Source organism: Arthrobacter sp. efr-133-TYG-104 (genome assembly GCF_030208915.1).
GTDB lineage: Bacteria > Actinomycetota > Actinomycetes > Actinomycetales > Micrococcaceae > Arthrobacter.
Genome location: NZ_JARVTA010000013.1, coordinates 115,343 through 173,013 on the forward strand (window position 1 = coordinate 115,343; position 57,671 = coordinate 173,013).

51 protein-coding genes, 1 tRNA gene and 1 pseudogene (2 of these 53 running past the window's edge) are annotated in these 57,671 nt (G+C 62.1%); 11 read left to right on the forward strand and 42 right to left on the reverse strand.

Annotated features, from left to right (window positions below):
• Both hisD and QRN04_RS11210 read right to left on the reverse strand, forming a co-directional pair.
• On the reverse strand, window positions 1-470 hold the beginning of the coding sequence (gene hisD / locus QRN04_RS11205) for a histidinol dehydrogenase (RefSeq protein WP_284976106.1). Its footprint begins 913 nt before the window's first position; 470 of the gene's 1,383 nt are visible here — the first part of the coding sequence; the start codon lies at window positions 468-470; the stop codon falls past the left edge of the window.
• 4 nt (window positions 471-474) lie between these two features.
• Entirely contained in the window at window positions 475-1,008 is a 534-nt protein-coding gene (locus tag QRN04_RS11210) for a hypothetical protein (RefSeq protein ID WP_284976107.1), read from the reverse strand.
• Window positions 1,009-1,117: 109 nt separating this feature from the next.
• Between QRN04_RS11210 and QRN04_RS11215 the strand changes: the two genes are divergently transcribed.
• Complete coding sequence (locus QRN04_RS11215) at window positions 1,118-1,618, forward strand: flavin reductase family protein (protein WP_284976108.1); 501 nt, start codon at window positions 1,118-1,120, stop codon at window positions 1,616-1,618.
• A gap of 68 nt (window positions 1,619-1,686) precedes the next feature.
• Here QRN04_RS11215 and dnaE read toward each other — a convergent pair whose 3' ends face one another.
• From dnaE to dinB, 23 genes are all read right to left on the reverse strand, one after another.
• Window positions 1,687-5,244, reverse strand: a complete 3,558-nt coding sequence (gene dnaE / locus QRN04_RS11220) for a DNA polymerase III subunit alpha (RefSeq protein WP_284976109.1) — start codon at window positions 5,242-5,244, stop codon at window positions 1,687-1,689.
• Between the two features lie 56 nt (window positions 5,245-5,300).
• Window positions 5,301-6,227 carry an RluA family pseudouridine synthase gene (locus QRN04_RS11225; protein ID WP_284976110.1) on the reverse strand — a complete coding sequence of 309 codons (927 nt, stop codon included), beginning with the start codon at window positions 6,225-6,227 and terminating at the stop codon, window positions 5,301-5,303.
• Window positions 6,220-6,828, reverse strand: a complete 609-nt coding sequence (lspA, locus tag QRN04_RS11230) for a signal peptidase II (RefSeq protein ID WP_284976111.1) — start codon at window positions 6,826-6,828, stop codon at window positions 6,220-6,222. Before lspA ends, QRN04_RS11225 begins: the two co-directional genes overlap by 8 nt.
• 98 nt (window positions 6,829-6,926) lie before the next feature.
• Window positions 6,927-7,619 (reverse strand): DivIVA domain-containing protein, encoded by a 693-nt coding sequence (locus QRN04_RS11235; RefSeq protein ID WP_284976112.1) that lies wholly within the window; start codon window positions 7,617-7,619, stop codon window positions 6,927-6,929.
• A gap of 158 nt (window positions 7,620-7,777) precedes the next feature.
• Window positions 7,778-8,065, reverse strand: coding sequence for a YggT family protein (locus QRN04_RS11240; protein WP_284976113.1), 288 nt, complete (start codon window positions 8,063-8,065; stop codon window positions 7,778-7,780).
• 103 nt (window positions 8,066-8,168) lie between these two features.
• Window positions 8,169-8,702 (reverse strand): cell division protein SepF, encoded by a 534-nt coding sequence (locus QRN04_RS11245; RefSeq protein WP_284976114.1) that lies wholly within the window; start codon window positions 8,700-8,702, stop codon window positions 8,169-8,171.
• Window positions 8,703-8,789: 87 nt separating this feature from the next.
• Window positions 8,790-9,509, reverse strand: a complete 720-nt coding sequence (locus QRN04_RS11250; protein WP_284976115.1) for a YggS family pyridoxal phosphate-dependent enzyme — start codon at window positions 9,507-9,509, stop codon at window positions 8,790-8,792.
• Window positions 9,502-10,260, reverse strand: a complete 759-nt coding sequence (locus tag QRN04_RS11255; RefSeq protein WP_284976116.1) for a purine nucleoside phosphorylase YfiH/LACC1 family protein — start codon at window positions 10,258-10,260, stop codon at window positions 9,502-9,504. The genes QRN04_RS11250 and QRN04_RS11255 overlap by 8 nt, the downstream gene beginning before the upstream one ends.
• Window positions 10,261-10,283: 23 nt before the next feature.
• Entirely contained in the window at window positions 10,284-11,501 is a 1,218-nt protein-coding gene (gene ftsZ, locus QRN04_RS11260) for a cell division protein FtsZ (RefSeq protein ID WP_284976117.1), read from the reverse strand.
• A gap of 225 nt (window positions 11,502-11,726) precedes the next feature.
• Complete coding sequence (locus QRN04_RS11265) at window positions 11,727-12,572, reverse strand: cell division protein FtsQ/DivIB (protein WP_350224934.1); 846 nt, start codon at window positions 12,570-12,572, stop codon at window positions 11,727-11,729.
• Window positions 12,565-13,935, reverse strand: coding sequence for a UDP-N-acetylmuramate--L-alanine ligase (gene murC / locus QRN04_RS11270; protein ID WP_284976118.1), 1,371 nt, complete (start codon window positions 13,933-13,935; stop codon window positions 12,565-12,567). The genes QRN04_RS11265 and murC overlap by 8 nt, the downstream gene beginning before the upstream one ends.
• The gene (gene murG, locus QRN04_RS11275) at window positions 13,932-15,050 is read right to left on the reverse strand and encodes an undecaprenyldiphospho-muramoylpentapeptide beta-N-acetylglucosaminyltransferase (RefSeq protein WP_284976119.1); all 1,119 of its coding nucleotides are present in this window, start codon (window positions 15,048-15,050) and stop codon (window positions 13,932-13,934) included. Before murG ends, murC begins: the two co-directional genes overlap by 4 nt.
• A gap of 6 nt (window positions 15,051-15,056) precedes the next feature.
• On the reverse strand, window positions 15,057-16,349 hold the full coding sequence (gene ftsW / locus QRN04_RS11280; RefSeq protein ID WP_284976120.1) for a putative lipid II flippase FtsW: 1,293 nt from the start codon (window positions 16,347-16,349) through the stop codon (window positions 15,057-15,059).
• Window positions 16,350-16,351: 2 nt separating this feature from the next.
• The gene (gene murD, locus QRN04_RS11285) at window positions 16,352-17,941 is read right to left on the reverse strand and encodes a UDP-N-acetylmuramoyl-L-alanine--D-glutamate ligase (RefSeq protein WP_284976121.1); all 1,590 of its coding nucleotides are present in this window, start codon (window positions 17,939-17,941) and stop codon (window positions 16,352-16,354) included.
• Window positions 17,923-19,032, reverse strand: coding sequence for a phospho-N-acetylmuramoyl-pentapeptide-transferase (gene mraY, locus QRN04_RS11290; protein ID WP_284976122.1), 1,110 nt, complete (start codon window positions 19,030-19,032; stop codon window positions 17,923-17,925). The genes murD and mraY overlap by 19 nt, the downstream gene beginning before the upstream one ends.
• On the reverse strand, window positions 19,029-20,519 hold the full coding sequence (locus tag QRN04_RS11295) for a UDP-N-acetylmuramoyl-tripeptide--D-alanyl-D-alanine ligase (protein WP_284976123.1): 1,491 nt from the start codon (window positions 20,517-20,519) through the stop codon (window positions 19,029-19,031). Before QRN04_RS11295 ends, mraY begins: the two co-directional genes overlap by 4 nt.
• A gap of 6 nt (window positions 20,520-20,525) precedes the next feature.
• Window positions 20,526-22,175: a UDP-N-acetylmuramoyl-L-alanyl-D-glutamate--2,6-diaminopimelate ligase gene (locus tag QRN04_RS11300; RefSeq protein ID WP_284976124.1), complete on the reverse strand. Its 1,650-nt coding sequence runs from the start codon at window positions 22,173-22,175 to the stop codon at window positions 20,526-20,528.
• Between the two features lie 103 nt (window positions 22,176-22,278).
• On the reverse strand, window positions 22,279-24,075 hold the full coding sequence (locus tag QRN04_RS11305; RefSeq protein WP_284976125.1) for a peptidoglycan D,D-transpeptidase FtsI family protein: 1,797 nt from the start codon (window positions 24,073-24,075) through the stop codon (window positions 22,279-22,281).
• A 42-nt stretch (window positions 24,076-24,117) separates the two neighbouring features.
• The gene (gene ftsL / locus QRN04_RS11310) at window positions 24,118-24,822 is read right to left on the reverse strand and encodes a cell division protein FtsL (protein WP_284976126.1); all 705 of its coding nucleotides are present in this window, start codon (window positions 24,820-24,822) and stop codon (window positions 24,118-24,120) included.
• The gene (gene rsmH / locus QRN04_RS11315; protein WP_284976127.1) at window positions 24,819-25,817 is read right to left on the reverse strand and encodes a 16S rRNA (cytosine(1402)-N(4))-methyltransferase RsmH; all 999 of its coding nucleotides are present in this window, start codon (window positions 25,815-25,817) and stop codon (window positions 24,819-24,821) included. Before rsmH ends, ftsL begins: the two co-directional genes overlap by 4 nt.
• Window positions 25,818-25,982: 165 nt before the next feature.
• Entirely contained in the window at window positions 25,983-26,414 is a 432-nt protein-coding gene (gene mraZ, locus QRN04_RS11320; protein ID WP_284976128.1) for a division/cell wall cluster transcriptional repressor MraZ, read from the reverse strand.
• A gap of 471 nt (window positions 26,415-26,885) precedes the next feature.
• Complete coding sequence (locus QRN04_RS11325) at window positions 26,886-27,254, reverse strand: SCO2097 family morphological protein (protein ID WP_284976129.1); 369 nt, start codon at window positions 27,252-27,254, stop codon at window positions 26,886-26,888.
• Window positions 27,255-27,486: 232 nt separating this feature from the next.
• A complete protein-coding gene (dinB, locus tag QRN04_RS11330) occupies window positions 27,487-28,707 on the reverse strand; it encodes a DNA polymerase IV (protein ID WP_350224938.1) in 1,221 nt (406 codons plus the stop codon).
• A 117-nt stretch (window positions 28,708-28,824) separates the two neighbouring features.
• On the opposite strand from dinB, the gene QRN04_RS18220 reads away from it, so the two are divergent.
• Window positions 28,825-29,403, forward strand: a complete 579-nt coding sequence (locus QRN04_RS18220) for a hypothetical protein (protein ID WP_284976130.1) — start codon at window positions 28,825-28,827, stop codon at window positions 29,401-29,403.
• The gene (locus QRN04_RS11340; RefSeq protein WP_284976131.1) at window positions 29,400-30,494 is read left to right on the forward strand and encodes a polyprenyl synthetase family protein; all 1,095 of its coding nucleotides are present in this window, start codon (window positions 29,400-29,402) and stop codon (window positions 30,492-30,494) included. Before QRN04_RS18220 ends, QRN04_RS11340 begins: the two co-directional genes overlap by 4 nt.
• Window positions 30,495-30,586: 92 nt before the next feature.
• Here the strand turns inward: QRN04_RS11340 and QRN04_RS11345 are convergent, their stop codons facing one another.
• Window positions 30,587-30,940, reverse strand: a complete 354-nt coding sequence (locus QRN04_RS11345) for an Rv2175c family DNA-binding protein (protein WP_284976132.1) — start codon at window positions 30,938-30,940, stop codon at window positions 30,587-30,589.
• Window positions 30,941-31,204: 264 nt separating this feature from the next.
• On the opposite strand from QRN04_RS11345, the gene QRN04_RS11350 reads away from it, so the two are divergent.
• Window positions 31,205-32,554 carry a LysM peptidoglycan-binding domain-containing protein gene (locus QRN04_RS11350; protein ID WP_284976133.1) on the forward strand — a complete coding sequence of 450 codons (1,350 nt, stop codon included), beginning with the start codon at window positions 31,205-31,207 and terminating at the stop codon, window positions 32,552-32,554.
• A 75-nt stretch (window positions 32,555-32,629) separates the two neighbouring features.
• Complete coding sequence (gene pknB / locus QRN04_RS11355) at window positions 32,630-34,699, forward strand: Stk1 family PASTA domain-containing Ser/Thr kinase (protein ID WP_284976134.1); 2,070 nt, start codon at window positions 32,630-32,632, stop codon at window positions 34,697-34,699.
• Between the two features lie 24 nt (window positions 34,700-34,723).
• Here the strand turns inward: pknB and QRN04_RS11360 are convergent, their stop codons facing one another.
• Together QRN04_RS11360 and QRN04_RS11365 are read right to left on the reverse strand one after the other, a co-directional pair.
• Window positions 34,724-36,127 carry a class II 3-deoxy-7-phosphoheptulonate synthase gene (locus QRN04_RS11360; protein ID WP_284976135.1) on the reverse strand — a complete coding sequence of 468 codons (1,404 nt, stop codon included), beginning with the start codon at window positions 36,125-36,127 and terminating at the stop codon, window positions 34,724-34,726.
• 66 nt (window positions 36,128-36,193) lie between these two features.
• Window positions 36,194-36,988 carry a lysophospholipid acyltransferase family protein gene (locus tag QRN04_RS11365; RefSeq protein WP_284976136.1) on the reverse strand — a complete coding sequence of 265 codons (795 nt, stop codon included), beginning with the start codon at window positions 36,986-36,988 and terminating at the stop codon, window positions 36,194-36,196.
• 109 nt (window positions 36,989-37,097) lie between these two features.
• Here QRN04_RS11365 and QRN04_RS11370 point away from each other — a divergent pair, with 109 nt between their 5' ends.
• Genes QRN04_RS11370 through QRN04_RS11380 form a run of 3 tightly spaced genes read left to right on the forward strand, consistent with a single transcriptional unit; the run spans window position 37,098 to window position 39,212 of the window.
• The gene (locus QRN04_RS11370; RefSeq protein WP_284976137.1) at window positions 37,098-37,877 is read left to right on the forward strand and encodes an alpha/beta hydrolase; all 780 of its coding nucleotides are present in this window, start codon (window positions 37,098-37,100) and stop codon (window positions 37,875-37,877) included.
• Complete coding sequence (locus QRN04_RS11375; RefSeq protein ID WP_284976138.1) at window positions 37,874-38,695, forward strand: alpha/beta hydrolase; 822 nt, start codon at window positions 37,874-37,876, stop codon at window positions 38,693-38,695. Before QRN04_RS11370 ends, QRN04_RS11375 begins: the two co-directional genes overlap by 4 nt.
• Window positions 38,682-39,212 carry a hypothetical protein gene (locus QRN04_RS11380; protein WP_284976139.1) on the forward strand — a complete coding sequence of 177 codons (531 nt, stop codon included), beginning with the start codon at window positions 38,682-38,684 and terminating at the stop codon, window positions 39,210-39,212. Before QRN04_RS11375 ends, QRN04_RS11380 begins: the two co-directional genes overlap by 14 nt.
• A gap of 17 nt (window positions 39,213-39,229) precedes the next feature.
• Here QRN04_RS11380 and QRN04_RS11385 read toward each other — a convergent pair whose 3' ends face one another.
• Window positions 39,230-40,288, reverse strand: coding sequence for an ROK family protein (locus QRN04_RS11385; RefSeq protein WP_284976140.1), 1,059 nt, complete (start codon window positions 40,286-40,288; stop codon window positions 39,230-39,232).
• Window positions 40,289-40,495: 207 nt separating this feature from the next.
• Between QRN04_RS11385 and QRN04_RS11390 the strand changes: the two genes are divergently transcribed.
• Window positions 40,496-42,307 carry an AMP-dependent synthetase/ligase gene (locus tag QRN04_RS11390; protein WP_284976141.1) on the forward strand — a complete coding sequence of 604 codons (1,812 nt, stop codon included), beginning with the start codon at window positions 40,496-40,498 and terminating at the stop codon, window positions 42,305-42,307.
• 111 nt (window positions 42,308-42,418) lie between these two features.
• On the opposite strand, the gene QRN04_RS11395 is transcribed toward QRN04_RS11390, so the two are convergent.
• Window positions 42,419-45,814, reverse strand: coding sequence for a pyruvate carboxylase (locus QRN04_RS11395; protein WP_284976142.1), 3,396 nt, complete (start codon window positions 45,812-45,814; stop codon window positions 42,419-42,421).
• A gap of 299 nt (window positions 45,815-46,113) precedes the next feature.
• On the opposite strand from QRN04_RS11395, the gene QRN04_RS11400 reads away from it, so the two are divergent.
• Window positions 46,114-46,926: a ParA family protein gene (locus QRN04_RS11400; protein ID WP_284976143.1), complete on the forward strand. Its 813-nt coding sequence runs from the start codon at window positions 46,114-46,116 to the stop codon at window positions 46,924-46,926.
• Window positions 46,927-47,011: 85 nt separating this feature from the next.
• Here QRN04_RS11400 and QRN04_RS11405 read toward each other — a convergent pair whose 3' ends face one another.
• The 6 genes from QRN04_RS11405 to QRN04_RS11430 all read right to left on the reverse strand — a co-directional run bounded on the left by QRN04_RS11405 (window position 47,012) and on the right by QRN04_RS11430 (window position 51,430).
• A complete protein-coding gene (locus QRN04_RS11405) occupies window positions 47,012-47,605 on the reverse strand; it encodes a MerR family transcriptional regulator (protein WP_284976144.1) in 594 nt (197 codons plus the stop codon).
• A 233-nt stretch (window positions 47,606-47,838) separates the two neighbouring features.
• The gene (locus QRN04_RS11410) at window positions 47,839-48,339 is read right to left on the reverse strand and encodes a bifunctional nuclease family protein (RefSeq protein WP_284976145.1); all 501 of its coding nucleotides are present in this window, start codon (window positions 48,337-48,339) and stop codon (window positions 47,839-47,841) included.
• Complete coding sequence (ftsR, locus tag QRN04_RS11415; protein WP_284976183.1) at window positions 48,339-49,055, reverse strand: transcriptional regulator FtsR; 717 nt, start codon at window positions 49,053-49,055, stop codon at window positions 48,339-48,341. Before ftsR ends, QRN04_RS11410 begins: the two co-directional genes overlap by 1 nt.
• 23 nt (window positions 49,056-49,078) lie before the next feature.
• Window positions 49,079-49,555, reverse strand: a complete 477-nt coding sequence (locus QRN04_RS11420) for an FHA domain-containing protein (protein ID WP_284976146.1) — start codon at window positions 49,553-49,555, stop codon at window positions 49,079-49,081.
• A 136-nt stretch (window positions 49,556-49,691) separates the two neighbouring features.
• A complete protein-coding gene (gene gcvH / locus QRN04_RS11425) occupies window positions 49,692-50,078 on the reverse strand; it encodes a glycine cleavage system protein GcvH (protein WP_284976147.1) in 387 nt (128 codons plus the stop codon).
• 116 nt (window positions 50,079-50,194) lie between these two features.
• Window positions 50,195-51,430, reverse strand: coding sequence for an MFS transporter (locus QRN04_RS11430; protein ID WP_284976148.1), 1,236 nt, complete (start codon window positions 51,428-51,430; stop codon window positions 50,195-50,197).
• 170 nt (window positions 51,431-51,600) lie between these two features.
• Here QRN04_RS11430 and QRN04_RS11435 point away from each other — a divergent pair, with 170 nt between their 5' ends.
• A complete protein-coding gene (locus tag QRN04_RS11435) occupies window positions 51,601-52,047 on the forward strand; it encodes a MarR family winged helix-turn-helix transcriptional regulator (RefSeq protein ID WP_284976149.1) in 447 nt (148 codons plus the stop codon).
• Between the two features lie 144 nt (window positions 52,048-52,191).
• Here the strand turns inward: QRN04_RS11435 and QRN04_RS11440 are convergent.
• The 6 genes and pseudogenes from QRN04_RS11440 to QRN04_RS11465 all read right to left on the reverse strand — a co-directional run.
• Window positions 52,192-52,268, reverse strand: a tRNA-Pro gene (locus QRN04_RS11440).
• Window positions 52,269-52,439: 171 nt separating this feature from the next.
• A complete protein-coding gene (gene der, locus QRN04_RS11445; RefSeq protein ID WP_284976150.1) occupies window positions 52,440-53,990 on the reverse strand; it encodes a ribosome biogenesis GTPase Der in 1,551 nt (516 codons plus the stop codon).
• A 10-nt stretch (window positions 53,991-54,000) separates the two neighbouring features.
• Window positions 54,001-54,748 (reverse strand): annotated as a pseudogene (locus tag QRN04_RS11450) (lysophospholipid acyltransferase family protein).
• On the reverse strand, window positions 54,738-55,451 hold the full coding sequence (gene cmk / locus QRN04_RS11455; RefSeq protein WP_284976151.1) for a (d)CMP kinase: 714 nt from the start codon (window positions 55,449-55,451) through the stop codon (window positions 54,738-54,740). Before cmk ends, QRN04_RS11450 begins: the two are co-directional and overlap by 11 nt.
• A complete protein-coding gene (locus QRN04_RS11460; protein ID WP_284976152.1) occupies window positions 55,451-56,557 on the reverse strand; it encodes a prephenate dehydrogenase in 1,107 nt (368 codons plus the stop codon). The genes cmk and QRN04_RS11460 overlap by 1 nt, the downstream gene beginning before the upstream one ends.
• Window positions 56,558-56,560: 3 nt before the next feature.
• Window positions 56,561-57,671: the 3' portion of a pseudouridine synthase gene (locus QRN04_RS11465; protein WP_284976153.1), read on the reverse strand. Its footprint extends 101 nt past the window's final position; 1,111 of the gene's 1,212 nt are visible here — the last part of the coding sequence; its start codon lies off the right edge, out of view; the stop codon is at window positions 56,561-56,563.

The window sequence follows — 57,671 nt, forward strand, 5'->3', positions numbered from 1 at the left end:
ATCACCGAAGAAGCAAGGGGCGCAAGACCGCCAGGAACATACAACCCAACCCGGCCTACGGGAATCCAGTTTTGGCTGACGACGGCGCCGTCCGCCAATGCGACGTCGACGTCGGCTGGCCGTTGCTTCCGGGCGAACTGCTTGGCCCTGCTGATCGATTCCTCCAGCGCAGCGCGGACGTTCGGCTCCAAGCCTGCCAGCGCTTGGGCGAGCGCCTCTGCAGGCACCCTGGGATGGGACTGTTCCACGCCGTCGAACGTCTTTGCCAGTTCTGACAATGCCTCAAAGCCGCGGCTGCGTACGGCGGAAATGATATCGAGGACCTTTTGTTCCGCGTCCGCCATCGTTTGATGCTTCGCCCTCGGCACAGCCGCACGCAATTCCGCCAGGGAAAGGCTGCGCCCCCGGAAATCAATGGTGCGGTAGGCCAGCGAGACGGCGGGTGCGGAGGTATCGGGAGAAGTGGTCACCGCCCTATTTTACGGGCTTCCCGGAAAGAACCCCGAACAAGGAAAGGACGAACGTGACAAAAGCCGTAGCACCTGGCCATAAGGCCAGCACCGAATAGGAGCGCAGCGTGAATCCATAGTCGGACCCGAGCGCTGGATCCACGGCGGGACCCCACAACTGCGCGGCCAGCAGGCCGATCGACCAGGAGACAACGGCACCTGCGGCCCCACCGAGGAGCGCAAACGCAAAGCGCCGGCCTGCTCCCCGTGTGTTTAGTTTCCCGTCCAAAAGGAAACCCGTCACCACTCCGGCAACCAATGCCAAACCGCCAAGGACCAAGTCACGCGGCAACCACGATGCTGGAACTGAGGGGTTGGCCAACGCCGGATTTCCGGACAGCAGATTGCCTCCCCCCGGGGCCAACAGCCACCAGAGGAGGCCCACAGCAATCCCCGAAGCCGCCGGGAGAACCAGCCAGGCTATGTCCCGCCGCCCTGGGCGGTGGGAGGCGGGGCCGGCTGTGGCTTCCGCGGAAATCTCTACAGTGGGATCGGTCATGCTCCCACATTAACAAAGGTTCATGCCACCTCAACAAAGTAAGGAGCCGCACCAGAAGGGGAATACGCTGAAGGGAGTACCTACCCGCACCATGGAGGAGAAACACCCCGTGTCCACCGAGCCGACTGGCTTTCAGCAAACCTTCAGGGAAATGTTCCGCCGGCACGCGGCAGGGGTGGCGATTATCACCGCCAACCTCAACGGGCACCCGTTCGGGTTCACCGCCACGTCAGTGGCCTCGCTATCCGCTGAGCCGCCTCGCTTTACGTTCAACATGGCCCGGAGCTCGAGTTCATGGCCTGCTGTGGCCAACTCCGAATTCATCGGCGTGCACATGTTGGGCCTTGAGAACCAGGCCCTGGCCAACCGGTTCGCAAGGACCCGCGACCGCTTCGAGGGCGACCACTGGGAGCCCGGTCCCCACGACGTTCCGATCCTCAAAGACGTCAGCGGGTGGCTGGTGGGACGGATACAGATGCGGCTTTCCTTCGAGAACAATGCCGTGGTGGTGGTAGAGGTCATCGACGGCCAAGTGGGCGAGGACGGCACTCCCCTGCTGTACCACGGCGGAGCCTACAGCAAGCCAACACCCTTGGATTATGAGATCTGAACGGACTGTGAGTTCTGAACGCACTAGCTAGCGATATATGCAGCTAGCAAGTACTCCTCAGCTGTCGTCTAGGTGTCAAGGCAGGCCGGCCCCAGGAGGACCTTGAGGTCGCCAAAGAGTGACGGGCTGGGATTTACCCGCAGATGTACGGGCAGGCCCATGACTTCGACTTTGGTATCACCGGTGAGCTTGAGGCGCACCTCGGAGTTTCCGCGGTGCGTTCGAAGAACGTCGCGCAAATCTGTCACCACCGTCTCTGTGGCTTTATAGGTGGGAAGAGTGATGACCACCGGACCGTTCACACTTTCGCTGAGGTCCGGTACCGATAGTTCCATGCAGTTCAGCGTCACCGCACCATCGTCCCGGCGCTGCAAGCGGCCTTTAACAACCACGATCAGGTCCTCGGCCAGCACTGAAGCTATGGGACCGTATACCTGGCCAAAGAACATAACCTCAATGGACGCACCAAGGTCCTCGATCTCCGCGCGGGCATAGGCATTGCCGCTGGCCTTGGCGATCCTGCGGCTGAGGGAGGTAATCATGCCCGCAATGGTGACTATCGCGCCGTCGTGCGGCCCATCCTCGGCGATAATCGACGCAATGGACTGTTCCGCGTGCTGGTTGAGGACGCCTTCGAGGCCCTGCAACGGATGGTCCGATACGTAGAGCCCCAGCATGTCCCGTTCAAAGGACAACTTGTCCTTCTTTTCCCATTCCGGCAGGTCCGGGATCTCAGTGGTCAAGGACGCTTCAGGTTCTTGGTCTTCAAAGCCAGCAAAGAGGTCGAACTGGCCAATGGCCTCATTCCGCTTAAGGGTGATGACCGAATCGATGGCTTCCTCGTGGATCATCGCCAGCGCGCGGCGGTGATGCCCGAGCGAATCGAACGCTCCAGCCTTGATCAAGGACTCGATCGTACGCTTGTTGCACACCACGGCAGGCACCTTCAGCAGGAAGTCCTTGAAAGAGGTGTATTTGCCCTCGGTGGTGCGGGCCGAGACCATGGCGTCCACCACGTTGACGCCAACGTTGCGGATAGCGCCCATGCCGAAGCGGATGTCGTGGCCCACTGGCGTGAAGTTCAACGATGATTCGTTCACATCCGGAGGCAGGACCGTGATGCCCATCCGCCGGCATTCGTTGAGGTAGATAGCGGATTTGTCCTTATCGTCACCCACCGATGTCAGCAGGGCAGCCATGTACTCCGGCGCATAGTGCGCCTTCAGGTAGGCCGTCCAGTACGAAATCACGCCATAGGCAGCCGAGTGCGCTTTGTTGAAGGCGTAGTCGGAGAACGGAAGCAGGATGTCCCACAGCGTCTTGACAGCGGCCATGGAGTAACCGTTGTCCTGCATGCCTTGGGAGAAGCCGGCAAATTGCTTGTCCAGCTCGGATTTCTTTTTCTTACCCATGGCGCGGCGAAGGATATCTGCCTGGCCAAGTGAGTAGCCGGCCAGCTTTTGCGCCACGGCCATGACTTGCTCTTGGTACACGATCAGGCCGAAAGTGCCGCCAAGGATCTCCCTCAGGGGTTCTTCCAACTCCGGGTGGATGGGGATCACTTCCTGGATCCCGTTCTTCCGCAGTGCGTAGTCGGTGTGGGCGTTGGCGCCCATGGGCCCGGGGCGGTACAGCGCGAGAACTGCCGAAATGTCTTCGAAGTTGTCGGGCTTCATGAGCTTCAACAAGGACCGCATGGGGCCGCCGTCGAGCTGGAACACGCCCAGGGTGTCGCCGCGCGCCAAAAGTTCGTACGACGCCGCGTCGTCCAGTTCCAGGTTTTCCAGGTCCAGGTCAACGCCGCGGTTCATCTTGATGTTCTCAAGCGCATCCGAAATGATCGTCAGGTTCCGGAGTCCCAGGAAGTCCATCTTGATCAGGCCGAGGCCTTCGGACGTTGGGTAATCGAACTGCGTGATGACCTGGCCGTCCTGGAAACGGCGCATCACGGGGATGACATCGATGATGGGGTCCGAGGACATGATCACACCAGCGGCGTGGACACCCCATTGGCGTTTCAGTCCCTCAATGCCCAATGCCGTCTCGAAGACCTTCGCGGCCTCGGGATCTGTGGCGATGAGCTGGCGGAAGTCCGCGGCTTCGCTGTAGCGCTTGGACTCCGGGTTTTGGATGTCCGCGAGCGGGATGTCCTTGGCCATCACAGCAGGCGGGAGGGCTTTGGTCAACTGCTCACCCATGCTGAATGGGTAACCCAATACGCGCGATGAGTCCTTAAGCGCCTGCTTGGTCTTGATGGTTCCGTAGGTGACAATCATGGCTACGCGCTCGTCACCGTACTTCTTGGTGACGTAGTCGATGACCTCGGATCGGCGCCGATCATCGAAGTCGACGTCGAAGTCAGGCATGGAAACGCGGTCCGGGTTGAGGAAGCGTTCGAAGATCAGGCCGTGCTGCAGGGGGTCGAGATCCGTAATGCGCATGGCATAGGCAACCATGGAACCCGCACCTGAACCACGGCCGGGACCCACGCGGATTCCGTTGTTCTTTGCCCAGTTGATGAAGTCGGCCACCACCAGGAAGTAACCGGGGAAGCCCATGGATGTGATGACGCCGAGTTCGTAATCGGCCTGGGCGCGCACCTTGTCCGGAATGCCTTGCGGATAGCGGTACTTGAGACCCGTATCCACTTCCTTGACCAGCCACGAGGTCTCGTCTTCCCCGGGCGGGCAAGGGAACCTGGGCATGTAGTTGGCACCGGTGTTGAAGGATACCTCGCAGCGTTCAGCGATCAAGAGGGTGTTGTCGCAAGCCTCAGGGTGGTCGCGGAATAGTTCGCGCATCTCTTGGGGAGACTTCAAGTAGTAGCCGCTGCCGGAGAACGCAAAGCGTGAGCCGCCATTGTCGTACGTTGGCTCCAGCAAGGTAGAGCCTGATTGGATCGCCAGCAGCGCCTCATGGGCCTTGGCGTCGTGCTCGTGCGTGTAATGCAGGTCATTGGTGGCGACGAGGGGAAGGTTCAGTTCTTTGGCCAACCGCAGGAGGTCGCCTGTGACGCGGCGTTCAATATCCAGTCCGTGGTCCATCAACTCACAGAAGTAGTTTTCCGCACCGAAGATATCCCGGAACTCGGCGGCCGCTTCGACCGCCTCCCGGTACAGTCCCAGCCGGAGCTTGGTTTGGACCTCTCCCGAAGGACACCCTGTGGTGGCAATCAAACCTTCGGAGTAGGTGTTGAGGAGTTCACGATCGAGCCGTGGCCATTTGCCGAACACGGAATCGAGGGAAGCGATAGATGAAGCCCGGAACAAATTGCGCATGCCCACGTTGTTGTAGCTCAGGAGCGTCATGTGGGTGTACGCGCCACCACCGGAGACGTCGTCCTTGCGTTGGCTTTCATCGCCCCAACGCACACGCTCCTTGTCACCGCGCGCGGTTCCGGGAGTTACGTAGGCTTCGACGCCGATGATCGGCTTGATGCCTTTGTCCGTGGCTTTACGCCAGAAGTCGAATGCGCCGAAAAGGTACCCGTGGTCCGTGGTCGCCAGGGCGGGCATGCCGAGCCGTTCCGTTTCATCAAACAACTCACCCAACCTGGCTGCTCCATCCAGCATGGAGTATTCGGTGTGGGTGTGCAGGTGGACGAACGAATCATTGCTGGAAGTCACCCGGACAGTCTACCGTCCAGGGTCCGACAGGATAGGAACGCGCGCGGCACGTGCCTCTATGCCGCCCCGGTTGCCAAGAGGTCCAAAGCGAACTGCAGATCTTCCGGATATTCGCTGGTGACTTCCACCCATTCGCCGGTGCGCGGGTGGGTAAAGCCAAGCTGGCGGGCGTGCAGCCACTGACGTGTGAGGCCCAAAGTCGCAGCGAGGCGGGGGTCCGCCCCGTAGGTTAGATCACCGGCACAGGGGTGCCGCAACGCAGAGAAGTGGACCCTGATCTGATGGGTTCGCCCGGTTTCCAGATGCACCTCCACCAAGGTGGCCTTGCCGAAAGCTTCCAACACCTCGTAGTGCGTCACTGACGGCCGACCGTCTTCGATGACGGCGAACCTCCAGTCATGCCCTGGGTGACGTCCAATCGGCGCGTCGATGGTTCCCTGCAGGGGATCGGGAAGCCCTTGAACCACTGCGTGGTACACCTTGTCCACCGTTCGTTCCTTGAAGGCCCGTTTCAGCACCGTGTAGGCGTTCTCCGTCTTCGCCACCACCATGACGCCGGAGGTGCCGACGTCGAGCCTGTGCACGATTCCGGCACGCTCCGGTGCACCCGACGTCGAAATCCTGAAACCGGCACCTGCCAAGCCGCCGACCACCGTGGGCCCAACCCATCCCGGCGACGGATGGGCAGCCACACCTACGGGTTTGTCGATGACAACGAAATCCTCATCATCGAGCAGGATATTCAGGCCTTCCACGACTTCCTCCACCACCTCCAATGGATCCCGGCGTTCCGGAATCGTGACGTGCACAACCGCGCCTGCTGTAAGCTTGGCCGATTTCTCAAGCGTTGCTCCCCCGCTGGTGACGTTGCCCTCCGAGAGGAGCAACGCGGCCGCCGACCGGGAAACATCCAGCAGTTTCGCTATGCCTGCGTCGGCCCGGACGCCACCCAACTCCTCTGGAATGCTCAGCTCCCTACTCACCGGGTGTCTCCGGAGCGGGGCCTTGCGCGTTGCCCGCCTCAGCGGTTCGCTCGCTCGGTGCACCGTGGCGCGAACCGTCCATGGCTATGCCGCGCAGCGTCAAGATACAAACGATCGCGACCCCGGACACCACAGCAGAATCCGCAATGTTGAAGATCGCGAAGTTGGGGAACTGGATAAAGTCCACAACGTGCCCCATACCGAATGACGGTTCGCGGAAAAGACGGTCCGTCAGGTTGCCGAGCGCGCCTCCCAACAGCAAGCCCAGTGACAGCGCCCACCACGCAGACCCAAGTCGGCGGAGTTGGAAGAGGATAGCGACGACGACCACTGCCATGATGATGGTGAAGATCCACGTAACGTTCTCTCCAATGGAGAAGGCTGCACCCGAGTTGCGGATGTAATACCAATGCAGCAGTGGCGGGAGGACAGCAATCCGCTCGCCTTCCTCCATGGTGCTGGTGACCCAAAGTTTGGTGAATTGGTCCAAGGCGTAAGCGAAGGCAGCGCAGGCTGCGAAGAGCCAGAGCTTTGCCGGACGCCACTTGCGATCGCGTGCAGGCATGGGCGTCAGGGCGTCATCGGTAAGATCGTCGGTCATTGTGCTTTCATTCGGGAGGCTTGGTGCGTTGCCGTCAGGCGTTAACAGCAAAAGCCGGTGACCGAGGAAACCCCAGCCACCGGCTTTCAGAATACTTGCTAAACGTCGGCGGTTGCTTCGCCGACCTCAGGAGCAGCAACTGAGCCGCGGGCGTCGAGATCGCGGAGCTGGCCTTCAATGTAAGCCTTCAGGCGTGAACGGTAGTCACGCTCGAAGCCGCGGAGCTGCTCGACCTTGCGTTCGAGCACAGAACGCTGCTGCTCCAGGGCACCCAAGATCTTGCGGGACTTTTCCTGTGCGTCGTTGACCAAGCTGGAGGCCTCAATCTGTGCCTCAGCAATGATTTTTTCCTTCTGCTGTGCACCGTCGGCGACGTGCTTGTCGTGCATCTGCTGGGCCATGGCCAGCAGGCCTGCAGCGGATTCAGCGGAAGGAGTGAGGTTGTTGCTGGGCGCCGGAACCTTCGCTGCGGCAGCGGCGGCGTCGTCGGCAGCCTTCTTCTTGGCAGCTTCCGCGGCCTTGGCCTCAGCCTCGGCCTTAGCTTCGGCTTCTTTATCAGCCTTAGCCGGGGCAGGAACCTTCTCCACGACCGGGGCAGCAGCGGCGGCTGCAGGAACGGCAGCACCGGCCTCGCCAAGCTTCTTGCGAAGTTCGTCGTTCTCCTGGTTCAAGCGGCGAAGTTCAACAACGATCTCGTCAAGGAAGTCATCGACCTCGTCTTGGTCGTAGCCTTCGCGGAACTTGGTCGGCTGAAAGCGCTTGTTGACAACGTCTTCTGGCGTCAAAGCCATCTGGTCACCTCATTGGTCTAGTTAGTCAGTAGGCCTTCCGGCCGTTCAAAACTACGGTACCTAAATATCATCTGGTTACTCTAATTCAACACCATCGTGTTGATTTGGAGAATTTGCGCACGTCAGGCCCCAGTTGGAGCCCTCGGTGACCCGGCGGGCTAGGCCAAGCTGCTGGTCACTGCCATGGCGATGCTCACTGCAATGATGAGGATCAGGAAGCCCAGGTCCAAGGACACACCACCCATTTGCAAGGGCGGAATCAGCTTGCGGAGCCTTCCAAGCGGTGGGTCCGTCACGGAGTAGACCACGTGGGCAGTTACCAAGGCCGCACCCCGTGGCCGCCATTGCCGGGCAAACATCTGCACCCAGTCAAAAATGAGGCGGATGATCAGGGCAATGAAAAACAGCAACAACACGATGTAGATAAGGCCGAAAACAATGCCCACAGGTTAGCTCAAATCTCCCGAATACTTCCGAATGCCGTCGCTACCATTTCAACACAGATGCCAGGCAGGTTTCCCCGCCTGGCATCTGCCCGAACCGGTAGTGTCAGCTTTGGTTGAAGAAACTGGCCTGCGTTTCGCTGGCCTTCTTGTCATCTCCGATGACTTCAACGTACGACGGCGACAACAAGAAGACTTTGTTGGTGACCCTCTCAATGCTTCCATGGAGTCCGAAGACCAAGCCGGCAGAGAAGTCAACCAATCGCTTGGCATCGGCTTCACCCATGTCGGTGACGTTCATGATGACCGGAATGCCATCCCTGAAGCTTTCACCGATGAGCTTGGCATCATTGTAGGAACGGGGATGAACGGTGGTGATCTGCCTCAGGCCAGAGGCATCCTCGCGGCTGGAGGCCGCACGCTTGATGGGTGTCACGGGTGCGCGGTATTCCTCTTCGGCGTCAACAACGGGCAATTCACGGACTACTTCCCGGACGGGAGCGGGCGCCCGGCGCTCTTCCCGCTCCTGCTCCTGGGGGCGTTCTTCATCATGCTGTGCCACGGGCTGCTCAGATTGGTAGTGTTCATCGCCGTCGGCGAGCCCAAGATAGATCATTGTCTTGCGCAGAGCGCCAGCCATGGTGCACTCCTTATCGTTTTTGCAGTAGGCGGGCCGCCATGACATGCAAGTATCAGAACCCCGGCCCATCGTTCCAATAATTCGACGCTACCCCACGGCCGGACGTGATCCGAGAATATCGGAGCCAATTCTCAGGTGTGTCGCCCCGAACTTCACGGCAGCTTCCAAGTCCTGGCTCATGCCGGCAGATATACCTGTGGCTGCGGGGTGCACGGCGCGGAGGGCCTCGGAAATTCCGGCGAGTTTTTCAAACGAACGTTCCGGATCGGCACCCAGCGGAGCCACAGCCATGATTCCTGCGAGGCCCAGGCCCTGGGCGGCTTGGATCCTGTCGGCGATATCTTCGACGTCGGACGGGTCAGCGCCGCCGCGATGTCCTCCAGCGCCGGAGTCAAGGCTGACTTGGATGAAGCACTGCAGGTCGGTGCGTCCCGTGGCGTCTTGCTCCCGTTCGATGGCCTTTTCCAAGGCCGCCACGAGTTGCGGCCTGTCGATCGACTGAACGGAGGCTGCATACTTGACGACCGACTTTGCTTTGTTGCTCTGAAGCTGCCCGATGAAGTGCCAGCGGACGTCAACATCTGCCAACTCGGCCGACTTGGCTGCCGCTTCCTGGTCACGGTTCTCCCCAACATCCGTGACACCTAGGGAAACCAGTCGGCGGACGTCATCGGCAGGGTGGAACTTCGTCACCACAATCAGCTTGGGTTGGTCGCCCCGCCCCGCAGCAAGGGCGGCAGCCGAAATCCGGTGCCTAACGGTGTCCAGGCGTTCCGCAAGCGTTCGTGTCCGCGCGTCGTCAGTCATGCATCCACACCAAACCAGCGAACCGACCAGTCTGTGTGTCCCGTCGGTAGGAGAAGAGCGCGTCATTTTCCAACGTGCACTCCCCCGAGTACTCCACGGCAACATCTGCGGCGGTCAATTGTTCGCGTACCCCTGCTGGAAGATCCAGGGCGGCCGTACCCCACGAGGTGGTTGACCACGTACCCGGTACCTGCGCGGCGACTTCCGCCCGAAGCTGCTCCGGGACCTCATAGCAGGAGCCGCAAATGGACGGCCCCACCCAGGCACGGATGCGGACGGCTCCGCGGTTGCGCATTTCGGCGACAGTCGACGGAACGACGCCGGAGGCCACGCCGGGGCGTCCGGCATGCGCCACAGCAAGGACGACGCTCCCATCGGCGCCGTCACCGACGAGCACCACAGGGACACAGTCGGCCACCATGACAGCAAGCGGCTGGGCACGGCGGGAGAACCCTGATACTGGAAGCCCCCCGGACACCATGGCATCGGCAGTGGGGCCAGGCCCCAAGGCGTCGATGGGCGCCACGGTATTGCCGTGGACTTGATTCATATATTGGAAGTTCCCTGTGTATTGGGACTGCCCTGTGTATTGGAACTGCCCCGTGTCAAGGCCGGCCGCCCTGTTCAAACGGGTCCGGCGTGCCGCCACCTGTGCGGGGTCGTCCCCTACATGAAGGGCCAGATTCCCGGCGCCCGTATCCGTAAAGGCTACAGAAACGCCGGGTCTCACTTCATTGCGCCACCAAAACACCGAGCAAAGTCTCCGAACGCGACTTACTTGAGGAAGTCAGGAACGTCGAGGTCGTCCGAACGGCTGCCCGAAAGGTCGGGCTCTACTACTGCCGGAAGGTCGACGTCGAACCCTGAGTCCGCGGGCAACGCGGACGGGCGCTGCTGGCCCCAGTTGCTCAGGCCTGCAGCGCCGATACCTGCCGTCGCATGCTGCGGTGCGGCAGCACTGGAGGGAGCCGCACCGGGAGCCGGGCGGTCCGGGGTGGCCGGGTGCTGCGCCGGGCGCGACTGGTCCATGGACGGCGACGTAGCCTTGACGTCGTCGAAGCCTGCGGCAATAACGGTGACGCGGGCTTCATCGCCCAAGGCGTCATCGATAACTGCACCGAAGATGATGTTGGCCTCCGGGTGCGCAACTTCCTGCACCAAGCGGGCTGCCTCGTTGATTTCGAACAAACCGAGATCGGAACCACCCTGGATGGAGAGCAGCACACCGTGTGCACCATCGATGGAGGCTTCAAGCAGCGGCGAAGCGATAGCGAGTTCAGCTGCCTTGACAGCGCGGTCCTCACCGCGGGCCGAACCGATACCCATCAAGGCAGACCCTGCCCCTTGCATGACGGACTTCACGTCCGCAAAGTCCAGGTTGATCAGGCCCGGCGTGGTGATGAGGTCGGTGATGCCCTGGACACCGGAAAGAAGGACCTGGTCCGCCGAGCGGAAAGCGTCCAGAACCGAGACATTGCGGTCGCTGATGGACAGAAGGCGATCGTTCGGGATGACGATCAGCGTGTCCACCTCGTCACGAAGCGCGTCGATCCCGGCTTCAGCTGAGCCTGCGCGACGCCGGCCTTCGAAGGTGAAGGGGCGGGTGACGACGCCGATGGTCAGCGCACCGAGGGAACGGGCAATGCGGGCAACGACCGGAGCGCCGCCGGTGCCTGTACCGCCGCCTTCGCCGGCCGTGACGAAGACCATGTCAGCACCACGCAGGACTTCCTCGATCTCGTCGGCGTGATCTTCGGCGGCCTGCTTGCCAACTTCGGGGTTGGCGCCGGCGCCAAGGCCACGGGTGAGTTCACGTCCGACGTCGAGCTTGACGTCAGCGTCGCTCATCAGCAAGGCTTGCGCGTCCGTGTTGATGGCGATGAACTCGACACCACGGAGACCCACCTCGATCATGCGGTTGACTGCGTTCACGCCACCGCCGCCGATGCCGACGACCTTGATGACGGCCAAGTAATTCTGCGGTGCTGCCACGTTTCGTGCCCCTTGCTTGTGTCCTATAGCGAAACTGATCGAGTCCAACGTGAATCCTTGGACCTTAACCCTCTAGTTGAAGGTTATAGTTATGTCAAGTAACTCTACTGCGACGGTATTTCCTCTGGTTCGCACATGCAATGACCGCTTGCGCGTGTCGTCCGAATGTCCTGTTCCGAGTCGGAAAGTCGTGTCCCGTCGCTGGAGGGTTACGGGTGGAAGTAGTTATTTTGTGAAAGGGTGCCTCGGGACGCTGACGTCGTAGACGTTGATCGGGTCCTTCGGGTTGGGCGGCATGTTCAGTAATGCCTGGAGTGCTTTGGCCTTCAATTCCCTGTCCTCGGCATTGCCCCACACTACAGTCTTTCCGTCAACGAGTTTTAGTTCCACCGCATCCGGCGAGGCTGCGGAGGCCGTAGCCATTTTAGCCAAAACGTCTGCGGGCAAGGTGTCCAGAACGGCCGCAATAGCCTTGAACAGATCCGTGTTCACCGTTCCCGCGCCCGGGTCGATCAGAGGCAGCGCGGCTCCCGTTGGGTCCTTGGTTACCCCGAGTTGCACGCCGTCGACATCCACCATCACGTACGCGTCCCCTTGCTTCAAGAGCGCCACGGGTACGCGTTCATCGATGTGGACCAGCAATTCCGAAGGCGGCCGTGCTTCCACCGTGGCCGAACGGACCTGAATCAACGGCTTCAAGAGATCGTTCACTTGCTGTTCGCTGACTTGCGGCAATGGCTTTCCCTGAAGTCCCGACAACGCTTTTTGAACAGCGTCCGGCGTCACGATCTTGGTGCCGTCCACGGCGATGGAACGGACCGCAAGGACAGGCGAGTACACGGCTCCGCCCACAATAGCCGCCACCAGCACAACGATGATCGCCACTGTCCATCCGATGAGCCGCCGCTTTCGCTTGCCCTTTGGCTCCGGAAAGACGATGACGTTGGCAGGCACTTCCGCCTTAGCCTGTTTGCCACCCGGTTCGGCAGGGCGTGGAACTTCCACGGAGCGTTGGGCACTGATGACGTCGGCACCACTGCGAATCGGCCCCGGCTTGCGTGTACTAGCCACCCAGGGCCTCCACGATAACGGGACCGTATGCGGTCACGTCACCGGCGCCGACCGTCAGCACGACGTCGCCGTCCTCCGCCACCGTCGCGATGGCGTCAACGGCTTCGTTACCGCTGACCAATCGACCCTTGGCCAGCCGATCGGCGATCAGCGCGCTGGTGACCCCTGGAATGGGGTCCTCGCGGGCGGGGTAGATATCCAGTACCAGTGCCGTATCTGCGGTGTCCAACGCTGCCGCAAACTCGGGAGCGAACTCACGTGTCCTGGAGAACAGGTGGGGCTGGAAAAGGACATGGACTTTCTTGCCCGCGGCCACCGAACGGGCGGCAGACAAGGCCGCGCGGACCTCCGTGGGGTGGTGTGCATAATCGTCATAGACGCGCACTCCCCTGGCCTGGCCCTTGAGCTCAAAGCGCCGCGATGCACCTGTGAAGTGGGCAAGGGCCTCTGCTGCGACCTCAGGGAGCACACCGAGTTCCACGGCAACTGCGAACGCCGCCGTCGCATTGAGGGCATTGTGGCGCCCCGGCACCTGCAAATCCAGGGCGTGCCGGTTCTCCCCTATGGCCACGGACACCTTGCCCGGGCCGTCGTCGTAGAGGCGGATGTCGGCGTCGTCCGCTGTTCCGTAGGTGACCACGCGTGTGGTGCCCTTCGCCGCTGTCCGCTCCGCCAATGCCCGCGCCCCCGCATCGTCGGCGCACGCGAACAGGACGCCCTCAGACGGAAGTAGCGCTGCGAAGTTGTCGAAGGAAGCGAACACAGCCTCCGGGGTCCCATAGTGGTCCAGGTGGTCGGCTTCCACGTTGGTGACGACAGCAACCAGCGGCTTGTAGTTCAGGAAGGAGCCATCGGATTCGTCGGCTTCGGCCACGAAAATGTCAGAAGACCCGTGCGCTGCATTGACCCCTAGTGCGGGGACGTTCGCGCCGATCGCGAAGGTGGGATCTCCCCCCGATTCCTTCAACAGGACCGCCACCATCGATGTAGTGGTCGACTTGCCGTGAGTGCCGGCGACGAGGACCACGCGGTGGTCCGCCATGGCCGCCGCCAGCGCCTCGGAACGATGCAACACCGGCAGACCCTTGGCGCGCGCCGCGGACAGTTCCGGATTGTCGGGACGGATCGCAGACCCGGCGACGACGGTTTCCGCATCGCCGAGGTTGGCGGCGTCATATCCGACGGCGATGCGCGCACCGGCCGATGAAAGGTCACCCATCACCGGCAGGTCTTTGGCGTCGCTGCCGCTCACGGGCACGCCGCGCGAGACCATGATCCGGGCAACTGCAGACATCCCAACACCACCGATACCGATGAAATGGACCCTGCCTAGGGTTTGAATGGAATCACTGCTCTGGTTCATGCGGACACCGCTTCCAAGACAAGATCAGCCATTCGCTGATCGGCGTTTCTCACTCCAAGGGCTTCGGAACGGCGGCCCATGTCGGCAAGCCTTTCCCTGTCCGTCAACAACGGAATCAGCTGTGTTTCGATCCATTGCGGGGTCAGGTCCTTGTCATCCACCAGAAGTGCTCCTCCAGCTCCAACGAGGGCGGCGGCGTTCAGTGCCTGCTCGCCATTGCCGATGGGCAGCGGCACGAACACTGCCGGAACACCCACTGCAGCGACTTCGCTGACGGTACCGGCCCCGGCGCGGGCCAGGAGAACGTCGGCAGCCGCGTACACGTTCTCCATACCATCCACGTACTCGACCTGGTGATAGCCCTGGGCCGTGAGTGCACCGCCGTCGCCATCTTGGACGGCTTTACCGCGGCCGGTGATGTGCAAGGTTTGAATGCCCGCTGCGGCCAAGGCCGGGAGGGCAGCAGTGATGGAGCGGTTGATGCTCAACGCGCCCGAGGACCCACCGGTGACGATCAGGGTCGGCTTGTCCGCATCCAACCCCAGGGCAGCCCTGGCAGCTGGACCGGCAACTGAGCGGTCAAGGGCTGAGACCGCCCGGCGCATCGGCATGCCTACGTGCCTGGCACGCCGCAGCCGCGTCCCCGGGAACGCCACTGCCACGCGGTTGGTGAAACGCGCTCCGACCCGGTTGGCCAAGCCCGGCCGGGCGTTTGCTTCGTGGATAACAATGGGGATCCGCAGCCGGCGTGCGGCCAGGTACATGGGCGTGCACACATAGCCGCCGACTCCAACCAAGACGTCGGCGTCTGCCTCCCGCAAGATCTTGCGTGCTTGCGCGACGGCGCCGCTCAGTCTCCCTGGAAGCCTGAGGAGATCGGCAGATGGCCGTCGCGGAAAAGGAACACGGTCAATGGTGGCAAGCTCATAGCCGGCAGCAGGGACCAGCCGGGTCTCCATGCCCGAGGACGTTCCAACGGTCAAGATGGCGGCATCCGGCCGTTGCTCCTTGATGGCATCGGCGATCGCCAGCAGCGGACTGACATGCCCGGCCGTTCCGCCGCCGGCAAGGACGACTGAAAGGGGCTTGGTGACATGGGAAGAGGCAGACGTCATGAAGGGCTATGTACGCTTTCGTGTGGTCTTGGGAGAACGGCGCGGGAGGAACCTGGGACGCTCCTGCGGTGGCAGTTGGCTGCGGGCCAAAGACAAGACTACGCCCACACCGCACAGCGACATCACAAGCGCTGAACCACCTGCCGAAATAAAAGGGAGCGGGACACCGATCACCGGCAGCAACTGCGTGACCACTGCCATATTCATGCTGGCTTGCCCGAGCAGCCACACCATGATCCCCCCGGCGAGAGTGCGCTGGAACGGGTCCGTCTGCCGCACCACTACACGGAAAATCGCGATGCCGAGGATGGCGAACAGGACCAACACCACCACGGTGCCCACGAGGCCGAGTTCCTCACCGATGATGGCAAAAATGAAGTCGTTGTGCGCCTCGGGAAGCCAGTTGTACTTTTGCCGGCTCTGGCCCAGTCCCAAGCCTGTCCAGCTTCCCTGCGCCAGCCCGTACATTCCGTTCGTCGACTGGTAGGTGAAGTCCGAATCAGCCGTGCAGGAGGGGTTGACTATGCCCAGCCACGCAGTGACGCGGCACATGCGGTTGGGGCTGATGACCGTCATTGCGGTAGCCCCAATGGCGCCTATGGCAGCAACGATCGCCAGCATCCTGCCAGGGACCCCTGCAAAGTAAAGCCCTGCCGCCACAATGGACATCACGACGATGGCGGTGCCCAGGTCGTTGCCCACCAAAATCAGCCCAAGAACGGCCGCTGCCCCGGGGAAGACGGGAATCATCACGTGCATCCAGCGGTTGAGGTACTTCTCCTTGCGCGCCAGGACGGCGGCAATCCAGACGCACAGCACCAACTTGGAAATCTCGGATGGCTGGAGGCTGATGCCACCGATATCCAGCCAGTTTTGGTTACCCAATGAGCTACGGCCCAACACCTGGACAAGAGCCAGCAGTGCGATGACGACGCCCATCGCCCACCATGACAACTTCTTCATCCAGCTGACATTGGTCCTGGAGATCACGTACATGGCAATCAGCCCGAACACGCCGAAAATGGCCTGCTTCAGCGCATCACCGTACGGCGACTTACCAACCGAGATCGCTTCAACGCTCGACGCCGAGAGCACCATCATGACGCCAATGGCCGTGAGCGCCACGGCACAACCGAGAATCAGGTAGTAGGTGGAGCTGTTGGGCGCCTTTTCTTTGCCTTCGATGTAGTCCCAAAGGCGACGGAGGCGGCTACGGAGGCCTCCGCCGTCGTGACCTGGAGGTGGCGACAGACGCTTGGACGCCCGCGCTATCCTGCCGCGGGTGGGCGTGCTGACCATTGCTACTCCTTGGCGGTCTGTGCCTGCCCTTCCACAAGCTCGCGTACCGCCTGGACGAAAGCGTCGCCACGGTGAGCGTAGGAAGAGAACTGATCCATGGATGCCGCAGCCGGGGCCATGAGCACGGTGTCCCCGCCCGATGCCAGCCGGGCAGCCGATACCACTGCTTGCGCCATGACGGCCTCACCGGAAAGCGGCGAAGCGACATCAGCGGCTGCGTTGTCCACTTCTTCAGTGTCACCCTTCGCTTGGGCGATCACGGGGACATTGGGTGCGTGTCGTTGGAGGGCCGACTCCAAATCGGCGGTGTCCGTGCCGATGAGGACAACAGCTTTCAGGCGGGGCGCATGTTCCTTCACGAGGTCGTCGTAATGGACACCTTTGGACAGGCCGCCGGCAATCCAGATCACGTGCTGGAAGGCGGAAAGAGCTGCGGACGCAGCATGCGGGTTGGTCGCCTTGGAGTCATTGACCCACAGGATGTCCCCATGCTTGGCCACCAACTGGATGCGGTGTGCGCCCGGAAGGTAATTGGCCAGGCCCTGCTTCACCGCCGATGGCTCAACACCATAGGCCCGGACCAAAGCGGCAGCAGCCAAGGCGTTGGCGACCATGTGACGCGGAGCCACAGGTCCAAGATCGGTCATGGAAGCGAGCTCGGCTGCAGAGTCCTTGCGCTCTGCAATGAATGCACGGTCAACGAGCAAACCATCCACCACTCCCACCATGCTGATCGCCGGTGTGTTGGTGGTGAAACCTATGGCCCGGCAACCTTCGACGACGTCCGCGTTCTCCACCATGCGTTCGGTTTCGATCTGTTCCGCGTTGTAAATTGCCGCCCGCTGGGTGTTTTGGTACACCTTGGCCTTATCGGCTAGGTACGAGGCATAGGACCCATGCCAGTCCACGTGGTCCTCTGCGACATTGAGGCACACGCTGGCAACGGGCGACAACGAGTGGCTCCAGTGCAACTGGAAGCTGGAAAGTTCGACGGCGAAAGCATCGTAGTCCACGGGGTCGCGCAGGGCGTCCAGGATTGGTGTGCCGACGTTCCCGACGGCGATTGCCTTCAGGCCCGCGGCCTGCAACATGGACTCGGTCATTCCAACCGTAGTGGTCTTGCCATTGGTGCCGGTGATCGCCAGCCAGTCGGCAGTCTTGCGACCTGCCCTTACCCTGAGTCGCCACGCCAATTCGACGTCGCCCCACACCGGGATGTGCTTGCGTTTCGCCGCGGCCAACAGCGCTTGGTCCGGGCGCCACCCAGGCGAGGTCACCACCAATTCGGGGAGGCTTCCTTCAATGAGGGGCAAGGCTTCAACGGCTTCCGCCCCGAGGAGAACATCCACGGCGCCCACGATTTTCAGTGTGTCTGCCTGGGCTTGGGCCTTGGAAGTGGTCGCAGCATCGACAACCACCACTTTGGCGCCGAGTTCGATCAAAGTGTCCGCGGCAGCGAAGCCGGAGACCCCGATCCCGGTGACTACAACACGCAATCCGCTCCAGTCGGAGTCCCAACTGTTCAGGTCCTTGAGCCGGTCACCGGCTTGTGGATCGTTCCCGGGACTCCCGTTCACAGCAAGACCACCCATTCAGCGTAGAAGATTCCCAGGCCCGCAGCCACGAACAGTCCCGCCAGAATCCAGAAGCGGACCACCACCGTGACCTCGGCCCAGCCTTTTAGTTCGAAGTGATGTTGCAGCGGCGCCATCTTGAAAACACGTTTGCCGCCGCTGAGTTTGAAAAAGCCCACCTGGATGATGACTGACAGGGTGATCAGGACAAAAAGACCGCCGATGAAAGCAAGGAGCAGTTCCGTCCGGGAAAGGATGGCAAATCCTGCCACGGCACCGCCGATGGCCAAGGACCCCGTGTCCCCCATGAAGATCTTCGCCGGTGAAGTGTTCCACCACAGGAAACCCACCAAGGCAGCACTCAGGATTGCTGCCAGGAGTGCCAAGTCCAGAGGATCGCGCACCTGGTAACACCCGCTGCCTGCTTCCCGGGGAGAGCCGCAGGCCTGGTTGTTCTGCCAGATTCCCATGAGGGTGTAGGCACCGAAGACCATGACAGACGCACCTGCGGCCAAGCCGTCCAAGCCGTCTGTGAGATTAACGCCATTGGTGGCCGCCGTGATGATCAGGTTGGACCAAACGATGAAGAGAATTGCGCCCAGGACCGTGCCGCCAAAGGCAAGATTGAGCCAAGGAATGTCTCGAACCAGCGAGATTTGCGTGGACGCAGGACGCAAGCCGTCGTTGTTAGGGAACTGTAGGACCAGCACGGCAAAAATGATGCCGACGGCGGCCTGCAGGATCAGCTTCGCACGGGCGTTCAGGCCGAGGCTTCGCTTGTTCGAAATCTTGATGAAATCGTCCAGGAACCCAACAAAACCCATGCCGACCATGAGGAAGAGCAACAGGAGTCCTGAAGCCGAGGGACCGGGCGAATGCGGATTCAACAACCACATCACCAGGTGCGTCAGGAAATAGCTGAGGAGGACCGCCACGACCACAACAGCGCCGCCCATGGTGGGCGTACCTCGCTTCGTGTGATGGGAGGTGGGCCCGTCATCCCGGATGAATTGCCCATAGCTCTTGGCAACGAGGAACTTGATAAATAGCGGGGTGCCTGTCAAGGCCACCAGAAGGGCGACGCCTGCGCCGATCAAAAGTGCAATCACTGCAGATCGTTCCCTTCGTTTGCGGCATCTCCTGCCGCACTGTCCCCTGCGGAGCCAGCCCGTGGGGGTAATGCTATCCGATCACCCAAATGCCGCAGCCCCACTGCTTTGGAGGACTTGAACAAAACAAGGTCACCCGGCCGGAGCTCGTTCTGCAGCAGCTCATAGGCTTCATCCACGGTCTCGGTGAAGGAACACTCGTCACCCCAGGAGCCCTCCTGGATGGCTGATACATAGAGTGCACGGGCTTCGCGGCCCACCACCACGAGCCTGGAAATGTTCAGCCGGACAACCTGGGTACCCACGGCGGTGTGCTCGCGGATCGAGTCTTCGCCGAGTTCCAGCATGGCGCCGAGGACAGCCCAGGTGCGTCTTCCCTGGCCAAGATCGGCAAGTGTCCGCAGCGCGGCCCGCATGGATTCGGGGTTGGCATTGAACGCATCGTTGATGATGGTCACACCGTCTTCGCGCTCAATGCGCTCCATCCGCCAGCGGCTGGCCGCCGACTGGGAGCTCAATGCCACTGCAATGTCTTCGGCCGGTATGCCTGCTGCGAACGCGGCGGCAGCTGCGGCCAAGAGGTTGGTGACGTGGTGACCACCGATCAGGCGACTGCGCACGCGAACGGACGGACCGCCGTCGGGCAATACGAGATCGAAGGTGGGGTGTCCCTCATCGGTCACGACGACGTTGCGTGCCTCCACCTCTTCGGTGGTGGCTGGGGCAGCGGTGAAACCAAGGACCTTGGCCTTGGTGCGGGTGCGCATGGCAGCCACGCGTCCGTCGTCAAGATTGATCACGGCCGTGCCTTGCTCATCGAGGGCCTCGACGAGCTCTCCCTTGGTTTTGGCAATGTTCTCCACGCCGCCAAACTCGCCGGCATGGGCGGTACCCACCATCAGGACCACCCCGATGTCCGGCTTGACCAGGTCCGCGAGGTACTTGATGTGGCCGATCCCGGTGGCACCCATCTCGATGACCAGGAAACGTGTGTCCTCGTCGGCGGAAAAAACAGTGAGCGGGACGCCGACCTCGCCGTTGTAGGAGCCTTGGGGGGCAATGGTGTTCCCGGCGGCGGAGAAGATTCCGGCCAGGAGGTCCTTGGTGGTTGTCTTGCCGGCGGAGCCGGTGATACCGACCACCGTGAAGTCCTCACCGCGCTGCTCACGGCCTGAACGGATGCGCCGAACGCATTCCGCTGCCAAGGCGCCCATCGCCAGCACGGCGTCTTTCACGACGACGGCGGGGTACGGGTTTCCATCCGCATCGGCCACTTCGCGTTCAGCCAGGACAAGCACGGCGCCGCGTTCGAACGCGGCAGCTACGAAGTCGTGGCCGTCAGCGTGCTCGCCGCGCTTGGCGACGTACAGCGAACCGGGGGAAACTTCCCGCGAATCAGTGACGACAGAGCTGGGCACGACGTCCGTTTGTACGGTCAGTCGGCCATGGGTAAGGTCGGCGATCTCCGCCGCAGTCAATGAAATCATCTCGGTTTAGGACTCTATCCGCTGGTCCGTTGAAACGCTGAATCCCTTGGATGTCAAGGCCGCACGCAACTCCACCCTGTCGTCGAGCGCCAGGTTCACCCCTTGGACCTCTTGCCACACCTCGTGGCCCCGGCCCGCAACGAGGATGGTGTCCTTCGGGGTGGCCAGGTCCACCGCCAGCCTGATGGCCACGTCCCTTGGATGCGACTCAATGATGTCGCTGGGGAGGTTTTCGCTCTCCCGAGCCGCCTGTGCCCCTCGCAGGACGTCAGCACGGATAGCGGCCGCGTCCTCGTCGTGGGGATCGTCATCGCTGACGATCACCACATCAGCCAAGCGGGCAGCGATCGCGCCCATGGTGGGACGCTTGCTTTGGTCGCGCTGCCCCGTGGCGCCAAAGACGACAATCACGCGGGACCCCTCTTGGGGTGAACGGACTGCCTCCAGTGCGCGTGCCAAGGCATCCGGATTGTGGGCAAAATCAACAACCGCGGCAGGTTCGGTGGAGATCAATTGCATACGTCCGGGAACAGCCACCGTCAATGGGTCCTTGGTGTCCAATGCCTCTTGTACCGCCTCCGGGTCCACGCCGGACGTCAAGAGCATGACGACGGCCAGCGCCGCATTGGCCACATTGAAGTCCCCGGGGAGGCCGGTATGGACACGGAGGCTACGCCCGTCCCTGTGCTTCAACTCAAATTCGGTACCGAGCCCACGCGGTGACGTCGAGGCCACCTCCCAGTCGGCAGTGGACGGCGTGGTGCTGGACGGCGCAGTGGTGGACAGTGTCGTGACAGGGATATCGGCCTGCTCGGCAAGACGCCGACCCCACTCGTCATCCACCGTGACAACGGCGCGGCGCGCCCTTCCTGAGGTGAAGAGCTCCGCCTTGGTCTGGAAGTACTCCTCCATGCTGCCGTGCAGATCCAGATGGTCCTGCGTGAGGTTGGTGAACCCCACGACGTCGAACATCACCCCGTCCACACGGTGGTAGGAAAGTGCGTGGGAGGAAACTTCCATGGACGCCGCATCCAGCCCACGCTCCCGCATGAGGGCCAGCAGTGCATGGACATCAGTCGACTCCGGCGTGGTGAGCACGCTCGGGATCGGCTCACCGCCAGCCAGGATCTCGATGGTTCCAATCAGCCCGGGTTTCTTGCCCAAAGCCCGCAGCAACGAGTTAACGAAGTAGGTAGTGGTGGTCTTGCCGTTGGTTCCGGTGACGCCGTACAGGGAGGGCGAACCGCCGACGGCTGGCTGGCTTCGGTAAATCAGGGAGGCCAAACGCCCGACGACGGCTCGAGGGTTCTCCACGATCAGCACCGGGACAGCCTGGTCGCCAGCCAGGGCAAGCTGGCGGGCACCGGCGTCGTCCGTCACGATGGCGACGGCTCCGGCGTCCACAGCCTGGGGCACAAAATCTGCTCCGTGGCGGGAAGACCCTGGCAAAGCGACGTAGAGATCACCCGGTTCCACTGCTTTGGAATTGAGCGTAATTCCGGTGACCCCCGTCGCATGCTCATCCCTGGGCAGGGATATTCCTAAAGCTTTGGCGATGCTGGCCAAAGGCACGGCCGCCACGGACTCAGGCCGGAAGCCGGAACGCACTGCCTCTGGCTGCGCGGCATGGGAAACTGCCTCATGGTGCTCTGACACGTGGTTCTCCGTTGGTGCTCGTGGAACGACCCGGCCGGGGCTTGCGTCGTCCTGGGCCGGTATGGGTAGATCTTGGTTTCGCCGAAACAGACGCCCAAAAAGCTTACTTGACGAATTGCGGTAGGTGCGCGGCGGTTCCCGTGGAGGGCGGCACGTTATAGGCCCTGAGGACCTGCGACATCACGGACCGGAAAACCGGACCGTTGGTGATTCCATAGATGTTCCCCTTGGGCCGCTGCACCACCACCTGCACGATGAAACGCGGGTTATCCATGGGAGCCATGCCAACCATGGAGGCGGTGTAGCCGTCGAATCCAGGAAGTCCATCCTCCCGCGGCGCCTCGGAGGTTCCGGTCTTCGCGCCCACCCGATAGCCATCGATGCCTGCGTCCTTGATTTCGCCTTCGGTCACCGCGCTCTCCAGGATGTCGCGTACCTGCTGGGCAGTTTCCTTCGACACCACCTGACGGGAGTCCTTTGCAGGCACTTTTTGCTCTTCGCCCTTGGGGTTGATGTAGGAGTCAATCAGCCGGGGCTGGAGCATGATTCCGTCGTTGGCAATACTCTGATAGGCGCGGACGGTTTGAAGCGTGGACTGCGATACTCCCTGGCCGAACAGCACCGTGTACTGCTGGCGGTCATCCCACTTGTCCGGCGTGGCCAGGATTCCCGTAGCTTCACCCGGCAGGCCGATGTCAGGCTGTTCGCCAATGCCGAAGTTCTTCAACCAGTTGTAGCGCTGTTCCTTGGTAAGCCTGCTGCCTGCCATCACCGTTCCAGTGTTCATGGACCAACCCACGATGCCCGCCAACGTACGCTCCTCGGTGCCGTGCACAAAAGCGTCAGTAAAGGTCTGGCCATCGATGGTCAGTGCTGGCGGAACGGTGAAGTGGTCCAGTGGGCTCGACTTGCCTTCTTGGATAACGGCCGCAGCCGTAATCATCTTCTCCACCGAGCCCGGTTCGTACGCCGCCGTCACGGAGCGGACACCACGGTCCTTGGCGTCGACTTTCCCCGGGTCATTGGGGTCAGGTGCATTGGTATCCGCCATGGCAACCAGGTTGCCGGTCTTGGTGTCCATCACCACGATTGAGCCCCACTCGGCGTTGAGCTTATTGACCTGGCTTTGAATGGCCTGCTGCGCGAAGTACTGGATGTCGGTGTTGAGGGTCAACTTGACGTCGCTGCCGTCCACGGCGGGGGTCAACTCATCGGTCGCCACTGGAATCCTCAGGCCATCGGCACCAATCTCGAACACACGCTTTCCGGCCGTTCCGCGGAGGATCTGGTCCTGCGTTTGTTCGATGCCCGCCTGGCCCGTGGTGCCGTCCTGCAGGAAGCCGATCACCCCTCCGGCTACGCTCCCGTTGGGATACACGCGTTTGCTGACTCCCTCGGAGCTAAGGCCGGGAATGTAGAGCTTGGATATTCGGTCCTCAAGCTCCGGCTTGATGTCTTTGGCCACAACAAAGTACTTCTTGTCGCCGGTCAGGGACGCCCGCACTTGATTCACGTCTGTGCCCAGGAGCCCGGCAAGTTCCGTGATGCCTTGGTCCCGCGAGATCTCATTAAGCTTTCCGGTGGCGTCGTCGTACCGGTGGAACGTTGCGGTATTTGTATTGACCGTCTGATCCACCACGATGTTGTAAGCGATGATGCTGCTGGCTAGGACGGTGCCATTGGCGTCGAGGATCTTTCCCCGCTGAGCGGGCAGAACCATGGGCGTCAGGCGTTTCGCCAGCGCGGCTTCGGCCATGCCGCCGACATCGAGCCCTTGCACCATGAAGAGCTTGCCGCCCACCACAAGCAGTAGCGTCAACATGATGCCGAGACCAAGCCGCAGCCGTTTCCTGGCTACCGGCACCTTCGTCATGTTCGATTTGCCGGGGTTCTGCGCCACGTTATTTCCTTGCTGCTGGACTTGCTTCAGTGGATGGGTTGGCTACTGCCCCGGTACCTTCTGCAAAGGCGCCGGGACGGATCCCCCGTTGAGGTCGACCGGAGGCGCGGCGGCAGGCACGGATGCCGTCGGTGCGGGGCTGGGTGTCGCAGCCGGCGAGGTTGCAGGTGCCGGCGTCGCGGCCGCTGAAGGTTTCGACGTCGTTGCCGTCGAGGCAGCTGCCGTGGCATCCTTGGCGGCCGCCGACGGCGCTTGTCCTGAGAGTGCAGGAGGAGCGATAACGGCTCCCGGAGCGTCTCCCTTGACCGCAGGAACTGCCTTGCCGGTCACCGTCATCGTATTCACATCAATCTGACCTTTGACCGTGGAAGCTACCATTCCCAATTCTGCAGCCTTGGCCGCCAGATTCTGGGGAGCTTCGAAGCTTTGCTTCTGCTGTGTCAGATCCTGGTTTTCTTTGTCCAGGGTCGCAGCCTGTGCCTTGAGCTGGACCAGTTGGTACTGGGCTGTAGACACGGAGATGTTCAAGACGAGCACCGTGAGCAGGGCGGCAGCCATCGCGGCGAAGCATAGGACAACAAACGGCGTCCGACGGCGGACCGGGACACTGCGCACCAAGGAGAGGGGCGTGCGGGCCTTACGGTCGACGTCGGGCTTCCCGCCCGGGAGCGGGAGCTTCCTGGCAGTATTGCCTACAACAGAGTGCCCCACTGCGGAGGGCCGTGTGGTCGCTGCGGCGTTGCTCATGCTTGTCTCCTTGGTTTGATGCGCTCCACGGCCCTCAATCGGGCTGACGCCGCGCGGGGATTTTCAGCAATTTCTGCTGCTGTAGGGACTTCGGTGCCCTTCGTGATGGTCTTCAACTCGGCCTTGTGCTCCTCGAGTTCCACCGGGAATCCGAGCGGTGCCGAGGATTTGGAGCCGGACTGGAAAACCGACTTCACGATCTTGTCCTCAAGCGAGTGATACGACATCACCACCACCCGGCCGCCCAATGCAGTGGAAGCTACCGCTGCAGGAACTGCACGCTCCAAGACCTCAAGCTCTTCATTGACTTCGATCCTGAGGGCTTGGAAAGTGCGTTTTGCCGGGTGTCCCCCGCTCTTTGCCGCGGCGGCGGGAACGACGCTCCGAATCTGTTCCACGAGTTCACCGGTGGTGGCGAAAGGCTTTTGGGCACGGGCGCTGACAATACGATTGGCAATGCGCCCAGCGAACTTCTCCTCGCCCCATTTCCGGATGATCCGTACCAGTTCGTCTTCGCTGTAGTTGTTGACCACATCTGCAGCTGTTTGACCCCGGCTAGTGTCCATGCGCATGTCCAGCGGAGCGTCATAGGAATATGCAAATCCCCGCTCGCGTTCGTCCAGCTGCAGCGAGGAGACCCCCAAGTCCATGAGGATTCCATGGACTTCACGGATACCGAGGTCCGCCAGGACGTCCTCAATTTCGTCATACACCGCGTGGACCAAATCAGTCCTGCTGGAGAAGGCCTCGAGTCGGGCGCCAGCCAAGGCAAGGGCTTCCTCGTCCCGGTCTATGCCCACCAGATGCAGGTCCGGAAAACGCTGCAGCATCGCCTCCGAGTGCCCGCCCATGCCGAGCGTGGCGTCGATTGCCACGGGAGTTTCACCGCGGCTGCGAGCAGCCTCGAAACCTGGCGCGAGGAGGTTGGTGCAGCGGTCCTTCAGGACGGGTACGTGGCGCTCGGATGTGGGCTTTGCCGCGTCCTGCTCTTCCACACTGCCTCCTCTTTCCTCAGTTTCTTCACGCTGTTCCTTGGATCGGATCCCCATCCGCGCCTATCGGACCGCCGGCCTGGCTCAGGGGAAGTTGAGCCAGGAAGACAGTTCAATGGGCGGCTGGAGATCCCATCCAAGAACCGGGGCTGCTGCCCCACTGACCGGTTAGATGAAACCGGGCAGATTGTCGTCATCCGTTTCCGAGAAGGCTGCTTCCTTCTCGCTGAGGTACGTATCCCAAGCCTCGGCGTCCCAGATCTCCGCACGGGTTCCGGCACCAATAACTGCCAGTTCCCTGCCGAGCCCTGCATACGAACGGAGCGCTGGCGGAATCGTCACGCGCCCTTGCTTGTCAGGTACCTCATCAGAGGCCCCAGACAGGAAGACTCGCATGTAATCCCGAGCCTGCTTGGAGGAAAGTGGAGTCTCCCGCATGGACTCGTGAATACGTTCGAATTCTTTCTGGCTGAAGACGTAGATACAGCGTTCCTGGCCCCTTGTAAGCACCAGGCCTTCCGCGAGTTCCTCACGGAATTTGGCTGGCAGGATGATCCGCCCCTTTTCGTCCAGACGCGGAGAGTGAGTGCCAAGAAACACCTGCCCACCGCCCCTCAGTAAAGGTGCCTCACATACCCAACGCTGCCACTACCCTCTTATGCGCTCCACTTTACTCCACAACACCCCACAGTCAACGCATAGCGGGCCGTTTCTCCACCACTTTGAGTTTTCAGGTGCTTCGATTTGGCGCGGAATAGTCCCGAACAGCCCCGAATCACCGGTGCGGGGTGGAAAGTGGAGGGAAATCACCAGATGCGATGGCCCGGGCCCGATCCAGGGAGCTGGTCCGTGTGGGTCAAGGCGCCGCGTGCCCTTTAAACCCGAAAAGACCCGCCAAGGCGGGTCTTGATGGTTGTCTTGATGGTCACTGCGTGTTCCAAGTCTGACGCTCAAGCCTGGCGAGGGCGGTTCCTGAGGAGCGCTGCCACCGGGAGGAACGGGCTACCTACGAGCCGCGGTTTTCCGGAACACCGCAATCTATCGGAATAAAGGTCCGGCCCCGGGAAGGACTTAGTTCTCGTCCCGGCGACGTTCGTCCCAGCGTTCTTCCAAGCTGCTCATGAACGAGCTCTTGGACTTGGCCTTTCCGGATTTGGCCTTGCGTCCCTTACTGAAGGCTGACCCTCGAAGCGTTGCGAAATAGACCCCTGCGCCCATCACAACGAATCCCAGAACTCCCACCGGGATCGCCTGGACGGTTACTCCGAAAAGCAACAACAGGATGCCCGCGATGGCGCCGAGGATTCCTATGATGACGTGTCTGGTGGACCAACTCCGAATGGGGTCCGATCCCATGGTGTTGGCAAACTTTGGGTCGTCCTCGTGAAGTTGCTTCTCCAATTGCTCAAGCAGCTTCTGTTCGTGCTCCGAGAGGGGCATCGCGACCTCCTTTAGTCAGCCAGCGTCTGGACATAACGCGTCCTGTGCATCTGTAACCAAAACGATCGGTCCTTCGGATTTGTTCCCCAAAAACCCGCACGGTTTCAGTGGAACCCGGGCCGTCTGTTCCGGAAGCAGTTCGTCCAGACGATCAAATCTCTGTAATAAATAGGATAGTTTGTCCGGCCCCGTTCTGAAAGACACGCCAAGGCCTGGGCGCTGTGGCCGAAAGCTACTGTTCGGCCGGCGGTTTCCCTGGCTCGAGGAGCCTGGCTGGCAGGAGTTTCTTGGATCCGAAGCGCTCAGAGACCCTGTCCAAGGCCTGCTCAGCCGCCCGCCAGTTGTCGTCCCGGCGGTCTAGGCTCAACTGGAGTGAGGTCTCCCCGGCAGGTTCAAGCTGTTCGGCGCGTATCCCCACGAGACGGACAGACATGGGCCGCGTGCCCAGTGACTCCATTAGTTGCACCGCGACTTGGTAGATAAGTTGAGCGCTGTCGACCGCCACGTGGACGGTCCGGCTCCGAGTCACCGTTGAAAAGTCCGCATACCGAAGTTTTAAAGCCACCGTCCTGGCCACCATGCCGGAACTCCGCAACCGGGCGGCGGTCCTGTGCGAAAGCCGCAGCAGTTCCCTGCGCAACACTGCGTCATCGGCTGTATCCGAGGAAAATGTCTCTTCCGCCCCGATGCTCTTTTCCAGCCTCGTGGGCGTCACCGGCCGCGGATCGATACCCATGGACAGCCTGTGCACATGCTCTCCACTTGCCCCCAATACGCGTTTTAGCGTGGCCACGGGAGTGGCCGCCACGTCCGCCACAGTACGGATCCCCAAGCGGGCAAGGACCTCGCCGGTTTTGCCGCCAACACCCCACAAAGCGTTGACCGGGAGGCTGTGCAGGTAAGTGATGGTATCTTCGGCATCAATTTGCAGAATCCCGTTGGGCTTGCAGCGGGTGGATGCGATCTTGGCAACGAACTTGGTACTGGCAATCCCTACTGAAGCCGTGATTCCCAGTTCGGCACGCACCCGGCGGCGGATGAGGTGACCAATGTCCAGGGGCGACCCCAAGCGCCGGATAGCACCACCGACGTCGAGGAACGCTTCATCAACACTCAGTGGCTCGACGAGATCGGTGATGGAGGCAAAAATCCCCATGAGCTGAGCTGAAACCTCGTAGTACTCAGAGTGGCGCGGATTAATGATGACCGCCGAAGGACACCTGCGCATAGCGATCGCCATCGGCATCGCAGATTTCACCCCTGTGGCCCGGGCTTCATAGGACGCAGACAGGACAACGGACCGTTCAGCAGGGAAACCCACGATCACGGGCTTGCCGATCAGTTCGGGCCTGGTGCGGAGTTCCACGGAAACGAAAAAGGCATCCATATCCACGTGGAGAATGCTGGTTCGCCGCCATTTTTGCAGGACATCACCGGCGCTGCTTGGTGGCACGACGCCGGTGCCTGGGGCGCTGCTGGATGCTTCCTGACTCACACCGGCAATACTATGCCTGGCCACTGACTAAACTGGAGGCACGATCCGGCGAAAGCCCAAGGAAGGATACCCCCTGTGAAGCTCTTCGGAACTCCTCAAGCGCGAGGGTTTGCCCTGCTCGCAGCGAGCCTCGCGGTGGCAGTCGCCGCCTGCACGCCCCAGCCCAGCGGTTCAGCAGCACCCTCCTCTGCGGGCGCGACGACGTCATCGCCTTCTCCAAAGAGCACGACGTCGGGTTCATCGTCGGCAAACCCGAGCAGCTCGGCGTCGCCGGGTTCGTCGTCGTCCGGTTCGCCCGTGCCAAGTGCCACGGCCACTGTCGGCGCCCTGGTTGCAGGGTTCCCCCAGCAACTCATTCCCGTGATGCCGTCCACAAGCGTCCGCTCCAGTAGCTTTGATAAGACCAACTCCCCCGCCACGGTGGCGCTGGTTGGTGCGGTCAAGGCGCCCCCGGAGAGTGTGGTGGATTACTACAAGACCTCCCTGGAGGCCCAGGGATTCAAGGTGGTCCCCGGCCCCGAGGCCGTGGGAGCAGTCACCTCGATTAACTTCATCCGCGGCGACAATGAGACCGTCAACGTCTCGATCAGGGAGAAGGAGGGCGTCTCAACGTTCACCATTGGTGCGAACGTAGCCGCCGGGTCAATCAAGTGACACTCAATCCCCTCGTCTCATCCGAGCAGGACCACTTCAGGGCAGGGGTCTCCGAAAGACTCACGGCCTTCCTCCGGGAACAGCAAGACCTGATGTCCGGAATCTCCCCGGACGCCGCACCGCTCATCGAGTCCATCTCCACCTTGGTAACTGGCGGGAAGCGGCTGCGCGCACTGATGTGCTACTGGGGGTGGAGAGGGGCAGGCGGATCTGCCGGTGACCCGTCGATCGTCACAGCGGGGTGTGCCTTGGAGCTCTTCCAGGCCGCTGCCTTGATCCACGACGACATTATTGACCGATCCGATACGCGCCGGGGAGGACCCAGCGTGCATAGACTATTCGGCCAGCTTCACGAGGACAGCGGCTGGGCATTGGACAACGAAAGGTTCGGGCACGCGGCAGCAATTCTCACTGGGGATCTTTGCTTGTCCTTCAGCGAGCAATCCTTCACCGACATCGGCCAGCGGGCCGGGTCCGGGACCAGCGCCCGCGCGATCTTCAACGTTATGAGGGCCGAGGTCATGGCCGGGCAGTATCTCGACATCTTGGAAGAGGTAGCCGGCCCGGTACGTCAACGCGGGGGCGCCGTTGACAGGGCCAAGTCGATCATTCGGTACAAGTCGGCAAAATACTCCACGGAGCATCCGCTGGCCATGGGCGGTGCACTGGCTGGGGCGTCGTCAGATTTGCTGGCGGGGTATTCGAAATTCTCGCTGCCGCTCGGCGAAGCCTTCCAATTGCGCGACGACGTCCTTGGCGTTTTTGGCGACCCTGAGACCACCGGCAAGCCGGCCGGTGACGACCTTCGGGAGGGCAAACGTACTGTGTTGGTGGGCTTTGCCCTCAACCAGGCCCCCGAGGAGCAAGCTGCCTACCTCGACCGCGAGCTGGGCAACCCGGACCTGGGTGAGGACGACATTGCCCGGATCCGCAGCATCATTGTGGACAGCGGCGCGCTCGATGCCACGGAGACCCTCATTGCTGAGTTGAGCGATCAGGCTTTCGAAGCGCTGGGCCGGCTCCCGCTGGAAGAATTGCCGTTGACGGCTTTGCGGGGACTCGCCGAAGCCGCGGTCAGCCGGGCCGCCTAAGGCCCCACCAGTTAGTAGCCCACCAGTTAGAGGTGACGACGACGGCGGCCGCGGCCGCCGTCGTCGCTCGTTTCTGCTACCAGGCCAAAGAGTTACCAGGCCAAAGACTGGGCGCGGCGCCTGATTTCGGTTTTCCGCCCCTCGCGCAGGGCGTCAATGGGCCGGCCCCGCAATGATTCGTCGACTGTAAACAGCCACGTGATCAGCTCTTCGTCGGTGTAACCGGCGTCGCCGAGAACCGCGATAGTCCCCTTCAAGCTGTCCACAACGTGTCCGTCCTGTAAGAACAGTGCCGGGACGGAGCGTATCTTTCGCTCCCCCAGCCTGACGGCGACGATGGCGCGCTCGTCCAAAAGTCCGTGGACTTTGGTGATGGAAACGTCCAGTTGCTCAGCCACATCCGGCAGTGGCAGCCATTCGGAAACAAGGCTTTCTACATTACTCACAGACCAAGGTTGCCATGTCGCCCGGCCTGGCGCCTAGCCGGAGGCGGCTGGCGAGCCCATGCGGCGCACAAAAGCAGCATTTTCTTTGCACTGAATGAGCCGAGGCTTTCCGAACGTGCGGAATTGTTGTTTCGCGTGCCTAAGTGTGAGAGATTCGCAGAGATCACATTTGTAACATCGGTAACATTGCTAACACTGATAACGTTGATAACACTGATAACAGCGATAACAATCCCGCCGCTGTTCGAGATGAGGAACCCCTTCATGACGACGCCCCGCTCGCCAAAAAGACCCATGAGCATGCCCGTTATTGCGGCTACAACGGCTGCGCTCCCTGCCGTTGTCCTGTCCTCCCTTGCCTTGGCCCAGCCGTCCATGGCCATGCCTGCCCCCCAGGTGAACAAGATTCCGGCTACCCTCGCGGCCGCCATGAAGGCGCAAGCAGTTGCCTCTGGAACCTTCATCCCGGCACAAGAGGTTGCCACGACTATTCCCGTGGCCTTGCGTCCCATGGCCCCGACGGTCCCGAGCAGCTACACGATCGTCCGGGGCGATACCATCAGTGCCATTGCGCGACGGTTCAACCTGGACACTTCCACGGTTCTGCGACTGAACAACCTGACGGCCACAACGCTGATCTACCCGGGCCAGACCATCAAGCTCACAGGAACCGCGCCCGCAGCGCCGGCGCAGCCCGCCGCGCCGGCAGCTCCGAGCAGCGGCGCAACCGGAGCGGCCACCTACACAGTGGTTTCGGGCGATACCCTGGGCGGGATCGCCTATAAGTACGGCGTCCCGCTGTCCGACGTCTTCCGGTGGAACGGGCTCAACGGAAGCTCCATCATTTACCCGGGGCAGAAGATTATCGTCAGCGCAGGCTCCTCCGCTCCAGCAGCGCCAGCCGCACAAGCGGCTCCAGCAGCCCCGCAGGCACCGGCCACGACGACGGCGGGTGGTTCCTACACCATCAAGGCCGGCGACACCCTGAGCTCCATCGCTTCGCGGAACGGCGTCTCCCTGGCAGCGTTGATGTCCGCTAACAATGTCACGGCCACCACCGTCATCTACCCTGGCCAGAAATTGACCATTCCCGGCACTGCCACGCAGCCGGCAGTAAACACCAAGCCCTTGGTTCCCAGCACCTTCCTGGGCTACACCTATCCGCCGGCGGTTGTCAGCTCCGCCAACGCCAACAAGGCCCTGCTCAATGCGGCCCCTGTGCCTACCCGCGCCGAGATGAAGACCATCGTGCGGGATACCGCTGTTCGCATGGGCGTTACCCCCTCGCTGGCCCTGGCCTTCGCCGAGCAGGAATCGGGCTTTGACCAGCGGGCAGTGTCCCCTGCCAACGCCATCGGCACCATGCAGGTCATCCCGTCCTCCGGACAATGGGCCTCAGATCTGGTGGGACGTAAGCTCAACCTTCTCGATCCTTACGACAACGCGACGGCCGGTGTGGCCATCATCCGGGCCTTGGTCGCAACCAGCAAGGACGTCGACACCGCGATTGCCGGCTACTACCAAGGTGCGTATTCCGTGAGCAAGTACGGAATGTACGACGACACCAAACGCTACGTCGCGTCAATCAAGGCACGCCAGCGCACTTTTGCCTAAGCACACTGCCCGGCACCCGGAAGGGGTCTGGATCCCCAAGGATTCGGGCCCCTTCCCTGCCTCGTTTAGGATCATATGGTGCAAGAAGCAACGCAGGACCACCTCATCGGGACCACCGTGGACGGCCGCTACGAAGTCCGCTCCCGTGTGGCCAGAGGCGGAATGTCCACGGTTTATTTGGCCACCGACCGGCGGCTTGAGCGTGACGTGGCCCTTAAGGTGCTGCATCCGCACCTGGCTGATGACCCCGTCTTCCTGCAAAGACTGAGCCAGGAAGCAAAAGCTGCCGCAAGCTTGTCCCACCCGCACATCGTGGGAGTCTTGGACCAAGGCCAAGACGGCCACCTTGCTTACCTCGTCATGGAGTACGTCAAGGGGCACACCCTTCGCGATGTGCTGACCGAACAAGGCGCCCTCACTCCCCGCCTGGCCCTCGCCCTCATCGACCCGCTCATCGAGGGACTGGCCGCTGCGCATGCAGCAGGACTGATCCACCGGGACGTCAAACCTGAGAATGTCCTCATCGCTGCCGACGGTCGCATCAAAGTGGGAGACTTCGGCCTCGCACGGGCAGTCTCAGCTAATACAAGCACTGGCGCATTGATCGGCACTGTCGCCTATCTGGCACCGGAGCTTGTGCTTGGCCAGCCCGCAGATGCCCGCAGCGACATCTACTCAACGGGCATCATGCTGTACGAGATGCTGACCGGGACGCAGCCGTATGCAGGTGATACCCCCATCCAGGTTGCCTACCAGCACGTCAATTCGACCGTTGGCCGACCCTCCGAGGTGACGCCGGGCCTCGCCGAGGACCTCGATGAGTTGGTGCAGTGGTGCACGGCATCGGAAGCCGAGAACCGGCCCGTTGACGGAACAGCCCTCCTCACCGAACTCCGACACATCCGCACCTCCCTGACCGACGAACAATTGGACCACAGGCCTGCCTCACAGGAGGCGTCAGCACCAGCGGGCGCCACGGTGGTATTGGCCAATGAAGGGACCAACCACACCCGGGCCCTGCCCCGCGACCTGCCTTCGGCAACGGAATTCATTCCGCGCCAGAGCAACGCGACCACCGTCCTGTCACCTGCAGGCAACCCAAGCCGGCATGCCGGCCTGGGTTCACTTGCGGAAATCGATGCGGACAAGGACCTTCGTCCATCCGGCAAACGGCAGCTGAAACGGCTCGAACGCCAGGAGGCCAAGGACCAGGCGCGGTTAGCGGCAACTCCCGTTCGTCAGTTGCGGGAGGGTAATCCACGCCGTCGAGCCGTCATCTGGATCATCATCATCGTGGTCCTGGCACTGCTCGCTGCGACTGCCGGCTGGTTTTTCGGCATGGGACCGGGCTCGCCCGGAACCGTCCCGGATGTCAAGAACAAGACGGTGGCCGAAGCCCAGCAATTACTGCGCACGGCCGGGTTCCAGTCGGAGCCCGAGGACGTCTATGACGACGACGTCGCAAGCGGGCTCGCCGTCGGAACTAAGCCTGAATCGGGTCAAACGGTTCGGAAGTTCCAGCCAATAGAGCTCTTCGTTTCCAAGGGCGCCCAACTCTTCCCGCTTCCGGGGCTCAGCGGGTCCAGTTTGGCCGACGCGAAGACAGCCCTGAACGCCGCCCGGATGGCGCTGGGCAACATCACTGAAGCGTTCGATGATCATGCGGCCGCGGGCACGGTCCTATCTCAGGATCCTGCGCAGGGCACGGCTGTGCGGCATGGAACTCCTGTGGCGTTGGTAGTTTCCAAAGGTCCGCAACCCATCCCGGTCCCGGACGTCCGCAACCTCACTCAGGATGAGGCCGTTAAGGCGCTCAAGGACGCAGGATTGACGCCCGTGGTCGCTCCGGAAACAGTCAACGACAAAAAGGTCCCGCAGGGCTCCGTCGTGTCACAGTCCCCCGCGAATGGAACGCTGGCCAAGGGCGGCACAGTGACCCTTACGGTGTCCAAGGGACCCAAGATGGTCAAGGTTCCGAGCTTCATCGGCAAGCAAGCCAACACCGCCGAGAAGGAACTCCGCGCTCTCGGATTTGATGTGCGGCTGAACAGGGTCCTGGGCGGATTCTTCAACACAGTCCGCGACCAGGACCCTGTGGACACTGAGGCTCCCGAGGGCTCCACAGTAACGCTCACGGTGGTGTGAGAGTTACTGTGAGCCCGGGTAGCACTACCGCTTGGAGAGTGCGCCGGCCACCAGGAATGCCATCTCGAGGGACTGCATGTGGTTCAGCCGCGGATCGCAAACCGACTCGTACCGGTCAAGGAAGGCATCCTGGTCGATAGGGTCGGCACCGCCAAGGCACTCGGCGACGTCGTCGCCCGTCATCTCGACGTGGAGCCCGCCCGGCACCGTTCCCAAGGAATGATGCACTTCGAAGAACCCGCGGACCTCATCGATCACGTCGTCGAAGTTCCGGGTTTTGTAGCCGTTCGGCGAGGTCACGGTATTGCCGTGCATGGGGTCAGTCACCCACAGGACCTGGGCACCTGAGGCAGTGACGCGCTCGACGACGGCGGGCAGCTTTTCCCTGATGTTCTTGGCGCCCATGCGGGTGATGAATGTCAGACGGCCGGGTTCGCGGTTGGGATCGAGTTTGTCGATCAACCGGAGGGCGTCGTCCCCACTGGTGGTGGGGCCCAGCTTGACGCCGATCGGGTTCCGGACGCGTGAAAGGAAGTCCACGTGGGCATGATCAAGATCCCGGGTCCGCTCCCCTATCCAGAGGAAGTGCGCCGACGTGTCGTAGGGAAGCCCGGTCCGGGAATCGATACGGGTCAGCGCACGTTCGTAGTCGAGCAGCAAAGCCTCGTGGCTGGCAAAGAACTCCACACGCTTGAGCGCTTCAAAGTCAGCCCCGCATGAGTCCATGAACTTGATCGCGCGATCAATGTCGCGGGCCAATGACTCATAGCGCGCGTGCGCCGGGTTTTCCGTGAAGCCTTTGTTCCATTGGTGGACCAGCCGAAGGTCGGCGAAACCCCCTTGCGTGAAGGCACGGATGAGGTTCAGCGTTGAAGCCGAGGTGTGATAGGCCTTCAGCATCCGGCCAGCATCGTGCGCCCGGGACTCTGGTGTGAAGTCGTAACCGTTCACGATGTCACCGCGGTATGCCGGAAGCGTCACGCCGTCGCGCGTTTCATCATTGGACGAACGGGGCTTGGCGAACTGGCCGGCCATGCGCCCCATCTTGATGACAGGCATGGCAGCGCCATAGGTGAGGACCACGGCCATCTGCAGGATGGTCTTGACGCGAGCGCTGATCTTGTCCGCCGTTGCCGCTTCAAACGTCTCGGCACAGTCGCCTCCCTGCAGCAGGAAGGCTTTCCCCTGCGCAGCAGCGGCGAGGCGCTCACGGAGAACGTCAACCTCGCCGGCAAAAACCAGTGGCGGAACCGCGGAGAGCTCCTTCACGGACGCCTTGAAGACGTTCTGGTCAGACCACGTGGGCTGCTGGGAGATCGGCAAGTCCCGCCAGGCATCGAGCCCCGGGTAGTCGGCAGCCCCGCTCTGGGCGGTGCTCGTGAGGGGATCTGCTACGAAAGGTGCGGTGTTCGCGGTTAGCTCAGTCACCCTACAAGAGTAGTAGCCTTCGGTGCGGTTGCGAGAGTGCTGCCGTAACCCTCGACGGCGGATGCGTCACAGTGTCGCGGCGGGGTCCTGGCCATCGTCGGCCGCGCCGTTGCCGAACTCGGCCGGGCCCGCATCCGGACCAGCTGCTTTCGGAATCGGACCTGCTATGGGAATGGTGCCTTTGGCCGCCAACCGGGCCTTCACCACGGCAGCGTATTCATCGACGTATTCCTGGCCGGACAGGCGCATGAGCTCGTACATGATCCGGTCCGTGACCTGCCTCTGCACGTCGCGGTCGTCCTCCTGCGCGTAGTATTCGCTGAAGTCCAGCGGCTGCCCAAAGATGATCCCTATGCGCCGGATGCTCGGCAGGCGCTTCCCGATAGGCTGCACCTTCTCCGTTCCGATCATCGCAACGGGTATCACGGGGACGCGTGCTTGGAGCGCGATCCGGGCAACGCCCACCTTGCCCCGGTACAAGCGCGCATCCGGGCTGCGGGTGCCTTCAGGGTAGATACCCAGGAGACCGCCAGCGGCCAGGATGTCCTTGCCGGCCCGGAGGGACATCTCGGAGGCGGCGCCTCCGGATCTGTCCATAGGGAGTTGATTGCTCAGCCTGAAGAACAGTGCTGTGAGACGGCCCTTGAGCCCGGTGCCGGTGAAGTACTCAGCCTTGGCGAGGAAAACCACCTTCCGCGGCAACATCAGGGGAAGGAAAATCGAATCGGAAAAGGACAGGTGGTTCGACGCCAGTATTGCCGCGCCATTTTCCGGCACGTTATCCAAGCCCTTGACCCAGGGCCTGAAGAAGAGCTTCACCAAGGGACCTAGAAAGATCCGTTTCATGACCCAATAGAACACGCTTGTCCTCCCGCGGTGGATCCATGGCGTGCTTCGGGACTGCCCCGCCGGCACTCATCAGCAACCCTACTCCAGTGAGAAATGTCCGGAACAGTGACACGATGGAGCCATGACGGAACCCAAGGCACCGCTGGCTTTCCACTACCCCGGACATGGAAGCAACGCGTCCATCGGTGTGGCCATCTGCCACGGGTTTACTGGCAGCCCGTTGAGCTTGATGCCATGGGCAGAGTACCTCGCCGGTCAGGGATTCGCCGTCTCCGTGCCGCTGCTGCCGGGCCACGGAACCAGTTGGCATGATCTCTCAGCCACCAAGTGGCAGGACTGGTACACCACGTTCGAACGCAGTTATGTGGACTTGGCAAGGCGAACCCGGTCTTGCTTCGTGGCCGGCTTGTCCATGGGTGGTGCGGTAGCCCTCCGGGTGGCGGCCCTGCATGATGTTCCCGGAGTGGTGCTGGTGAACCCGGGACTGAGTTTCTACGACCATCGCGTGAAGTACGTGGCTGCGCTGAAATACTTCAAACGCACCACCACCCCTATTGTCGAGGACCGCCCGACGCCGGTTTCAACCGAAGACGGCGACTATTCCAAAACCCCGCTGGCATCGGTCCACGAGCTGAAGAAGCTCTTCCGTTCCGCCACACGCGCCCTGCCCGAGGTGCAGGCCCCTACCCTGATCTTCAAGTCCACCGAGGATGCCGTGGTCCCGCCCAGTTCAGTGGAAAGCATCACCCGGCACATCGGAGCGCGGAGGCTCAAAGTCGTCACGCTTCCGCACAGCGGCCATGTGGCAACGTTGGATGCGGACGCCCCCACCATTTTCGAAGAATCTGCCGGGTTTTTCCGCCAGCACGCCGGCTACACGGTAGCCTCAGAGTCATTATGAAAATCCTTCCCGACTTCTCGCCGTTCCTTAGCAGTTGGAATGGAACCGGGCCGCGCGTCGGCGTCGTCATGTCCCATGGATTTACCGGGAGTCCGCACAGCGTGAGGTCTTGGGCCGAACACCTGGCTGCGGCGGGATATGCGGTGAGGGTGCCGCTCCTGCCCGGCCATGGAACCACGTGGCAGGACATGTCCAAGCGTTCGTGGCGCGAATGGCACCAAGCCGTGGACGACGCTTACAGGGAGCTAGCCTCCGAATGTGATTTCGTCTTCGCCACCGGGTTGTCCATGGGCGGGACCCTGGCGTTGCGCATCGCGGCTACGAGGCCGGTGGCTGGAACGGTTGTCGTCAACCCAGGACTCGTGCTGGATGACCCGCGGGCTGTCATGGTGGCGGCACTCAAGTACGTTCTGAAATCAACGCCTGCGATCGCCAACGACATCCTCAAGCCGGACCAGGATGAAGGTGCCTACTCGCGCACGCCCGTGGCGGCAGCCCACGAGCTCAAGAAAATGTACCGGAACACCGCCGGCCTCCTCCCCCGCATCAGCACCCCGGTGCGTGTGTACCGATCAACTGTGGACAACGTGATATCCAACGCCAGCCTGGATTTCCTGCGCGCCAAAGTCCAGGCACCGGTGGATGTCAGATACCTCAGGAACAGCTATCACGTGGCAACCATGGACAACGATGCGCCGGAGATTTTCGCCGGGACCGTTGATTTCATCCAAAGTACTCTGGCTGCAATGGCCGGCGATGGACTTTCTTCCGAAGATGGACGTTCTTCCGAAAAGGATGCAGCCGATGAACAGGCCTGATCCCAACTCACCCGACCAAAGCGCCAACAAGGATGACGACGCCGTGTGGCTGGATTTGGTGGCGCGCTTGGAAGCTACAGATTCGCCCGTGCAGGCCGAACCATCGGAGTCGGAGGGATCGGAACCAGGCCAGGCCGAACCGGGCCCATCGTTTAAGGACTTCGATCCCTTGGGGCTCGCCAACCCGCCCGTGGAGCCCGCGACCCCTGGTGGTACCACCGACCTTCCGTCCACTGACGAACCGCTCACCGGACCACGCGACTATGAAGCCCCTGATGACGAGCCTTTCGTGCCCGAGGAGCCTCCGAGCCTGGCCGGCACCGAACCCCTGACCATGTTGTCGTGGATCGGAGCCGTCGGTGGCCCCGTCGCTTTGCTTTTCACCGCAATGTTCTGGCGTTCCGCGCCGCTCACGGCAATCCTCGGCATCGTTGCGGTGTTCGTCGCCTCAGTCATCTACCTGATCATGCGCCTGCCGCAAGAAAAGGATGATGACGACGACGGCGCACGCATCTGAGCCTCGGCGCTATCGCCCTAGCTGTACGCCCTGCCGCTGACCCGTGAGAGGTCGGCCGCGCCGATCATGCCGGCTCGCGGACCCAGTGCGGCCAACTCGATGCGCGCCATCGGGCGGAATCCCCTACCGGTCAGGTTCTTGGCAAACGTGGCGCGCGCCGGTTCTGCGAGCAGGTCTCCCGCAGCGCAGAGCCCACCACCGATCACGAAGAGTCCTGGATCCAGGGCCGCAGCCAGATTGGCGAGCCCAAGGCCCAGCCATTCGCCCTGATCAGCAAGGAGTTCCTGCGACGTGGCGTCTCCGGCGAGTGCCAGAGCCGTTACGGTGGCCCCAGTGATGTCGCTTTCGACCCCGCCGGACTTTTCAAGGAGCCCACGGCCCTCAGGCGAATTGGTGCGGAGCAATTGGCGCGCTTCGCGGCCCAAGGCGTTGCCCGAGGCATATTGTTCCCAGCAACCGCGATTGCCGCATTCGCAGCGATGCCCGCCGGGGACGATGATCTGGTGCCCGAATTCGCCGGCCACCCCGTACCGCCCCCGTTCCACCCGGCCATCCATGACCATGGCGCCGCCGATTCCCGTGCCCAATGTGATGCACACCAAGCGGCTTTCACCTTGGCCGGCCCCGAATCGCCACTCGGCCCAGGCGGCGGCATCGGCATCGTTGGTCAACAGGACCGGTCTCCGAAGCAGCTTCTCAAGGCTTTCGCGCAGCGGCTCGTGACGCCACGCGAGGTGCGGACTGAACAGCACGGTCCCGCCGTCGAGGTCCATCCACCCCGCGGCGCCAATGCCCACGGAGGAGATACGATGGCCGGCGCTGAGCTCTCGCACCAGTTCCACTATGGTCTGCTCCACGGCCCGCGGGTCCGCGCCGGGGGTGGAGCGGCGCGCGTCGGCGAGCACCCTGCCCTCGGCATCCACCACACCGGCGGCCACCTTGGTCCCGCCAATGTCGATACCAATGGCCAGGCCGCGCCTGCCCAGATGGCTTCGCCGCGGAACCCATGGAAGGTCCTTTCGCACGGAGCCCGGGGGCCGGCGACGGGGCTGGGAGCTGAACCGGATGGTGGGCATCCCACCATCGTATTCGGACTACTGATTCCCGCCAGCATCCGGCCGCCGCAAGACCGTATCGAAGCTGCCAGTACCGCCCCGAGTTGCCCGAAGAACCGGAACCTCCGTAAAGTTACTCGCCAGTAGGTTAATGCAGCGCACCCCCGCGAGTGAGCATACTAGAGTGGAACCAGCCCCTCGCGGCCCGTGGATATCAAAGGAGCTACCTTGCGCGAATTCAGTGTTCCTCCCCTCGTAAACGTCGCCCCCGAAACCAACATCACGGACCTCCTGATCCGCGAAGCCGCCAAGGCGTCCAACCCACCTTTGTTTGCAAAGCGGGACGGCAACGGCGTCTGGCAGGACATTAGCGCCAGGGATTTCCTTGCCGATGTCAGTGCCTTGGCCAAGGGGCTCATAGCCAGCGGGGTAGGCCCGGGCGATCGCATAGCCATCATGTCCCGCACACGCTATGAATGGTCCCTCGTGGATTTCGCCATCTGGTGCGCCGGCGCGGTCTCGGTCCCCATCTACGAGACGTCCTCCCCCTCCCAGGTTGCATGGAACCTGGGCGACTCCGGAGCGGTAGCGGCCTTCGGTGAGCAGGCCCACCACGAGTCCGTCATCCGTCAAGCCGTGCAAACCGAGGACCTCGGTTCCGTAGCCAACGTCTGGCAGCTCGAAGGTGCGGGCTTGGACGCCCTGCGCGCGGCAGGAGCAAATGTCTCGGATGAAGAGCTCGAGGGTCGCCGGACGCTGGCCGGTCTCACGGATGTGGCAACCATTATCTACACCTCAGGCACCACGGGGCGCCCCAAGGGCTGCGAGCTGACCCACGGCAACTTCGTGGAACTGTCCGAGAACGCCCGCGCGTCGTTGGCGGAGATCATTAACGAATCAGCAACCACCATCATGTTCCTGCCGCTGGCCCACGTCTTTGCACGCTTCATCTCCGTGCTGGCGGTTGCAGGCGGCGTCAAGGTTGCACACACACCGGACATCAAGAACCTGCTCGGTGACCTCCAAAGCTTCCAGCCGAGCTTCATCCTAGCCGTGCCCCGCGTGTTCGAGAAGGTCTACAACTCGGCGCTGACCAAAGCAGAGGATGGTGGCAAGGGGGCCATCTTCCACCGGGCTGCCGAGACGGCCATCGCGTACTCCAAGGCCCGGCAATCGGGAACGCTGGGCATCGGCCTGAAGGTCAAGCACGCTGTGTTCGACAAGCTCGTCTACGGCAAGCTGCGCGCTGCCATGGGCGGCCATGTCTCGCACGCCGTTTCCGGCGGCGGCCCCCTGGGCGAACGCCTGGGACACTTCTTCCAGGGAATCGGCCTGCAGATCCTTGAAGGGTACGGACTGACCGAGACAACGGCACCGATTTCCGTGAACACGCCATCGATGATCAGGATCGGCACCGTGGGCGCTCCGCTGCCCGGTAACTCAGTCAAGATAGCGGACGACGGCGAAATCCTCGCCAAGGGCGTCTGCGTGATGCGCGGCTACTACAAGCGCGAAGACCTCACCGCCAATAACTTCGTGGACGGCTGGTTCCGCACAGGTGATATCGGGGAACTCGACTCCAACGGCTTCCTCAAAATCACCGGCAGGAAAAAGGAAATCATCGTCACTGCCGGTGGAAAGAACGTGGTTCCGGCCCTGCTTGAAGACCAGATCCGCGCGGACGCACTTGTGTCCCAAGTCCTGGTGGTGGGTGATAACCGTCCATTCATCGGCGCCCTCGTGACCTTGGACGACGAAGCCCTCCCCGGTTGGCTGGAACGCCACGGACTGCCTGCCAAGACCACCCTCAAAGAGGCCTCTGATCACCCGGCAGTAAAGGCAGCGGTGCAGGATCTCATCAACAAAGCGAACCAAACGGTGTCCCAAGCGGAGTCCATCAAGTCCTTCCGCATCGTCCCGGCAGACTTCACCGAAGCTTCCGGGCACCTCACTCCGTCGCTGAAGGTCAAGAGAGCCCAAGTGATGAAAGACTTCGATGCCGTCATCGAGGAAATGTATACAGCACCCCGCGCGTCCTAGCTCCCGCTAACCACGGAGGACCCCGTCCGGAAACATCCGGACGGGGTCCTCCTTTTACATCTGGCCCTCTTTTACATCTGGCCCTCTTTTACATCTGGCCCTCAGGGACCCCTAGCCGACCACCAGCAGCAAGTCCCCACCTTGGACTTGCTCAACCGATGAGATCGCCAAACGTGAGACAGTGCCGGCCACCGGCGTCGTGATGGACGCCTCCATCTTCATGGCCTCAATGGTCGCAACTGTGTCTCCCGCTTTGACCTCGTCACCGGCCTTGACGACCACCGTGACGGCACCAGCGAACGGTGCGGCGATCTGGCCCGGCTGGGCAGAATCCGCCTTCTCCGCGGCTTTGACATTGCTGACAACCGAGCGGTCACGGACCACCACCGGGCGTGACTGCCCGTTGAGGGTGCACATGACGGTGCGCATGCCCTTCTCGTCCGGTTCGGAAACGGCTTCGAGCTGGGCGATAAGGCGCACGCCCTTCTCCAGTTCGATCACGTGCTCGGACCCGCGCTGCAGACCGTAAAGGTAGTCACGGGTGTCGAGCACTGAGATGTTTCCGTAAGTGTCGACGCTCTTCAGGTAGTCCTTGGTAGGGCCAGCAAAGAGCAGGCGGTTCAACGTGTGCTGACGTGTCTTGGAGTCACCCTTGAGCGCCGCACTATCCTCTGCACTGATGTCGACGTCGCGCACCTTCACGCTGCGGCCCTGCAGGGCCTTGGTGCGGAACGGCTCCGGCCAGCCTCCGGGAGGGTCACCGAGCTCGCCCGAGAGGAAGCCGATGACGGAATCCGGAATGTCGTAGTTCTGCGGGTTCTCGTTGAAGTCGGCCGGATCGGCATTGAGCCCTACGAGGTGCAGTGCAAGGTCGCCCACCACCTTGGACGACGGCGTCACCTTGACCAAGCGGCCGAGGATGCGGTCCGCGGCGGTGTACATGTCCTCGATGGCCTCAAACTGCTCCCCCAGCCCCAAGGCGATTGCCTGCTGGCGAAGGTTGGATAGCTGGCCGCCTGGGATTTCGTGCTGGTAGACGCGGCCCGTGGGACCCGGCAGGCCGGATTCGAACGGTGCGTACACACGGCGAACAGCTTCCCAGTAGGGCTCCAAGGCACCCACATTAGTCAGGCTGAGGCCAGTGTCCCGGGGCGTGTTGGCCAAGGCGGCGACAAGCGCGGACGCTGCTGGCTGGCTGGTGGTGCCGGCCAGTGAAGCTGCGGCGACGTCGACGGCGTCGACTCCTGCGTCTACGGCAGCGAGCAGGGTGGCGAGTTGGCCGCCGGCAGTGTCGTGGGTGTGCAGGTGAACGGGCAGATCGAAGCGCTCACGCAGGGCCGACACCAGCTTGGCGGCAGCCGCAGGACGCAAGAGGCCCGCCATGTCCTTGATGGCGAGGATGTGCGCTCCGGCGTCGACGATCGTCTGGGCGAGGTCCAGGTAGTAATCGAGCGTGTAGAGGTCCTCGTTGGGGTCCAGGAGGTTGCCGGTGTAGCACAAAGCGACTTCGGCCACGGCGGTTCCGGTTGCACGGACCGCGCGGATGGCAGGCGCCATCTGGTTGACGTCGTTCAATGCATCGAAGATACGGAAGATGTCGATACCCGTTGCCGCTGCTTCGTTGACGAAGGCCTCGGTCACCTCTTCCGGGTAGGGAGTGTAACCAACGGTGTTGCGTCCTCGGAGGAGCATCTGGATACAGGTATTCGGCAGGGCTTGGCGGAGCGCGGCCAAACGATCCCACGGATCTTCGCCGAGGAACCGCAGCGCCACATCGTAGGTCGCACCGCCCCAGGCTTCCACCGAGAGCAACTCGGGCAAGAGCGCCGTGACGGCCGGACCGGCGGCCACGAGGTCGCGGGTGCGGACCCGGGTAGCCAGCAGCGACTGGTGAGCGTCGCGGAACGTGGTGTCCGTGACTGCGACGGCCTGCTGCTCGCGCAGCGCTTTCGCGAACCCTTCGGGACCGAGCTCGCGCAGCTTCTGGCGGGAACCCGACGTCGGGACCGGACCTTCGATGACGGGAAGCTTGCTTGCCGGGTCGGAGTGGACCTTGAGCTCGCCGTTTGGTTTGTTGACCGTAACGTCTGCCAGCCATGTGAGCAGCTTGGTGCCGCGGTCGGCAGAGATGTGGGACGTCAGCAGCTCGGGGCGCTTGTCGATGAAGTCCGTTGCCACGTTGCCGGCGTTGAAGTCCGGATCGGCCAGGACGGCCTGCAGGAACGGGATGTTGGTGGACACGCCACGGATACGGAACTCAGCCAAACCACGGCGGGCGCGGGCTACCGCAGCCGGGTAATCACGGCCGCGGCAGGTCAGCTTCACCAGCATGGAGTCAAAGTGCGGGCTGATCTCGGCGCCCGAGTAGACCGTACCGCCGTCGAGCCTGACACCGGCACCACCGGCGGAACGGTAACCGGTGATCTTTCCAACGTCAGGGCGGAATCCGTTCGCAGGATCCTCGGTGGTGATACGGCACTGAAGGGCCGCGCCCTTGATGGCGACCGATTCCTGGCTCAGTCCGAGGTCCGCCAGCGTCTCGCCCGAGGCGATCCGCATCTGCGCCTGGACGAGGTCGACGTCGGTGATCTCTTCCGTGACGGTGTGCTCCACCTGGATGCGCGGGTTCATCTCAATAAAGACGTGCTGGCCTGCTCGTTCTCCCTCGGTGTCCACGAGGAACTCGACCGTCCCAGCGTTCACGTAGTTCAGGGCCTTGGCGAAAGCGACGGCATCGCGGTACAGCGCCTGCCGGATGTTCTCATCCAGGTTCGGCGCAGGAGCAATCTCGATGACTTTCTGGTGGCGCCGCTGGAGCGAACAGTCGCGTTCGAAGAGGTGCATGACGTTGCCCTCGGCATCAGCCAGGATCTGGACCTCAATGTGGCGCGGGCGCAGTACTGCCTGTTCAAGGAACATCGTGGGGTCACCGAAAGCAGCATCGGCTTCGCGCATCGCGGACTGCAGTGCCTCGGGGAGGGCTTCGCGTGTCTCGACGCGGCGCATGCCACGACCACCACCACCGGCAACGGCCTTGGCGAAGATAGGAAAGCCAATCTCGTCTGCAGCGGCAATCAGTTCGTCGATGTCCTTGGAGGGTTGGCTCGATTTCAGGACGGGAACGCCGGCCTTACGGGCTGCCTCAAGGGCTGCGACTTTGTTGCCTGCGAGCTCCAGCACCTCTGCGGGCGGGCCCACAAACGTGATTCCTGCTGCTTTCGCTGCGCGTGCCAAATCTGGGTTTTCGGAGAGGAATCCATAGCCGGGGTAAATGGCGTCCGCGCCGGCTTCCTTGGCGACGCGGACAACCTCCTCCACGTCCAGGTAGGCGCGGACGGGGTGGCCCGCCTCGCCGATCAAATAAGCTTCGTCAGCCTTCTGCCGGTGGATCGAGTTGCGATCCTCGTGCGGAAAGACAGCTACTGTCTTGGCGCCCAGTTCATAACCAGCGCGAAACGCCCTGATCGCGATCTCGCCGCGATTGGCCACCAGAATTTTCGAAAACATACTTCTCCTGCATCATTGCGGGTGGATCGGTCGGTGGTCACAGTGTGTAGTGCGGCCAGCATCAAACACAAATCTTTGTGGCAACCATCACAATGGAAACGTCATCTGGGCTGTATATGCGTACGCGCGATCCAACACCATGCTATTGCTGCCGAGGCCCCGCGGCTGGCGCGTAGAAAGCGGGAAACCCGGGTCCGGCACCATATGATGTTGAGGGGGCTTCGGCAAGCCCCGGCTCCGGTGCTTCCGGAGCCGAATCAGCGCGATACGGCAATCGGCGTAAGGTTTTGGGTTTTCAAGTGCAAGTAGTGAGCATCAGCAGCCTCAAAGGTGGAGTGGGCAAGACGTCCGTGACTACCGGTCTGGCGTCGGCCGCCCTCGCGGCAGGCATTCCTACTCTGGTTGTGGACCTCGATCCGCATGCCGACGCCACCACGGCGCTCGGCGTGCAGCCTGAGTCCCAACTGGACATCGGCAGGATGCTCAAGAACCCCAGGAAGGCCCGGATCCAGGAAAACGTGGCCGGCAGCAGCTGGGTTTCCAATGGGTCCAGCAACGGCACTTTGGATGTCGCTATCGGTTCGGCGTTCACCGGGATCTACGATCGCCCCGACCTTGGCCGCCGGGACCTTCGGCGGCTCACCGCAGTCTTGGGGGGAACAACCACCAATTACGAGTTGGTCCTCATAGATTGCCCTCCCTCCCTGAACGGGTTGACCCGCATGGCTTGGAGCGCCAGCGACAGGGTTGTCCTCGTCGCGGAACCCGGCCTGTTCTCCGTTGCGGGTACGGAACGGACCATGCGGGCCATCCAACTGTTTCGGCAGGAATTTGCGCCGAATCTGGCCCCTGCCGGAATCATCGCGAACCGGGTCCGATCCGGATCAGCTGAGCACGCCTACCGGCTCGCCGAAATGGAGTCCATGTTCGGGGAACTCCTGCTTTCACCGCACATTCCGGAGCAAGCCAACTGGCAGCAAATCCAGGGCGCAGCCCATTCAGTGCATCACTGGCCCGGAGATTCAGCCAAGAACTCTGCCAAGCTGTTCGACGCCCTGCTCCAGAAACTCTTGACCAATCAGCCTGCTCTCCGGGACCGCCGGCAACGCTAAAGAGTCCCCGCAAGAGCACGGCCTGACGTAAAAAGCCTCCTCCCTGATGGGAAGAGGCTTTTTTCACAACTTTATGGCGCGGGACTTAGCTGATGCGGCGCGCTGCGCGTCGTTTTGTCAGTTCGTCGTCGGGAAAGGACTGCTCCGCTGCATGTTCGCTTGGCAGGGCGGCAAGGCTCCCCTCAACTTCCCTCCATACCCGGCCCACGGCTATGCCGAAGACGCCTTGACCGCCTTGAACGAGATCGATTACCTCGTCAGCAGAGGTACATTCATAGACACTGGCGCCATCGCTCATCAGGGTGATTTGCGCCAGATCTTCAACTCCACGCTCGCGGAGGTGTTCGACGGCGGTACGGATCTGTTGCAGGGAAACTCCGGTATCCAAAAGACGCTTAACCACTTTGAGTACCAAAATGTCGCGGAAGCCGTAGAGTCGCTGCGAGCCGGATCCGGCCGCGCCGCGAACCGCCGGCTCCACCAGGCCAGTGCGGGCCCAATAGTCCAGTTGCCGGTAGGTGATTCCTGCCGCTTTACAGGCGGTAGGGCCGCGGTATCCCGCGTCCTCGTCCAGTACCGGAAGGTCCTCCGTGAAGAGTAAACCTTGGGCGCCGGATGCGGGCGCAGCAATGCCGGTCGAGGCATGCTTCAGCTCGCCTGCTTCGCCTTTCGGACTCACGTGACCTCCTTGTTCTCAGTTCCCTTGGGGACGGTGCCTACCCTGGTCAAAACGCCGAACGCAGCAGCGTCATTCCCGCAAGTCCGCACTCTCAGTGTGACTTGCGCAGGCAGGGTATGCAACGGGAACTTGATACCTCTGACGTTAGGCCCGCAAAGCGGCGAGGTCAAAGACGTTGACAGCAAATTCCGGTCGTGTCGAAAGTTTCACCCTCAACTTCAAGCTTAGGTGCTTCAGCCTTCGAAATCTTCGGGCTCTACATCGTCCAAAAACTCCCTGAAACGGCGCATTTCCCGCTCTTCATCCACGGGATCCGGCTCCGAATCTTCGCCTTCGTCATGTTCAGTGATGCGGACGCCGGCCTCTTCCATGACAGCATCGGCGCACCAGATTCTGCATTTCGCCCGCAAAGCCAGGGCCAAGGCATCCGAGGCCCGTGAACTCACCACGGTGCCGTCGTCGAACTGCAACTGGCCGTAAAAAATGTTGTCTTCCACCGCGACGATATTGACGCTGATAATGGAATGCCCGAGCGACTCAATCACATCCACCAACAGGTCATGGGTCATCGGCCGGGGTGGGACCACTCCTTGTTGGGCCAAAGCGATGGCGCTGGCCTCCGGGGTTCCAATCCAGATGGGAACGTGACGCTCGCCCTTGATCTCCCTGAGCAGGACCAACGGCTGGTTGGACGGCAGTTCGATTCGAACGCCTACAATCTCAACTTCGATCATCAGCTGTCCATCCGCGCGATCCGGTCATGAACAAGCGCTCGATGCAAGGTCAGGCAGAGCTCGCTGATTTCACGCGCAGCCTCCGCTGCGCGCGCTTGGGATGCCGCGTCCCGGCGGGATGCCAACGGTGCAACAACCCGTTCAACGAGCCCGAACTCCCGCTCGGCCGCAGCTTGGAAGGGACGCAAATGCCGTGGCTCAAGGCCGTGACCTTCCAGTTGCACGCATGCTCGGGCCACCTGGAGTGCATGTTCATCGAACTTACCGCCCACGTGGCTGATGAGTCCGAAACTGAGCAAGGATTCCAACAGTGGAACGCTCGCTCCCGACTCGGCACGTAGCTGTTCTTCCGTCAACGCACGCGCCCGGCCCTGGATCTCGGCGGCCATCTCCGCGGAAACCACCCGAGGGGACACAGTGACCCCAGGGGGCAGGTTTTCAGGACGCTCGCCGCGGTCAATGGCATCGAGGTAGTCCTTGATGACTTTCAACGGCAGATACTGGTCCCGTTGCAGCCCGAGGACAAACCGCAGCCGTTCGACGTCGCTGTCCGCGTACTGCCGGTACCCGGCGGGAGTCCGCTTGGGATTGATCAGTCCCTTTTCCTCAAGAAAGCGGATCTTGGACGCAGTCATTCCAGGGAAGTCGTCGCTGAGTTGCGCGAGGACCTCCCCGATGTTGAGGACTTGTGGTCCGCGACGGTCCGGCTGGGCCATAGCCACAGGAAGATTCCCCGGGGTCAGACTTGGCCTGCTGCACGAGCAGGGCTCAGGTAGTAAGTGAGGCGGAACTTACCGATCTGGACTTCGTTACCGCTTTTCAGCTGCACGCGGTCCACCCGGTCATGGTTCACGTAGGTCCCGTTGAGGCTCCCCATATCCACCAGCTCGAAGCCGGCGCCCGATCGGTTGAACTGCACATGCTTGCGCGACACCGTGACGTCATCGAGGAAGATATCAGCATCGGGGTGACGGCCGGCTGTAGTGGTGTCCGCATCCAGCAAGAACCGTGCTCCCGCGTTTGGTCCGCTGTGCGCGATGAGCAACGCAGAGTTTGGCGGGAGCGCATCCACGGACGCCCGCTCTTCGGCACCGAGCCTCGGGGTGATGCTTGGCTCGTCCCAGGTTGGGGTGATGCTGATGGAGGTGGTCTCCGACGTCGGCTGTTCCCCCGCGCCGTTTCCTGCATTGGCTTGAGCCTGTTCGTCGCCAACCATGGGATCTCCTCCTCATCTGCCAGCAGTTCCAAACCCCGCCGGCCACGTCCACCTCCCGGTACCGCCGGGCAAATCGGTTGCTGGCCCGCCGCGCCCTCTCCTGATATGGGAAAACAGCCTGGCGGGCCAGATAACTTTAGCCTACCTGTTGTTCGTACTCCGATGCACTGAGGAGCGACTCCATTGCGTCAGCCTCCGCCAGCTTTATTTCAATAAGCCAACCTTCTCCATACGGGTCCGAGTTAATGAGTGCAGGATCGGAGTCCAAGGCGTCATTGCGCTCTGTGACCTCGCCCGTAACCGGAGCGTAGATATCACTGACGCTTTTGGTGGATTCAACCTCCCCGACCACTTCGTTGCCCGTGATTTTAGTCCCCGGTTCCGGCATTTGGGCATAAACAACATCGCCCAACGCATCCTGGGCAAAGTCGGTAATACCAATCCGCACAACGCCGTCGGCATTTGGAGCGGAAATCCATTCGTGTTCAGCGGTATAGGAAAGTTCTGCTGGAATATTGCTCACGGGCGGCCTTTCATCGGGACGTTGTCGAACCTCGACGGCGGCCCTGCTTCCGGCCACCGCTGAAAGTATAGGCACAGTAGTCCGGCGCTGGCAGTAGTGCCGGAGAGAACCGGCAGTTACACCTGCCGGCGGGGCTGGCGGCTTCCAGCGGTGGCGGCCTCCACGGGGCGATTGTCGACGTCGGACGCGGTCACAGGGGCTCCCGACCCATGGCGCTTAGCTCCGGCGGCCGACAGCATCATCACCACCAGTGCTGCGGCCGTCATGCCGGCTCCTGCCCAAACCGGCGAGGTGTACCCCAGTCCCGCGGAAATAGTGAGCCCGCCGAGCCAGGCGCCCAGCGCGTTACCCAAGTTGAACGCACCGATGTTCGCCCCGGAAGCCAGTGTTGGCGCTGTTGAGGCGAAGTGCATCACCCGCATCTGCAAGCCGGGAACCGTGGCGAAGCCGAATCCGCCCATGAGGGCCAGCGAGAAGACTGTTGCGACGCTGCTGGAGGCGGTAAGGGCAAAGAAGGCCAAGACCACCATCAGGCCGGTGAGGATGAGGAGAAGGGACAGGTCCAAGGCTTTGTCGGCCGCCTTGCCACCGAGGAAGTTGCCGACGAACAACCCGCCTCCGAACAGCACCAAAAGCCATGGAACGGCGCTGGCTGGGAATCCGGAAACTTCGGTCAGCGTGAAGGCTATGTAAGTGAAAGCGCCGAACATCCCGCCGAAGCCAAGGATGGTCACCACGAGGGAAAGCCATACCTGTCCTGAGGTGAAGGCGCCCAGTTCGCTCCGGAGGCCCTGGGCCGGTCCTGTTGACGCCTTGGGAACCCAGAGGGCAATGCCGAGCAGCGCGAGGACGCCGATCGCGGTGATCGCCCAGAACGTGGAACGCCAGCCGAAGCTTTGGCCCAGCAACGTTCCGAAGGGAACGCCTAGGACGTTTGCTGCTGTGAGGCCGGTGAACATGATGGCAATGGCTCCAGCCTTCTTGTTCGCCGGGACAAGGCCTGCTGCCACCACCGATCCGATACCGAAGAAGGCTCCATGGCACAACGCGGCAACGATACGTCCCAGCATCATTGCCCCATACCCGTCGGCAATGGCCGAAAGGAAGTTGCCGATGATGAAAAGTACGAGCAACCCTACGAGGACCGGCTTGCGGGGCAGCCTGGTCACTGCGGCCGTGACGAGCAACGCACCGACGGTGACGCTGAGGGCGTAGCCGGAAATGAACCAACCTACCGAGGCTTCGCTGACGTGGAAGTCGGCGGCAATCTCCGGCAAGAGACCCATGATGACGAATTCAGTCAGACCGATGCCGAATCCGCCGAGGGCAAGGGCGATCAACCCTGCGGGCATGTGAAGCTCCTTGGTTGGTGGTTCCCTCGCGAGTGGAAGTGCGCTTCCGGGAACCGTAGACTAGTAGTTGCAGACGCTTTATATATATTTGCACACGCTAGATACTTGCGCAAGCAACTACCTTCGAAGCTCTGCTGCAGTCCCCAATCGAGCTAGGAGCAGAGCACACCATGGGCATCAAGGACGACGCCGTAGAGATCCGGGCGCAGGGATGGCGAACACTGGCAGCCCTGCACGGAAGCATCGAAACTGCCTTGGAAAAAGCCCTCCAAGCTTCCAGCGAGCTGTCCGTTGTTGAGTACACCGTGCTGGACGCATTGAGCCGCCAGGACGGGTGGCACATGCGGATGCAGCAACTGGCCCGCGCCACCGCGCTGTCAAGCAGCGCAACCACCCGACTGGTCAACCGTTTGGAGGACCGGGGTTTACTCACCCGCATCCTGTGCGCAGACGACCGCCGCGGGATATACACCGAACTCACCGCCCCTGGTCAGCAGTTGCTCGAGGCTGCCAAGCCTGTACACGACGACACCCTGGCTGCAGCACTGGACGCTGCCGGGTCCGTGCCGGAACTTGAGCCGCTCGTCAAGGCTCTCGATAGCCTGCAACACGCGTAGACGGATCGCTCCGATCGTTCAGTGACGCTCGCCCCCAGGTGGGCGGGTGTCACGAACGCCGGCAGGGGCCGGGACATTAAACGACCAAAAGACATTTAACGACCAAAGGCCGGAACCAGCGTTTCCGCATGATTCCGGCCTTATTGGTCGGGCTGACAGGATTTGAACCTGCGACCCCTTGACCCCCAGTCAAGTGCGCTACCAAGCTGCGCTACAGCCCGCTGGTCCACCGTTCTCCGCCTGGGAAATCCTTCGAAAAGTCTCTCCTAAGCAGTCCGGCCGAACCACCTCCAAAAGCTTACACGACGTTGGAGGGTGCCGCGTCCATCGGGGTCAAAGTTGGCTGTGATGACCGTCTCTTTTTCACCACAGCCAACTTCGACGATGAACCCTTAGCGCTTCTTGCCGCGCTTCTCGCGCACGCGCATGTTGACCTCGATGGGTGTGCCCTCGAAGCCGAATGTCTCGCGAAGGCGACGCGTAATGAAGCGGCGGTATCCCGGGTCCAGGAAACCCGTGGTGAAGAGCACGAACTTCGGCGGCCGGCTGGATGCCTGCGTTCCGAAGAGAATGCGCGGCTGCTTGCCGCCGCGGACCGGGTGCGGGTGCGCTGCGACGAGTTCGCCCAGGAACGCGTTGAGGCGACCGGTGGGGATGCGGCGGTCCCAGCTCTCCAGGGCAATGTCCAGCGCCGGAACCAAGCGGTCCTTGTGCCAGCCGGTCTTGGCCGAGATATTCACTCGCGGCGCCCATTCAACGTGCGCCAGGTCTTGATCGATCTCACGTTCGAGGTAGCGACGGCGTTCGTCATCCAACAGGTCCCATTTGTTGAACGCGAGGACCAGCGCACGGCCAGACTCAATGGCCAACTGGAGGATGCGGACGTCCTGCTCGCTGAGCACCTCGTCAACGGCAAGAAGTACGACGGCGACCTCCGCCTTTTCGAGCGCAGCCTGCGTACGGAGCGACGCATAGAAGTCGGCGCCCTGAGCCATGTGCTGACGGCGACGGATACCGGCCGTATCCACGAACCGCCAGGTACGGCCGCCGAGTTCGATGAACTCATCAACCGGGTCACGCGTGGTCCCGGCGAGCGGATCCACCACAACGCGTTCAGAACCTGCAAGCTTGTTCAGCAGCGAGGACTTACCAACGTTCGGGCGACCAATCAGCGCGATGCGGCGCGGACCGCCCGAGCGTTCCACACCCTCTACCAAGGAGTACTCCGGCAGGGTGTCCATCACGTGGTCCAGAAGGTCGGCCGCTCCGCGGCCGTGCAATGCCGATACGGGATACGGTTGCCCGAAACCGAGTCCCCACAGTGCAGCTGAATCTGCTTCCTGCGCGAAGTCGTCCACCTTGTTGGCCACCATGATGACCGGCTTCTTGCTCTTGCGCAGCATCTTCATGACGCCCTCGTCCGTGGCGGTGGCGCCGACGGCGGAGTCCACGACGAAGAGAACAGCGTCAGCCAGCTCCACAGCCATTTCTGCCTGCTCGGCTACGCGGGCGTGGATGCCCTTCGCGTCGTGCTCCCATCCGCCGGTGTCTACCAGCGTGAAGTTACGGCCGTTCCAGTGGGCGGAGTACATGACACGGTCGCGGGTGACACCAGGGGTGTCTTCCACAACCGCTTCCCGGCGGCCGAGAATACGGTTGACCAACGTGGACTTCCCCACGTTCGGCCGGCCGATGATGGCAAGGACGGGATCAAGCTTGAGGGGGCCTTCTTCACCCTCATCGCCGAACTCGCCGCTAAGCAGGGCGGCGTCGTCCTCATCGAGATCGTAGTCCTCCAGGCCCGCCCGGAGGCTGGCGGCGCGGAGCTCCGCCTCGTCGTCGTCCAGTGCCGCCAGGTTCTCAGCCACCTGGTCGGTGCCGGTGGGCGTGTATTCGTCGTCGCCGGCTCCATGGAGGCCGGATTTTTGAGTCGTATCGCTCATTGCACTTTCCTTAGTGGTGGTCTGCCGGCGTCCCGGCTACTGCTGTTTGGCGGTGTTGCGGAGGTGGTTTCTCCGGGCACAGGCTCCATGGGGAGGGCCTGGCCTGTGGATTCGATAGCGTCCTGGACGTGTCCGGCCAAAGCCGTGCGGATCTCCGCAGCCGCCCTGTCCATTGAAACACGCCCCGGTTCGCCCGTCCGGCGCTTCACTGTGAGGGGTTCGCCGAAGCTGACATACAGCCTGCGGCGTGGTTTGGGGAGATGGTCGCGGTGCTCGTCACGGTGACGGGTCCCAAGTATGGCGACCGGTATAACGGTTGCCGCGGAATTAAGTGCCAGCCACGCGACCCCGCTGCTGATGCTCCCTGCTGAACCGCTCCCCCGGGTGCCTTCAGGGAGGATCCCAACGCAACGGCCGGCGTCGAGCAGTTTCTTGCCGGTATGCAAAGCCGTGCGGTCACCGTCCCGGTCCACCGGAATCTGGCCGGAGCCTCTGAGGACCTTCCCGAGGACGCCCGTGAACATCTCCTTTTTGACGAGGATGTGCATCGGCCGCGGTGACGCTCCGAACAGCACAGGTCCATCAAGGAAACTGATGTGGTTCGCAGCGAAAAGCACAGGCCCGGCAGCGGGAACGTTGCTTTTGCCCGTCACCACGGTCCGGTAAATGAGGTGGTCCACGATCCAGCCGATGGGGCGGCTCCATAGCCGCGTCCACCGGGGTGGAAGGATCGCCGGCGAATGGTTCCTATTCTCCATAGATAACCTTGCTGACGATCGCCAGGGCTGTGTCCACCGTTTCCTCAAAGTCAAGGTCCGAGGAATCCAGGGTAACCACGCCGTCGGCGGCCTGGGTGAAGTTGACTACCGTGGAGTCCTTGGCGTCGCGATGGATGACCTGCGCTGTGAGTTGCGCAGTGCTCTGGGTCCCCCCGAGTTGGATCCCACGACGCCGCAACCTGGCTTCCTCGCTGGCCGTCAGGAGAATCCTGACTTCGGCATTTGGAGCAACAACGGTGGTGATGTCGCGGCCTTCCACCACCATGCGGTGATGGTGCTGGTCGATGAGCTCGCGCTGGCGGCGGATTAGTTCCGTCCGGGCACCGAGCGTGGTGGCAACCGCGCTTACCGCGGAAGAAATCGAAGGATCCCTGATTTCGTCCGTGATGTCCGTACCATCTACTGCTACGTACTCAGTGGCATTGGTGGTGCTGATCTCCAGGGGCATGGTCTTTGAGGCCTGCTCCACCGCAGCGCCGTCCTCAAGATCCACTCCGGTCTTCAAGCAATGCCAGGTCAGTGCACGGTACATCGCGCCCGTGTCGAGGTATGCCAGCTTCAGTCGGCGGGCCACTTCCTTGCTGACACTCGACTTGCCCGACCCGGAAGGGCCGTCGATGGCGATCACGAGCGGCTTGCCGGGACGCGCAACGGTCTCCGGACCAAAAAATTCACGTGTCATTACTGGAGTACCCGCCATCCACGATCGGTCAAGGCTTCAACAAGGAGGTCGTGCTTGCTGGGAAGAACGGAGAGCTCCACCATGCCTACATTCTGTCCCGAGGAATGGTCCAGCCGCAGGTCCTCAAGGTTCACACCGATCTCACCGATTTCGGTGAGGAGGTGCGCGATTTGTCCCGGCCTGTCATCCACGAGGATGGTCAGCCACGAGTAGGCCTGCGGTGGACCGCCGTGTTTACCGGGGATCCTCGCCTGGCCGGCGTTGCCCTCACTGATGAGTTGGGCAAGATCGAGCCGCGCGCCAGGGGCCAGCGGTTCTTCCAAGGTACCGATGAGCCGATTCAGGTCCTCGCGAACCCCATGCAGGATGGGCACCACTTTCTCCGCGTTGCCACCAAGGATCTGCACCCAGAGGGTGGGATCACTGGCCGCGATGCGCGTGGTGTCCCTGAGCCCGTTGCCCGCCAAGGATAGCGCGTGCATGGGGGTACCCTGCAGGCGGCTGGCCAGCAGGGAAGACATGACCTGCGGAAGGTGGGATACCAACGCGACGGCTTCGTCGTGCTCGTCCGCGGTGAACTGGGACACGATGGCCCCGAGATCAGCTGCGAGTGAGCGCGCCGTTTGCAGGGCGGCACTACCGGTCTCCTCCGACGGACAAACCACCCATGGCATGGAGGTGAAAAGCTCTCCCCTGGCCGCGACCGGTCCGGACTTCTCCCGGCCTGCCATGGGATGTGTCCCCACGTACCGGGAGAGGTCCACGCCGCGTTCCCGCAGTTGCGCCTGGATGCCTGCCTTGACGCTGGCGATGTCGACGACGACGGCGGACGGGTGGTCCGCCAGGGCCTTCTGCACGACGTCGGCCGTCACGTCAGGCGGAGCGGCGACGACTACCAGTTGGGGTGCTTGGTCCAACTCGGCCAAGGGGCGTCCTGCCCCGATGTCCACGGCGACCGCCTGATTGGTAGGCGAAGGATCGAAGAGGTAGACGGGAACTCCACGTCCGCGGAGGCCAAGGCCAATACTGGCCCCCAGCAAGCCCGTGCCGAGAACGACGACAGGGCCATCGAGATGGCCCCTGCCGTGCGTACTGAATGCCGACATCCCCTAGAGTCCTACAGATGCCAGGAGGTGTCCGACTTCCTGCCTGCCGAGGTTGCGGATGCTGCCCTGGCGTTGGTCACCCAAGCCGATGGGGCCAACCTTGACGCGGACGAGCCGCTCCACGGGGAACCCGACGGCGTCGAACATACGGCGCACGATCCGGTTCTTGCCCGAGTGGAGGACAACCTCGATTAGGACGTGGCCTGGGGTTGAGTCAACCAACTTGAAAGAGTCAACGGCAGCGAAGCCGTCTTCAAGTTCGACGCCGGCCTTCAGCTTGGCGCCGACACCCTGCGGGAACGGCCCACGCACCTGCACCAAGTACGTCTTGGGTACCTCATAGGAAGGGTGTGTCAGGCGGTTGGCGAGTTCGCCGTCGTTGGTCAGCAGCAGAAGGCCCTCGGTGGCGACATCGAGCCGGCCGACGTGGAACAGGCGTTCGCCCTTGTTCTTGTTGTTCTTCAGGAAGTCGCTGATGCAGGGCCGACCTTCCGGGTCCTCCATGGTGGATACAACGCCCTTGGGCTTGTTGAACACCATGTAAACAAGGGTTTCATCGAGCTGGATCCGGATGCCATCAACGTGGATCACTGCAGCAGTGGGATCGACGCGCATGCCAAGTTCGGTGGTGACCTGGCCGTCAACCTCAACGCGGCCTTCGAGGATCATTTCCTCGCACACCCGGCGCGAGGCCACTCCGGCCTGGGCCATGACCTTCTGAAGGCGCACGCCGTCGACGTCGTGCAGGTCCGACTGCGGAACTTCCTGGCGCGGGCCGCGGTTGCGTCCTGGCTTGCGAATGGGACCAAGGTTCTGGCCGAAGCGTTCGCTGCCGAAGGCCTTGGAGCCGAACTGCTTGGCTGGTTTTGCCTTGGGCTTGATGGCACCGGGAGTACCCGGCGCTTTCCCGAAGCCTGGCTTGTTGGAGCCCGGCTTACGGAACGGCTTGGCAGGCCTTGCCGCCTCGCCGCGATCGTAACCGCCCGCCGTCGTGGGGTTGTCGGGATCGAAAGGGGCAGCTTCGCGAGGCTTCGAAGCCTTGAACGGGCGGCCCTCGCCCTGGGTGAAGTTCCGCTTTCCAGCGCCGGCGCTGCCGCCGCGGCCGGAGAAGCCG

Bases quoted from the DNA above. Each gene is read 5' to 3' on its own strand.
- QRN04_RS11250 (WP_284976115.1), bottom strand. From the start codon at position 9,509: ATGACTGACGACGCGCGGACACGAACGCTTGCGGAACGCCTGGACACC.
- cmk (WP_284976151.1), bottom strand. From the start codon at position 55,451: ATGACACGTGAATTTTTTGGTCCGGAGACCGTTGCGCGTCCCGGCAAG.
- QRN04_RS11435 (WP_284976149.1), top strand. From the start codon at position 51,601: ATGGGCATCAAGGACGACGCCGTAGAGATCCGGGCGCAGGGATGGCGA.
- murD (WP_284976121.1), bottom strand. From the start codon at position 17,941: ATGGGTGGTCTTGCTGTGAACGGGAGTCCCGGGAACGATCCACAAGCC.
- QRN04_RS11385 (WP_284976140.1), bottom strand. From the start codon at position 40,288: ATGCCCACCATCCGGTTCAGCTCCCAGCCCCGTCGCCGGCCCCCGGGC.
- QRN04_RS11420 (WP_284976146.1), bottom strand. From the start codon at position 49,555: ATGGTTGGCGACGAACAGGCTCAAGCCAATGCAGGAAACGGCGCGGGG.
- QRN04_RS11430 (WP_284976148.1), bottom strand. From the start codon at position 51,430: ATGCCCGCAGGGTTGATCGCCCTTGCCCTCGGCGGATTCGGCATCGGT.
- QRN04_RS11295 (WP_284976123.1), bottom strand. From the start codon at position 20,519: ATGATTTCATTGACTGCGGCGGAGATCGCCGACCTTACCCATGGCCGA.
- QRN04_RS11325 (WP_284976129.1), bottom strand. From the start codon at position 27,254: ATGCCCCTCTCGGAGCACGAACAGAAGCTGCTTGAGCAATTGGAGAAG.
- der (WP_284976150.1), bottom strand. From the start codon at position 53,990: ATGAGCGATACGACTCAAAAATCCGGCCTCCATGGAGCCGGCGACGAC.
- QRN04_RS11370 (WP_284976137.1), top strand. From the start codon at position 37,098: ATGACGGAACCCAAGGCACCGCTGGCTTTCCACTACCCCGGACATGGA.
- ftsL (WP_284976126.1), bottom strand. From the start codon at position 24,822: ATGAGCAACGCCGCAGCGACCACACGGCCCTCCGCAGTGGGGCACTCT.
- lspA (WP_284976111.1), bottom strand. From the start codon at position 6,828: ATGACCGACGATCTTACCGATGACGCCCTGACGCCCATGCCTGCACGC.
- QRN04_RS11210 (WP_284976107.1), bottom strand. From the start codon at position 1,008: ATGACCGATCCCACTGTAGAGATTTCCGCGGAAGCCACAGCCGGCCCC.
- QRN04_RS11395 (WP_284976142.1), bottom strand. From the start codon at position 45,814: ATGTTTTCGAAAATTCTGGTGGCCAATCGCGGCGAGATCGCGATCAGG.
- QRN04_RS11375 (WP_284976138.1), top strand. From the start codon at position 37,874: ATGAAAATCCTTCCCGACTTCTCGCCGTTCCTTAGCAGTTGGAATGGA.
- pknB (WP_284976134.1), top strand. From the start codon at position 32,630: ATGGTGCAAGAAGCAACGCAGGACCACCTCATCGGGACCACCGTGGAC.
- QRN04_RS11380 (WP_284976139.1), top strand. From the start codon at position 38,682: ATGAACAGGCCTGATCCCAACTCACCCGACCAAAGCGCCAACAAGGAT.
- QRN04_RS11235 (WP_284976112.1), bottom strand. From the start codon at position 7,619: ATGGCTTTGACGCCAGAAGACGTTGTCAACAAGCGCTTTCAGCCGACC.
- QRN04_RS11410 (WP_284976145.1), bottom strand. From the start codon at position 48,339: ATGATCGAAGTTGAGATTGTAGGCGTTCGAATCGAACTGCCGTCCAAC.
- QRN04_RS11245 (WP_284976114.1), bottom strand. From the start codon at position 8,702: ATGGCTGGCGCTCTGCGCAAGACAATGATCTATCTTGGGCTCGCCGAC.
- ftsR (WP_284976183.1), bottom strand. From the start codon at position 49,055: ATGGCCCAGCCGGACCGTCGCGGACCACAAGTCCTCAACATCGGGGAG.
- ftsW (WP_284976120.1), bottom strand. From the start codon at position 16,349: ATGGTCAGCACGCCCACCCGCGGCAGGATAGCGCGGGCGTCCAAGCGT.
- QRN04_RS11460 (WP_284976152.1), bottom strand. From the start codon at position 56,557: ATGTCGGCATTCAGTACGCACGGCAGGGGCCATCTCGATGGCCCTGTC.
- murC (WP_284976118.1), bottom strand. From the start codon at position 13,935: ATGAACCAGAGCAGTGATTCCATTCAAACCCTAGGCAGGGTCCATTTC.
- QRN04_RS11350 (WP_284976133.1), top strand. From the start codon at position 31,205: ATGACGACGCCCCGCTCGCCAAAAAGACCCATGAGCATGCCCGTTATT.
- murG (WP_284976119.1), bottom strand. From the start codon at position 15,050: ATGACGTCTGCCTCTTCCCATGTCACCAAGCCCCTTTCAGTCGTCCTT.